Below are 44,405 nucleotides of genomic sequence, written 5' to 3'. Positions count from 1 at the left end.
GAAACCTTCTTCTCAGCCATCGCTCTCGCCGCAACCGTTTTGTTCTGGCTATGAAAAAGAACGAGTCTGGAGCCTAGTGAACGCTCTGGTCCGTGAATCGCAGGATTTGTCAAATGCGATGAAAGACCCATAACTGAGTAGCCACCAACGCCTCAAAGGTGTATATTTAGGGGGATGAAGCCAAAACTTCTCCAAAATAATTAAACAATAACAATATCTTGATCTTATGGCATGGTGCCCCCACACGGACTCGAACCGCGGACCTACTGATTACAAATCAGTTGCTCTACCAGCTGAGCTATAGGGGCAACAGCTTCCGATTAATCGCAGGCAGACCAGACTGCAAGATGGAAATCTCGGCCACTTGGGGAAATTGTCCGAATAAAGCCCCACGGCAAGCGTTTGACTGGCCGGCGGCTAGCTTGTAGTCAGGAAAATATCTGTTTGTTTTTCAAAAGGAAGCCCGGCAACCGATGCAGGTGGTATTCCATACCGGCGCACATGGCACCGACGATGATCGACTGATCAAATGTCTGCTGAGCAACAAGGAGCCGTTCTCTCAGCGCGGGATCGCCGTTCCGGGGCCTGCGCAGTATCGCGACCTGTTCAAGAAGGTGCTGACCGCGCTGGACGACGCCGAACCCGAGCCGCAAGCGCGCGAGGTGATGATGGAAGCGATCCTGGATGGCGAGGTGGCCGACCGGGTGATCTTTTCGGATTCCAATTTCTTTGGCTCTCATTGGTCGGCCCTGGGCAAGGGCATGTTCTATCCCCGCGCGGCAACCCGCATGGCGAACCTGCAATCCATCTTTGCCTACGATCAGGTCGAGATGTTCATGGCGATCCGCAACCCGGCCAGTTTCGTCCCCGATGTGCTGGGCTCCCTGCCCGACAAGGGCGCGACCCAGGCGATGGAGGGGATGGACCTGCACAAGTTGCACTGGACCGGCATGGTCGAAAGCATCCGCGCCGCGGCGCCCAACGTGCAACTGACCCTATGGTGCAATGAAGATACGCCGTTGATCTGGGCCCAGATCATCCGCGACATGGCAGGGCTGGAACACGGCAACAAGATCGTGGGCGGTTTCTCGCTCCTGTCCGAGATCATGTCCAAAGAGGGCATGCAGCGGTTTCGTGCCTATCTGGCCGAACACCCCGAGCTGAGCGAGATGCAGAAACGCCGGGTCATCGCCGCCTTTCTCGACAAATACGCGTTGGAGGATGCGGTCGAGGAAGAGCTGGACCTGCCCGGTTGGACCCATGAACTGGTCGACCAGCTGACAGAGCTATACGACGAAGACGTATTCAGCCTGCAACGCATTCCGGGCGTGCAGTTCATCGCCCCCTGACCCGTCCGGCTGCGGACGGACCATCGGGCGCGCGACTCACGCCATACCCAGCGCCGCCTTGTACATCTCCAGCACCGCCTCTTCCTCGGCGATGTCGTCCTTGTCGCGCTTGCGCAGGGCGACGATCTTGCGCATGACCTTGGTGTCGTAACCGCGCGCCTTGGCCTCGGCCATCACCTCTTTCTGCTGGTCGGCGATGTCTTTCTTTTCCTGCTCCAGTCGCTCGATCCGTTCGATGAACTGGCGCAACTCGCCTGCGGCGATCCCGTAATTGGCGTCTGATTGGGGCTGATCCATCGGTGCGATCTCCATCGGTGCGTTATGCGGCGACGAGCGGGATAACGCGGCGCCGGTTCGCCTGCAAGGATCATTTCCCGCCGGTTGCGCCGGATGGGCCGATGCGGTAACGCGGGCGCGCAACTGGCGTAACAGACGGGGCGCGGTCATGCTGTTCGACATCATCATCTGGGCGGGCGCCGCCCTGTCGCTGCTTGGGCTGGCCGGGCTGGTCTGGTGCATCCTGCGCGTCAACCGTGCCCGCAAGGCCGGGCTGAGCGACGATGAACTCCGCGCCGCAGTTCAGGCGGTGCTGCCCTGGAACCTGGGCGCGCTGTTCCTGTCCGTGATCGGGTTGATGATGGTGATGGTCGGGATATCGTTGGGCTGAGCGCGGCGCGCTCAGACCGGCATATTGTCGAACCGCGCCTCGACCGCATCCTCGCACAGCGCCGCATCAAGCTGGCGCAGTCGCGCAGGCACTTTCAGCCCATGCTGCCGCATGCGGTCCACGACCCGGCTGAATTCCGGCTGCACCTCAAGCCGGATATTCAGCGGCGCCCCCGTTACCCGTCGTTCCAGGCGCTCGGCGGCGTGATAGAGATCCTGTGCTGTCATGTGTCTTCTCCCCTGTATCGGAACCGAATCTGCCACAGCCGCGTAACAGGCTTAAGAAATTTCCCGGACATTCGGCCCCATCTCCCGGTCGAAAGGGCGGATATGCCCGTTTTCGTGGCGATTGCCGCATCCTTGCACAGCACCCGTTCGCGCGCATTGACCGACATCAAAACGCCCCGGATATAGAAAAGTGGCACATGGGAGTTGCATCATATTCACAATTTACCATATGATCCAGGAAACCAACAGGAGTCCGTCATGACCCCCTTCGTAAAAGCCTTCTTCGACGAAGCCACCTTTACGGTGTCCTATGTAGTGCGCGAGCCCGACGGCCGCGCCTGCGCCATCGTCGACAGCGTTCTGGATTTCGACCACGCCTCTGGCCGGACAAACACCACATCGGCCGATGCGATCGTGGACTACGTCACCGCCGAGGGTCTCAATGTCGAGTGGATTCTCGAAAGCCACGTGCATGCCGATCACCTTTCCGCCGCGCCCTATCTGCAAGAGCGTCTGGGCGGCAAGATCGGCATCGGCGCCAATATCACCGTCGTGCAGGACACGTTCGGCAAGGTGTTCAACGAGGGCACCGAATTCCAGCGTGACGGAAGCCAGTTCGACGCGCTGTTCCGCGAGGGCGACAGTTTCCATATCGGCCAGATGCGCGGCGACGTGCTGCACACGCCCGGCCACACGCCGGCCTGCCTGACTTATGTGATCGGTGATGCGGCCTTTGTCGGCGATACGCTGTTCATGCCCGACTTTGGCACCGCGCGCTGCGATTTCCCCGGCGGCTCGTCTGCAACGCTCTACCAGTCGATCCAGAAGATTCTGGCCCTGCCGGACGAAACCCGCATCTTTGTCGGCCATGACTACAAGGCGCCGGGGCGCGATGAATACGCCTGGGAAACCACCGTGGGCGAGCAGAAGGCGCTGAACATCCATATCGGTCAGGGCCGCTGCGTCGAAGAGTTCGTCCGCATGCGCGACGCACGCGATGCCACGCTGGGCATGCCGCGGCTGATCCTGCCCTCGTTGCAGGTGAACATGCGCGCGGGCCAGATGCCGCCGGCCGACGAACAGGGCAATGTCTTTCTGAAACTGCCGGTCAACAAGCTCTGACCGGCGAACCAATCAAGCGCGAACAGGGAACACGGTTATAATGGAAACGGATTGGATTTGGGGGCTCGTCGGCGGGCTGCTGATCGGCACCGGCGGCGCGGTCTATCTGCTGGGCAATGGCCGCATCATGGGGGCCAGCGGCATTCTGGGCGGCCTGATCGACGGCACCGGGCGCGGCAACTGGGTCGAACGGGCGGTGTTCCTCTTCGGCGTCGTGGTCGCGCCGCTGGTGCTGTGGCCGCTCTACAGCGTCGAGATCGACACGCATGTGACCAGCGATATCTGGGTCATCGTGGCCGCAGGCCTGCTGGTCGGGGTCGGCACCCGTATCGCCAATGGCTGCACCTCGGGTCACGGGGTCTGCGGCATCTCGCGGTTCTCGCTGCGTGGTATCGTAGCGACCGTGTTCTACATCCTCGCTGGCGGTCTGACGCTGGCGATCTTCCGCCATGTCCTGGGGGTGATCTGATGCGCTTGCTGATTTCGCTTGTCGCCGGGGCGCTGTTCGGCGGCGGCCTCTTTGTCTCGGGTATGACCGATACACGCAAGGTACAGGGTTGGCTGGATGTGTTCGGCGACTGGGACCCGACGCTGGCCTTTGTGATGGGCGGCGCCATCCTGCCGATGCTGCTGGCCTGGCGCCTGACCGAGGGGCGCAAACCGTTGGCGGGTGGCAGCTTTCCGGCGCTGCCGCGCCCCGAAATGGATCATCGCCTGATCACCGGATCGGTGCTGTTCGGCATGGGCTGGGGCCTGGCCGGGCTGTGCCCCGGTCCGGCCATCGCCTCGCTCAGCTATGGCGGGGTTGGCGGGCTGATTTTCCTGGTTGCGATGCTGGCGGGCATGGCGGTGGCGCCCCGCGTCGGCACGCAACTGGACAGGCTCGCGGCAACGGCCTAAGGAGCGGATATGGATATTCGACCGATCACCCCCCGCTACGCCGTCTCGCCGCAGATTTCGGTCGAGGACATTCCCGCCATCGCAGCCGCCGGTTTCACCCGGATCATCTGCAACCGCCCCGATGCCGAGGTGCCGCCCAGCCATCAGGCCGAAGCCATCGGCGCGGCCGCGCGCGCGGCGGGGCTGGATTTCGAGGTGCTGGAACTGACCCATCAAACCATGACACCGGAAAACGTGGCGCGGCAGACCGCGCTGGCCGAGACTGCCAGCGGCCCGGTTCTCGCCTATTGCGCCTCGGGCACCCGGTGTTCCGTGGTCTGGGCGCTGGGTCACTGTGGCGCGCTCGGCGCCGACACAGTGTTGAGCAAGACAGCAGCGGCAGGGTATCAACTGGACGCATTGCGTCCACGGTTGGACGAAATCGCGGCAGCACAGGGCTAATCCCGCCTTCCCCGCCGGATTAGCGGGGTTCGGCCACCTCCTCCTCTTGCTGCAACCCCGCCAGTTCGGCGATTTCCGAAGCGACCTGGTCGGCGCTCAGCGCAGGCAGGTCGTATTCGGAGAGAGCATCCATTTCACCCTCGGTATCGGGATCGACATCCTCGTATTCCTCGACGCGGCGGCGTGCACGCGCGCGCGGGTGCGTCTCGTGGTCGATCACATCCGGCTCCGCCGGAGTTTCAGGCCTCGGCCCATCGCTGGGCTTGTGTGCCAGAAACCCGTCAGACCCCTGTTCCATCCGTTCGGGTTCGGGCAGTTTCTCGTTCAGCCGTACCGCCCGCATGCCCCGGCACTGGCCCAACCGGGCCAGCGCCACCTGCCGCCCCTCGATGGTTACGATTTCGGTCTTGTCGAGCTTCAGTCCCACCAGCGGCAGCAGGTCTCCGAGCTGCATCCCGGCAAAGGCAGCCAGCGGCAGGCGGATGCGCGAGATCACCGCATCCAGCTCGGCCCGGACCACGCCAAAGGCCGTGTCGAGATGACTGCCCTTGGATGCGGTCGCCCCTTCGGCGACAGCCAGATCCGCCTCGGACCGGTCAGGCAGGATAAGGGTGATCTGCCCCTGGGCCTTGCCTCCGGCAATCTCGGCCGTCAGGTCGAACACCCGATAAAGATCATATTCCAGCAACAGCAACAGGGCCCTGCGGCTTTCCGCACGCGCACAGAATTCGAACCCGGCGAGACAGGCGCGGTCGGCAGGCTGCTCGACCATGTCATGGGCCCGCGGCAGCAGCGCATCGAACAGCGGCGCCACCATGGCCGCATCGGTTCCGGTGAACGAGCGTTCGACACCGCCCCCGGCCACCACCTGCCCCATTGTCTGCTGTTGCAGTATCGCGGTGACGCACGCACGATCGATACAGGCCGCTCCCAAGGCGCCCTCTGGTCCCGACAGCATCAGGTAAAGCCGGTCCTCGGCCACCGCGCGCCCCAGTTCATCCAGCTCGCGCCGGGCCTGGGTCGCCCCGATGACCGACATGGCCAGCCCCACCGCCTCGTCCGCGGCGCGGGCCAGCGCCAGGCGCAGCGCGCGCAGGATCGAGCGGGTGTCGCCCTGCCGCTCGTCCCGAGCCAGGGCCAGTTTCCGTTCCAGAACCATCTTGTTTTCCGCGTCCGTCGCCATCACATGCGCTTTGCCTGCCGCTCCGCCTCAGTCACCAGACAGGTGTAGCGCGGCAAGCGTTACCAAGCTCTTTACGACGATCTATTGCGCGGCGATTTCCATGCCGACCGGCAGGCTGACACGGAACGCGCCACCCTCCTGCCCCGAGAGATAGCTGACATCACCGCCCAGGCGCTGCATGATCTCGCGGCAAATCGCCAGACCCAGGCCGGCACCACCGGCCTTTTCAGCGCTGACACGGGCAAATTTCTCGAAAACCATCTTGCGGGCATCCAGCGGGATACCCCCGCCATTGTCGATCAGATCGACCACGATCCGCCCGCCCACGTCATGCACGGTGATCGTCAGTTCGGGGTCGGCCGCATCGCAGTATTTCTGCGCGTTCGAGATCAGGTTGATGAAGACCTGTGACAGCCGGTCCAGATCGGTGCGCAGCGCAATCCGTTCGGCCCCACGATGGCGCCGTACCCGCAGCGCCCTGTCTGTGCCCGTCAACGCCGTCGCCACGGCGCGATCAAGGATATCGACCAGCCGACCCTGCCCCATGTTCAGCGTGACCTGACCGTTTTCCAGCACGCTCAGGTCCAGCAGGTCATCCAACAGCCGCGTCAGTCGCAGCGCCTCGTCATGGATGATTGTGGCGTAGCGGGTCTTTTCCACCGGCTCGAGTCCGTCGGTATCGCGCAGAATCTCGGAAAACGCCCGGATCGAGGTCATCGGCGTGCGCAATTCGTGGCTGATCTGGCTCAGGAACGCGTCCTTTTGCAGCGAGATCTGGGTCAGTTTCTCGTTTGCCTCGCGCAATTTACGGGCAGTGCGACTGAGCTCGGCCGATTTCGCCTCGAGCCGGCTGGAATACTCAAGCAGCTGCGCGGATTCATCGGCCACCGCCAGCAGGTCCTCGACCGAAACCGAGGAGCCGCCAACGATCTGGCCGATCATCGCATGCGCCGTGGCCGCCCCGACCGAGCCACTGAGTTCCCGCTCCAGCCGCTCCAGAAAGGCCGGGTTCGGCTCGGGCAGATAGGCGCGGCTGCCCTGCGCCACCGCCTCTGAATGAAAGAACTCCTGCGCCTCGCGCGCGCCCATGATGCGCTGCGACATGATCATCAGGTCCTCGCTTTGCGCAACGGATCCGGTCCAGCCCCGCGGCCCGGCGGAATGGTCGAACACGTTGACGAACTGCGCGCCCTGCAACCGCTCCAGCGGACTGGGAAAACTCAACAGCGAGGCGATGCAGAAGGCGGCGGTGTTCAGCGACAGTGACCACATCACCGAATGCACCATCGGGTCGAGCCCGTCGATGCCGAACAGCGCCTGCGGGCGCAGCCACGAGAGGCCGAACAGCCCGTCCTCCATCACCGAGGGCGCGATCACCCCGGCGCCCATTCCGGGCAGCAGCAACGTATAGAGCCAGAGAACGAACCCCACTGTCAGCCCGACCAGCGCGCCGGTCCGGGTGGCACCGCGCCAGAACAGCCCCCCCACCAGCGCCGGCAGGATCTGGGCGATACCGGCAAAGGCAATGAGTCCGATCGAGGCCAGCGCCGCGCCGCCTCCCGACAGGCGATAGTAGAAATAGCCAAGCGCCAGAACCGCCGCGATCGACACCCGCCGGGCATAGAGCACCACCGAACGCACGTCCCCCGAGACCGAGGCGCCGCTGCCCTGGGCGTTCAGCCAGATCGGCATCACGATATGGTTCGACACCATGGTCGACAATGCCATGGCCGCCACGATCACCATAGAGGTGGCCGAAGAAAACCCGCCCAGAAAGGAGAGCATCGCCAGCGTCTCCTGTCCCTGCGCCAGCGGGATCGTCAGCACGAACATGTCCGGATTCGCCCCCTTGGGCATGATCTCCAGCCCCACCACGGCAATGGGCACCACGAACAGGCTCATCAGCATCAGATAAAGCGGAAAGGCCCAGGCGGCGGTGCGCAGGTGGCGTTCGTCATCGTTCTCGACCACCATCACCTGGAACATGCGCGGCAGGCAGACAAAGGCCGCCGCCGCCAGAAAGGTGATGGTCGCCCAGCGCCCGTGATCGACCTGCCAGACCCCGATTTCCGAGGCGTCGATGCGCGACAGCGTGTCACCCAGCCCGCCGGCGATGCCCCAGACGACAAAGATTCCCACCGCCAAAAGCGCCACCAGCTTGACCACCGCCTCGATGGCGACGGCGGTGACCACGCCATGATGGCGTTCATTGGCATCCAGGTTGCGGGTGCCGAACAGGATGGCGAACACCGCCAGCCCGCCCGCCACCCAGAAGGCGCTTGACCCCTCACCCGGACGGCTGACCGGATCGGCCTCGGCGAAGATATCGAAGCTGAGGGTGATCGACTGGAGTTGCAGCGCGATATAGGGGGTGACACCGATCACGGCGAGCAGGGTAACGCAGACCGCCAGCGTGTTCGACTTGCCATAGCGAGACGAGATCAGGTCGGCGATCGAGGTGACCCGCTGCGAGCGCCCCACCCGCACCAGCTTGCGCAATCCCCACCACCAGCCGATCATCACAAGCGTCGGCCCCAGATAGATGGTGACGAATTCCAGCCCCGAGCGCGCCGCATAGCCCACGGCGCCGTAAAAGGTCCAGGCCGTGCAGTAGATCGACAGAGACAGGGTATAGACCAGCGGCGAGCGCAGCCAGGTCGTGCGTCCGGTCGAGGACAGCCGGTCTGCGGCAAAGGCGACCCCGAACAGCAGGATCACATAGGTCATGCAGACCGCGACCAGGACGTTGAGCGAGGTCACCGCTCGGTCTCCTGCCCGATCTGATGACCGCCACTCTGACGCGTGGCGCGTCCGAACAGGGCGCTGACCGCGATCAGGATGGCCCAGACGCCGAACACATAGGTGATGGCCGCCGACATCCGCACGGTGCCCGCCCCCTCGGACGGCCAGAGCAGCGGCACGGCGAACAGCGCCGCCCCCATCAGCGGCAACAGCCGCGCGGCATCCATCAGGCGGCGGCGGCGATAGCTTTGCCGCTCAAGAAACACGGGCGGCGGCTGGACAGGGGTGCGCCCGGTCTCCTCGCCCGCGGACCGGCTCATGGGCGCGATGCCTGTGCGTGCAGATCGCGCACCGCTGTCAACACCTCGGCATTGGAAAAGGGTTTGGTCATGAACCGGCTGACCCCGGCCTTTTCCGCCATGTCGCGATCGCGCGACTGGCCACGCGCGGTCAGCATCAGAACCGGCAGGTCCCGCGTCGCCACCCGCTCGCGCAATTCTCGCAGGATATCCATGCCGCTCTTGCCCGGCAGCATCACGTCCAGGATCACCAGATCGGGCGCGGCGGCGGTGATCTTCTCGACCGCATCCGCCCCATCCTCGTGCGTTTCAACCTGCCAACCATCGCGCGTCAGCAGGAAACGAATTGCTTCGGCGATGTTCGGCTCGTCTTCGATCAGCAGAAGCCGTCGGCTCATCCTTGCCCCTTCCTCCCCCAAAAGGTGGCGGACTGCTGCCCGCTCGTTTTCCCGAATTCAGATTAGACCCGCTGTCAGGGGCCTGTCAAAACCCTTCGGACAGGATCGACGGTTCGCGCCGCGCCGCGCAGTCGCGGCGCGGGCACACCCGGCACGATGCACCGACCGGCTGCGCCGCCTGCCGCCCCCGCTCGGCGGTCGGAACAGGCAGGATCAGCATGACGGAACGGATCACCGGATCACTATCGAATTCCGGCATGCCCTCGGGCCAGGCGACGGCGAGGCAATCGAACTCTGCCGCGTTGCGCCCCAGCTGCGACACCCTCCGGCGGATCGGGACGAGCGGCCGGCCAAGCGCGGCGTAAAGCGGCCAGAGCGGACAGGATTCGCCATGCCTGGGCAAGGCGAAACCGGTCACCGGCTTGCGAAACAGGATACTGCCCGAGGCATCACAGATCACCAGTCCGGCTTCGTGTGGCAACACGCCTTCGGGCAGGCTGGCGAGGCGCCGGAACATCGCAGGCAGCCCGACACCAAAGCGTCGCGCCAGCGCGACCGGATCGAGCCCCAGAACATCCAGTGCCGACACCATCTCGGGCAGCGGCATGGCACGCGCATCGGCGGCATAGACCGCAAGCATCGAGCGCGCGATTTCGCGCGCGGCGCCCGAGGCCAGATTGTCGAGCGGCACATCCGCAACCGAGCCACCCTTTTCAAGTTCGGTGAAATGGTGACCGCGTCCGGCGACGAAGGCCTCGACCTGCTCGACCGGGACACCGGTGCGGTCATCACCCGCCTCGCTGTCGTCAAGCCAGCCCACCAGCGACTTAGAGCTTTCTGCCAGACGCTCGGCGTCCTGGTGCAGGTTGCGATGGAACCGGTCGCGCCATTCCGCCTCCAGCTCTCCCGGTTCGGCAAGGATCGCCGCCGTCGAACGGATCGCGGCCGCGGTCGACAGCACCTCGTGCAGCGACGCGGCAAGATGCGGGTCATGCGTCAGCCGATCAGACAAAGTTTCGACCGTGCGTTCCAGCGACCCAACCCGCCGGAAAAGCCGCGCCAGAACCTCGGCCCAGCCCGGAAAGCGGCCCGCGAATTCATCGACCCGGTCCGCCTCGGCGGCGGTGGAACCGGCATCGGCAGCCGCCTCGCGCAACGTCGCCAGCAACGCCGCCTCGGCACCCTCGGTCAGCATCGAAGGCTCGACCGACAGTGCAGCCGCGATATCGACCAGCAGTTTACCGCCGATTCTGCGGCGGTTGTGCTCGATCAGGTTGAGATAGGAGGCGGAAATATCCACCTTGCGGGCCAGATCGGCCTGCCTGAGACCGATCATCAGCCGCCGCTCGCGGATTCGACTGCCCGTCAATGTGTCGCGTGCCATGGTATCCCGTTCCCGGAATGTGAATAAAAATCAACGGGTTTCTGCGGCGCGACATAAGGTTTTTTACATCACCCTCGAAAACCGTGTTGAGAGATTTACAGAATTTTCTTTCGGTTTAAAGGGGTTATTGCGTAATTTTCCAATCCCCCACCATACTGCTTTTGCACACATGTGCCTGCGCATCGCGGAAGAGGAGCCGCCGCGCACGCAATCTTTTGGGAGGAAAACATGTCCAAGAACCAAGTCACGCGCCGGGGCGTGCTCAAGACCGGTGCGGTTGCCGGGGCCGGTGTGGCCCTGCCGACGATCTTCACCGCCTCTTCGGCCGCCGCCTATACCAACGAACCCACCGGTGGCACCGTCACCCTGGGTTTCAACGTGCCCCAGACCGGCCCCTATGCCGATGAAGGCAATGACGAGTTGCTGGCACAACAGCTGGCGGTCGAGCATCTGAACGGGATGGGCGACGGCGGCTGCCTGAACACCTTCACCTCGAAGGCACTCAAGGGGAACGGCATCCTGGGCAAGAAGGTCCAGTTCGTGACCGGCGACACCCAGACCAAGTCGGACGCTGCCCGCGCATCGGCCAAGTCGATGATCGAAAAGGACGGCGCCATCATGATCAACGGCGGCTCGTCCTCGGGCGTGGCCGTGGCCGTACAGGGCCTGTGCCAGGATGCGGGCGTGATCTTCATGGCTGGCCTGACCCATGCCAACGACACCACCGGCAAGGACCGCAAGGCCAATGGCTTCCGCCATTTCTTCAACGCCTACATGTCGGGTGCCGCACTGGCGCCGGTGCTGGCAAAGGAGATGGGCGCAGATCGCCGCGCCTACCACCTGACCGCCGACTACAACTGGGGCTGGACACAGGAAGAGTCGATCGTGGCCTCGACCGAGGCACTTGGCTGGGAAACCGTGAACACGGTCAAGACCCCGCTCGCCTCGACCGATTTCTCGTCCTATATCGCGCCGGTCCTGAACTCGGGCGCCGACGTGCTGGTTCTGAACCACTATGGCGGCAACATGGTCAACTCGCTGACCAACGCCATCCAGTTCGGCCTGCTGGACAAGGTCGCCAATGGCAAGGACTTCAAGATCGTCGTGCCGCTCTATTCGGAACTGATGGCCGCCGGTGCCGGCGACAACATCAAGGGCGTGCTGGGCTCTATGAACTACAACTGGCAGCTCGACAACGAGGGCTCGCGCGCCTTCGTCAAGTCGTTCGGCGAGAAGTACGGCAAGCCGCCGTCGAACTCGGCCCAGACCTGCTATGCCCAGGTTCTGCTTTATGCCGATGCCTGCGAGCGGGCCGGAACCTTCAACCCCTGCGGTGTGGTCGAGGCGCTGGAAGGCTTCGAATTCGATGGTCTGGGCAACGGCAAAACACTCTATCGCGCCGACGACCACCAGTGCTTCAAGGACGTTCTGGTCGTGCGCGGTGCGCAGAACCCGACCAACGCCTATGACACGCTGGAAATCGTCGAGGTCACCCCGGTCGAGCAGGTCATGTATCCGCCGAACCACCCGATGTTCGGTGGCGACGAGGCCACGCTGGGCCAGTGCAACCCGGGCGCCTGATCCGGCAACCGGACCTTTCGACGACAAGTCTTGAAATGTCGTGACCTTGCTCTTCCCGATCGCACATCGGGAAGAGCAAACAGTACCAGCCAAGGGTGGGGACGATGGACGCAATCCTGCTGCAAATTCTAAACGGGCTCGACAAGGGCTCTGCCTATGCGCTGATCGCGCTGGGCCTGACGCTGATCTTCGGGACACTGGGCGTCGTCAACTTCGCCCATGGTGCGCTGTTCATGATCGGGGCGTTCTGCGCCGTCATGCTGCAACGCATTCTCAATCTGAGTTTTCAGACCATCGACGAAACACAGAAGGATTTCCTCGGAAATCCGCTGAAAGTCGATACCCCCTATGTTCATTCCTGGTTCGGGCCCGAGACCGGCGCCGCGATCATCGACTGGTCGGTGCCGCTGGCGGTCATTTTCGCCATCCCGATCATGCTGTTCATCGGCTATGCGATGGAGCGCGGGCTGATCAAGCATTTCTACAAGCGTCCCCATGCCGACCAGATCCTGGTGACCTTTGGCCTGGCCATCGTGTTGCAGGAGATCATCAAGTATTTCTTCGGCGCCAACCCGATCCAGACGCCGGAACCCTCGGCACTCAAGGGTTCGCTCGATATCGGGCTGATGCTGGGCTTTGACCCGAACGCGATCATCTATCCCATCTGGCGCCTGGTCTATTTCGCTTTTGCAGCGGTGATCATCGGCGGTGTCTTCGCCTTCCTGCAATTCACCACCTTCGGCATGGTGGTGCGCGCGGGCATGGCGGATCGCGAGACCGTGGGCCTGTTGGGCATCAATATCGACAAGCGGTTTACCATCATGTTCGGCATCGCCGCCGGTGTGGCCGGTCTGGCGGGTGTCATGTACGGGCCACTCAACCCGCCCAACTATCACATGGGCATGGATTTCCTGGTACTCAGCTTCGTCGTCGTCGTGGTCGGCGGCATGGGCAGCCTGCCGGGCGCCGTCGCGGCCGGGTTCCTGCTGGGTGTGCTGGAAAGCTTTGCCTCGACCACCTGGGCCACCACCACCATCCCGGGCATCAACCAGATCATCATCTATCTGGTCGCAATCATCATTCTGCTGACCCGTCCTCGGGGCCTGTTGGGCCGCAAGGGCGTGATGGAGGACTAACCCATGCTGGGACTGGACAAGAAAGACACTTCGCTTCTCATCATCGTGGCGATCCTCACCCTGCTGGCGCCGTTCATCCTGAACCCCTTCCCGACCGGAAGCGCCATGGCGCAGTTCAATGCAGGCTATCCCGACCTGATGCAGCGGTTCGTGATCTTCGGCATCTTCGCAATCGGCTTCAACATCCTGTTCGGCCTGACCGGCTATCTCAGCTTCGGCCACGCGGCCTTTCTGGGCGTCGGCTCCTATTCGGCCGTATGGATGTTCAAGCTGCTCAGCTACAACGTGATCCCGGCCATCGCGCTGAGTGTCGTCGTGGCCGCGCTGTTCGCGCTGCTGATCGGTTATGTCAGCCTGCGCCGCTCGGGCATCTATTTCTCGATCCTGACACTGGCCTTTGCGCAGATGAGTTTTGCGCTGGCCTATTCGGTGCTGTCGAACCCCAAGTTCAACCTGACCAACGGGGAAACCGGGCTTCAGGTCTACGCCGACGATCCGCAGATTTTCCACCGGGACAGCCTGCCCGACATGCCGCATCTGTTCGGCCTGTCGATGCGCTCGACCTACAAGCTCGACCTCGGCGCCTGGAGCTTTGACTTCAACGCGGGCTATTACCTGTGCGCGGTGATCATGATGGTCATGTTCTATCTCGCCATCCGCATCTTCCGCTCGCCCTTTGGCATGATGCTGCGGGCGGTGAAATCGAACCAGCAGCGCATGAACTATACAGGTCTCAATCCGCGCCCCTACACTCTGGCGGCGTTCGTCATCTCGGGCATGTATGCCGGTCTGGCCGGTGGCCTGATGGCGGCGATGGACCCGCTGGCGGGCGCCGAGCGGATGCAGTGGACCGCAAGCGGCGAGGTGGTGCTGATGACCATCCTCGGCGGTGCGGGAACCCTGATCGGGCCGGTTCTGGGCGCGGGCTTCATCAAGTATTTCGAGAACATCTTCTCGAAGATCAACGACACCATCCTGCACCAGTGGTTCAGCTTCCTGCCCGACGGGATCGAAGACTTCATGGTCTTCATCGTGCACCCGTTCATCGGCAAGGGCTGGCACCTGACGCTGGGTATCCTGTTCATGCTGGTGGTGATCTTCCTGCCCGGCGGCCTTGTCGAAGGCGGCCAGCGGCTGGGCAACTGGCTGCGCAACCGGGGCAAGCGCTCGGGTGAGGCCAAGACCAAGCACGAGCCTGCGGAATAAGGAGCCGGGATCATGGGAATTCTCGAAGTCAAGAATGTGGGCAAGCGGTTCGGTGGTCTTCAGGCGCTGTCCGATGTCAACCTGAGCGTGGCCGAAAACACCGTTCACGCCATCATCGGACCGAATGGCGCGGGCAAGTCCACCTTGCTCAACTGCCTGGTCGGCAAGCTGATCCCGGATAGCGGCAGCGTCATGTTCGACGGCCAGTCCGTTCTGGGACGCGCCCCTTACGAGATCAATCAGATGGGCATCAGCCGCGTGTTTCAGACGCCAGAGATCTTTGGCGATCTGACGGTTCTGGAAAACATGATGATCCCCTGTTTCGCCAAACGGGACGGCGCGTTCGAACTGAACGCGCTGCCCTCGGTAAGCCAGCAGAAAGACGTCGTGGACCGGGCCATGCATATGCTGGAAGAGATGCGGATGGCCGACAAGCGGCACATGCATGCCGCCGCCATGTCTCGCGGCGACAAGCGGCGGCTGGAAATCGGCATGTGCCTGAGCCAGGAACCCCGACTGCTGCTGCTGGATGAACCGACCGCGGGCATGGCACGGGCCGATACCAACAATACCATCGACCTGCTCAAGCAGATCAAACAGGAACGCGACATCACCATCGCCATCATCGAACATGACATGCACGTGGTGTTCAGCCTGGCCGAGCGGATCACCGTCCTGGCCCAGGGCACGCCGCTGGTCGAGGACACGCCCGAAAACATCAAGGGTCATCCGAAGGTGCGCGAAGCCTATCTGGGCGAAAGTGCGTAAGGGAGTGCGTCACTCATCCCCAAAACCGGGAACCGGTTTTCGGACAAGATGAGTGAGAAAGGATAAACCATGAACGTAAAACCCGATTTCTCCAAGAACGCCAACCAGGCCACCACCGCCCCCGCTTTCCTGTCGGTCTGGGACATGCATGCCTATTACGGCGAAAGCTACATCGTGCAGGGCGTGAACTTCAACGTGCACGAGGGCGAGATCCTGGCCCTGCTTGGGCGAAACGGGGCGGGCAAGACCTCGACCCTGCGCTCGATCGCGCGCACCGGATCTCCGATGGTGACCCATGGCGAGATCTGGCTGGACCATCAGCCGCTGCACAACATGACCAGCTACGAGGCCGCGCAGGCCGGGCTGGGACTGGTCCCCGAGGATCGCCGGATCATCCCCGGACTGACAGTCGAAGAGAATCTGCAACTGGCCCAGATCGCGCCGCCGATCGGTTGGTCGATCGACCGGCTCTACGACCTGTTCCCGCGCCTGGGCGAACGGCGCAAACAGGAGGGTGTCACGCTTTCGGGCGGCGAACAGCAGATGCTGGCCATCGCGCGCGCTCTGGCCCGGGACATCAAGGTTCTATTGCTGGACGAACCCTATGAGGGGCTGGCCCCGGTCATCGTGGACGAGATCGAAAAGACCCTCATCCACATCAAGGAACAGGGCATGACCACGATCATCGTCGAACAGAACGCGGTGCGGGCGCTGGAACTGGCCGACCGCGCGGTGATCCTGGATACCGGCACGATCGTCTTTGACGGCAGCGCCGCCGAAGTGCTCGGAAACGCCGAACTGCGATCCGAGTATCTGGCGATCTGACTTCACACTCCCCGTCGTGCAGGGCTATCAGCCCCTGCCGATACCTTCGACCGGCCCCACAGGGCCGGTTCTTTTTTTTGCGTGGATGAGACCGTTTTCCGGCACGGAAAACGACCAGGAAAAGGACTTTTCCTGGTCGGAAATTCCCAATTTCCGACTCTTGCCCGAAAGGTCCGCGCCTGCCTAAATGAGCGCATGAAAATATGTGCGATCACCATGGTTTACCGCGATCACTGGGCGCTGGGTCAATGGTACCGGCACTTTGCACGCCAATTGGGCGCCGAGCATCTTTACGTAGTGGCCCATGGCACCGACCCCGAGATTGCCCGCATCTGTCCCGGCGCCAGCATCCTGACCATCCCGCGCGACGATCTCAGCCGGTTCGACACCCGACGGGGCGACATGCTCAACGCGTTTCAGAACGGGCTGAACCAGATTTACGACTGGGTGATCCGCACCGACGCGGATGAACTGATCTGCCTCGACCCAGAGCGATTCGACGGTTTCGCCGATTTCTTCGCCCGCCAGCGTCGCAGCGCCGTTTTTTCCCTGGGACTGAATCTGGGTGAACGGGCCGAGGACGCCGCGCTGAGCGGGGACGAACCGGTCCTGAAGCATCGCCAGAGCGCGGTCTTTACAGGCAACTACTCCAAGGCCTGGGCGGTGCGCAACAGGATCGGTCTCAAGGCGCACGGGGTGCAGCTGCGACCGGCACGGGTCGAGAGCTTCCCCTTCATCATGCCGCGCGGTGTCTATCTGGTGCATCTGAAATACGCCAACAGCGCCGCGCTGGCACGCGCAGCCGAACACCGGCGAGAGGTGGCCGACCAGCCGGGCCTGGGTAATCCCGGCCAGGCCTGGCTCAACCCCGGCACCGACAGCCGCCGTTTCTTCAAACAGTTCGAGGCGCTGCCGGAGCTGCCATGGGAAGAGGCCGAGCCGCGCGCCTATGCCGATATCTCGACCCAACCTGTCCGCGAGACAGGTCCCGGCGTGGTACGCGCGCGCCGGGACACGCCGCGCATCCGCACCCGCCTGCCTGACTGGTTCAGCGCGCTCTGACCTATTGCGCGGTCCAGCCGCCATCCACCGGGATCGCGGCCCCGGTCACGTTATGGGCGGTGGGGGCGCAAAGCCACAGCGCCAGCGCCCCGATTTCGGCAGGGTCCGAGGCCCGGCGCGAGGGCTGTTTCTCGGCCATCAGATCGGCCATAGCCGCCTCGCGATCGGCGCCTAGCGCCGCCATCCGCGCGGCGATCTGCGGCTCGAGAATGGCGGTTTCAGTCCAACCCGGACAGATGCAATTCACGGTCACACCGCCCCGGCCCCGATCACCAAGCGCCGCATATTCCAGCGCCGCCACTTTGCTCAGCCCGATCAGCCCGTGCTTGGCCGCCACATAGGGCGCCTTCTCGACCGAACCCACCAGACCATGCACCGAGGCGATGTTGATCACCCGGCCATAGCCGCGCTCGGCCATGGCAGGCATGGCGGCCTGCATGGTGTAGAAGGCGGCGCTGAGATTGACGGACAGGATCGTCTCCCAGGTCTCGCCCGCCATCTGGGCCAGCGGCCCGGTGCGCTGGATACCGGCATTGTTGACCAGGATATCGGCGCCGCCCCAATGGGCCACCTCGCGCATCAGCGTGGCGATCTGGCCAGGGTCGCGCAAGTCGCCGGCAAAGAACCGCGCCTCGGGCGCGCCCGCCGCGCGCATCGCAGCACAGGCCGCCTCGGCCTCATCCGCATCGGCCAGCCCGTGCACCGCGATGCGGGCACCGGCCCCCGCCAGCACCTTGGCAATCGCCAGCCCGATGCCCTGGACCGAGCCGGTCACCAGCGCCGTTTTTCCGCTCAGATCGGTCATCCCTCGTCCTCCAGCATCCGGCGCAGTTCGGTCTTGAGAACCTTGCCGTAATTGTTCTTGGGCAGATCCGGCAGCCAGCGATAGTGCTTGGGCCGCTTGAACCGCGCGATGTTCCGGGTGCAGAGCGCGTCAAGCTCTGCCGCCTCGGCCTCACCCACCACAAAGGCCACCACCTCCTCGCCCCAGTCCGGATGGGGCCGGCCCACGACCGAGGCCTCGCGCACCAGCGGATGGGTCAGCAAGACCTCCTCGACCTCGCGGGGATAGATGTTCGATCCACCCGAGATGATCAGGTCCTTGGAGCGGTCCTGAAGCGTCAGATACCCATCCGCATCCAGAAACCCCATATCGCCGGTCATCAACCAGCCGTCGCGCAAAGCCTTGGCACTTGCCTGCGGATTGCGCCAGTACCCCGGCATCACCACGTCGCCGCGCACCATGACCTCGCCGGTCTGGCCCGGCGGCAACGGCGCGCCATCCCCATCCCCGATGCGCAACTGGACCGGGGATTGCGCGCGCCCGACGCTGGCCAGCCGCGCCTGCCAGCGCGGGTGGTTACGGTCGGTCACGTCATGGCGCGACAGGGCGGTGATACCCATCGGGCATTCGCCCTGACCATAGATCTGTACAAAGGTCGGCCCGAAATGGTCGACCGCCTCGACGATATCGGCCAGATACATCGGCCCACCCGCATAGACCACGGTGCGCAGCCCCTCGCCGGTTTCTCCGCTGGCGTGGGCCTGCTCGGTCATCCGCTTGACCATGGTGGGCGCTGCAAACATCTGCACCCGGCTGAAATGGCGCGCCAGATCGAAGATCTCGCCCGGGTCGAACCCGCCCGAGGCCGGGCAGACATGGCGTGCCCCGCGCAGCACATGCACCATGTTGTAGAGCCCGGCGCCATGGCTCATCGGGGCGGCATAAAGCACCGTATCCTCGGGCGTGACCGGGTCAACATCCACCGGATAGGCAAGCGAGACCGCCATCAGCATCCGGTGGGTAATCATCACCCCCTTGGGTCTGCCCGTGGTGCCCGAGGTGTAAAAGAGCCAAGCCAGATCGGTGGGATCACATTGCGCCGGGGCCGTGACCGGGTCGGCGGCAAGGATCACGGCCAGCCCGGCCGCGCCCGTCTCGACAATGCGGCCCGGCGCCTGGGCCTCATACAGGGCGGCGGCCAGATCGGGCGTGGCAAAGGTGATCGTGGTTTCGGAGTCGGCAAGGATATAGGCCGCCTCGCGCCCGTGCAGCTTGGCATTGATCGGGACCGCCGCGGCCCCGGCATACCAGATGCCATATTGCAGGATCAGATAATCGGGGCTGTTGCCCATGAACAGCGCGACGCGGTCGCCCGGCGCCACACCCTGCCCGCTGAGCCAGCCCGCCACCCGCGCGGCGCGGTCGTGAAACCCCGCATAATCGGCCACCATATCGCGCCCGAGATAGAGCGCCGGGCGCTCGCCGCCCGCCTGCGCCTGCCGCGCCAGCCATAGGCCGATATTCATGCCTTGACCGGTTCCAGGATCGAGGCGTAATTGGCCACCCCCGATCCCCCCATGTTGAAGACCAGCCCCAGTTCGGCGCCCGGATGCTGCATCGCGTCCGCCTGCCCCAGCACCTGCCGCGCGATCAGGGCGTGCATGGATACACCGGTGGCGCCGACCGGGTGCCCCTTGGCCTTGAGCCCGCCGGACAGGTTCACCGGCAGCCGCCCGCCCGCATGGACAACACCGCCCTCCAGCAAGTCAGCCGCATGGCCGTGCGCGGCCAGCCCCATCGCCTCGTAGATCAGCAACTCGGCGATGGTGAAACAGTCATGAACCTCGGCCACGTCGATATCGCTGACGGTGACGCCAGCCCGGTCATAGGCCCGGTGGATCGCCCGGCGCGGCCCCTCGAAGGCCAGCAGATCGCGCTGCGACATCGGCATGATGTCATTCACCTGCGCCACGCCGCGCAGCCGCGCGGCCTTGGTCACCTCACCCAGTATATCGTCGGCCACCAGCACCAGGGCCGCCGCCCCGTCCGAGACCAGCGAACAGTCGGTCTTTTTCAGCGGCGCGGCGATGATCGGGTTGCGATCGGACACCTCGGCGCAGAACGCCTCGTCCAGCGGTTTCTGCAACTGTGCCAGCGGGTTGTTGACAGAATTGCCGTGGTTCTTGGCGGCAATCCGGGCCAGCGCCCGGCTGTGATCGCCATAGCGGTCGAAATAGGCCTGCGCAAATTGCGCAAAGACGCCTGGAAAGGACAGTCCCGCCTCTTCCTTTTGATACGCCGCATGGCCAAGGGCCGCGGCCACTTCGGCGGTGGGCAGATGGGTCATCTTTTCCACCCCGATCACCAACGCCACCCGCGCCTCGCCCGACAGGATCGCCTGACGCGCCGCAAACACCGCAGCCGAACCCGACGCGCAGGCATTCTCCAACCGGGTCGCGGGTTTGAAACGCAGCGCCGGATCGATGCTCATCGCCAGCGAGGAGGGGAAGCCGTCCCCCACCAGCCCGGCATTGAAATGACCCACCCAGATGCCGTCGACCGCCTCGGCGCCCAGCCCGGCATCGGCCAATGCCTCGCGCCCGGCGATGGTGATCATGTCCTCGACCGACATGTCTGTCAGCTTGCCGAATTTGGTATGCCCCCAGCCCGCGATGGAAACCATTGCTCCGTCCTCCCCAAAAGATCTGTGGCAAATCCTGCCAAGACGCAGCTTTCGCTTCAATTCCGTAGAAATACCCGTCACCATACGCGGCATGAGTGACCCCGGCTTCGAATATGCACCTATCGGTCTGGTAGAGCTGGAAAACCGCGTCATCCGGCGGTGCAACCTGCATTTCGCCAGCATGTTCGGCGGGCAGGAAAGCGACTATCGCGACATGCCGCTGCTCAGGCTCTATCCCAGTCACGAGGATTTCGAGCGCATCGGCAAGCGCGGCCTGCAGGCCATGCGCGAGACCGGTTATTACACTGACGAACGCATCATGCGCCGCCGCGATGGCGATCTGTTCTGGTGCCGGGCGCGCGGCAAATCGCTGACGCCCGACGACCCGTTCCGCCATGGGATCTGGAGTTTTGCCGACATCTCCGAAGAACGACGTGTGGTCGAGCTGACCCCGCGCGAACGCGAGGTGGCGCTGTTGACCTGCCGGGGCCTGTCGGCCAAGGAGGTGGGTGCGGAACTGGGCCTCAGTTATCGCACCATCGAGGCCCATCGCGCCCGGTTGCTGCAAAAATTCGGCGCCCGCAAGCTGCCGGAACTGGTGGCGAAACTCTCCGGAATGCCGCTTTGATCGCATTTTCCTCGCAATCGGGCGGCGCAAACCCCATGTTTCCCGATGACAGGGCGCTTTTCATGGCCCGGCGCTTGGCCTATAACGCCGCGTAATTCACGAGCCCGAACACCACAAACGGGCCAAGGGGAACCGTCGAGGACACTCATGACAGACAGCAGACACGAAGCGGATGTGGCATTCATCAAGGCGCTGGCCGAATTGCTGCGGGAAAACGATCTGACCGAAGTACAGGTCAAGCGTGAATATGGCGAGGAAGACAGCCTGAACGTGCGCGTCAGCCGCGTGTTGCCCGCAGCGGCGCCGGTGCAGGTCGCCGTGCCCGCCGCTGCCCACGCCGCTCCGGCCCCGGCGGCCCCTGCGGCGCCCACTGCTGCGCCGGCCAGCACCGAGGACCCCGCTGCCCATCCGGGCGCCGTGACCTCGCCCATGGTTGGCACCGTCTATCTGCAGGGTGAACCGGGCGCGCCCTCGTTCGTCAGCGTCGGCGCCAGCGTTGCCGAAGGTGACACGCTGCTGATCGTCGAGGCGATGAAGACCATGAACCACATCCACGCCCCGCGCGCGGGCACCGTGAAACGCATCCTGGTGGGAGACGGCGACGCCGTGGAATTCGGCACCCCGCTGGTCATCATCGAATAAGGGCGCCGTCATGTTCGACAAGATCCTGATTGCGAACCGAGGCGAGATCGCCCTGCGTGTGATCCGCGCCGCGCGCGAGATGGGGATCGCCACGGTTGCCGTGCACTCCACCGCCGACAGCGACGCGATGCATGTGCGCATGGCCGACGAATCGGTCTGCATCGGCCCCGCCCCAGGCAGCCAGAGCTATCTCTCGGTGCCCGCCATCATCTCGGCCTGCGAGATCACCGGCGCCCAGGCGATCCATCCCGGCTATGGCTTTCTGTCCGAAAACGCCGGTTTCGTGCAGATCGTCGAAGATCACGGAATCACCTTCATCGGCCCTTCGGCGGAACATATCCGCATCATGGGCGACAAGATCACCGCCAAGGAAACCGCCAAGGAACTGGGTATCCCCGTCGTTCCCGGCTCGGATGGCGGCGTGGCCGATCTGGTCGAGGCGCGTCGGGTCGGTGACGCGATCGGCTATCCGGTGATCATCAAGGCCACCGCCGGCGGCGGCGGCCGCGGCATGAAGGTCGCCCGCAATGCCAAGGAGATGGAGCACGCCTTTTCCACCGCGCGCTCCGAGGCCAAGGCCGCCTTTGGCAATGACGAAGTCTATATCGAGAAATACCTGACCACGCCGCGCCATATCGAGATCCAGGTCTTTGGCGACGGCAAGGGCAACGCGGTGCATCTGGGCGAGCGCGACTGCTCGCTGCAACGCCGTCACCAGAAAGTGTTCGAAGAGGCCCCCGGCCCCTGCATCACTCCAGAGGAACGCGCCCGGATCGGCAAGATCTGTGCCGATGCGGTGGCCCGGATCAACTATATCGGCGCCGGTACCGTGGAATTCCTCTACGAGAATGGCGAGTTCTACTTCATCGAGATGAACACCCGCCTTCAGGTGGAGCATCCGGTGACCGAGGGCATCTTTGGCGTCGATCTGGTGCGCGAGCAGATCCGGGTTGCCGCTGGCCTGCCGATGTCCTTTACCCAGGACGATCTGCAGATCAACGGCCACGCGATCGAGGTGCGGATCAACGCCGAGAAACTGCCGAACTTCTCGCCCTGCCCCGGCAGGATCACCGCCTATCACGCGCCCGGAGGTCTGGGCGTTCGGATGGATTCGGCGCTTTATACCGGCTATTCGATTCCACCCTATTACGACAGCCTGATCGCCAAGCTGATCGTGCAGGGCCGCGACCGGCCCGAGGCGCTGGCCCGCCTGCAACGGGCGCTGAGCGAGCTGATCGTGGACGGGATCGACACCACGGTGCCGCTGTTTCACGCGCTGCTGCAAGAGCCCGACGTCCAGAGCGGCACCTATAACATCCACTGGCTGGAGCGCTGGCTTGCGGAGAACCTGGCCGACTGACCGTGGGGGCCGGGTCCCGGATCCGGCTCCGCACCGCGTATCGGGCGCGGCATGACACTCGCGCCCGAACTCCTGCTGCATGGCTATTCCATCGGCATTTTCCCCATGGCAGAGCACCGTGACGACCCCGAGGTTTTCTGGGTCGATCCGATGCGACGCGGCGTGTTTCCTCTGGACAGCTTTCACCTGTCACGCAGCCTGGCGCGGCGCATGCGGCGCGGCGACTATCAGGTCAGCATCGACCGAGACTTTGCGGGTGTGGTGGACGGCTGCGCCGACCGGGCCGAAACCTGGATCAACCCCGAGATCCGCGCCAGCTATCTGGCGCTGCACCGCTTGGGTCATGCCCATTCGCTGGAAATCTGGGACGGGACGCAGTTGATCGGCGGCGTCTATGGCGTGGTTCTGGGCGCGGCCTTCTTTGGCGAGAGCATGTTCTCGCGCCGCACCGACGCGTCAAAGATCGCGCTGGCACATCTGGTCGACAGGCTGCGACAAACCGGGTTCACCCTGTTCGACACCCAGTTCCTGACCGCGCATCTGGCCTCGCTGGGCGCGGTCGAAATCCCACGCGCCGAATACCGGCGCCGGCTGGAACGCGCGCTGGATGGATCGGCGGATTTCTCGGCCGTGATCGAGCAGAGCCCTCAGGGCGTCATACAGCGGATTACCCAGACATCATAGCGGGAGTGGTCCAGCGCGCTCAGCGCCGGGGACGAGGCGATCATCCAGCCATCAAAGATCGCCTGCCGCTGGCCATGCTCCCAGATAGTGAGATAGGCAAAGGCGTCGCCGGTGGGGTTCTCGACCGGATAGCGGCAATCGCCCAACGCCACATCCAGCCCGTAGATCTCGGCCGTCTCGCCGTTTCCAACCCGGAAATCCTCGGTCTGGCCGCTGACCTTGTCCAGGCCGCGCAACAAGGCCCCGGCGCCCGAGGTCACCTGATCCGACGCCAGCACCGGCGCTGCCAGCAGGGTCAGAATGAGCGCGGCAAGACGGATCACTCGCCGCTCCCGTCGCCCGCCACGAACTTGACCAGCAGCGAGATCAGGCTGACCGCGCCCTGGGTGTCGTCGATCACGTCGCCCGGTTCGAAGTAAAAGGCCGAACCACCCGGCATGATCTCCAGGAAATTGCCGCCCAGCAGCCCCTCGGACGAGATCACCGCCGCGCTGTCATCGGGAATCTGGATCCCCTCGATGACGGTAAACCGCGTATCGGCGCGATAGCTTTCGGGGTTCAGATCGACCCCGGTGACGGTGCCGATCTTGACGCCCGCCAGCCGCACATCGGTGCCCACGGTCACCCCTTCGAGCGAGCGGAACGAAGCCGCCAGTTCGTATCCGCCGGTGGCGCGCGACAGGCCGGTTGCTTGGCTTGCATAAACGCCAAAGGCCAGCGCCGCGGCCAGTACCGCACCGCCGACCAGAACTTCTGTCATGTTGTGGCTGGACATATCCGCCTCTTTATTCCGGGCTCCAGGCCTCGTAATCGCGCCGTTCGACCGGCTTGGGTCGGCGCAGTGATCCCGCCGGGACATAGGCCAGCGGGGTGCCGGTCAGGTTCTCCTGATGCGGCTTTTCCCAGGCCTTGTGAGGCAACGGCCGCTCGGTCGGCGGCTCATCCCAGGTCCGGTGCAGCCAGCCATGCCATTCCGGGTCGATTCGGCTGGCCTCGGCCTCTCCGTTGAAGATGACCCAGCGCTGGCTGTCATCACCGTTGCGATAAAAGACGTTTCCCTGCGCGTCCTCGCCCACCTTGGTGCCCTTGCGGGCGGTATAGATCCGGGTGTTCAGCGTGGCACCGTTCCACCAGGTCACGGCGCGCAGCAGGGTGTTCAGGATTCCCATAGGGTACCTCCGAAAGTGACTTATCAGCAGATATGACCGATGCGCGCGCCAAGGTCCAGAGGCCAGCCCCGCGACAGGCCCACGCAGCCGTTATTGTGGCAACAAGGCCGTGACTTCGATCTCGATCCGGTATTTGGGATCGATCAACCCGCATTCGATCATCGTCGCCGCCGGCGGATTTGCGCCAAAGGTCTCGGCCAGGATCGGCCAGCAGGGCTCGAATTCCGCCGCGTCGGGCAGATAGTAGTTCACCCGCACGACATCGGCGAATCCCGCGCCGGCCTCTTTCAGCGCCGCACCGATGACTTCCAGCGCGGAACGGCACTGCGCCACCACATCATCACCTTGCCCGACCGTGCCCGCAACATGCACGAAACCGCCCGCCACCACCGCACGGCAATAGCCGATCTTGGCCTCAAACGGGCCACCCGATGAAATCCGCCTGATACCCACCTTGCTGCTCCTTTCCCGATCGCCATGCCTGCACATGGCTTCTTCCTCTTGCTGAAAATATCCCGGGGGAGTCACCGCAGGTGACGGGGGCAGCGCCCCCTTCTCCCTCTTCAACACAAAACGGCGCGGAAGTTCCGCGCCGCCCTATCCGCTCTTCCCCGGCTCTCAGCCGGCGCTTGCCGATCCCTTTTCGTTTTCGGCATAGATCAACAGCGGCTGCGCATCCGAGGTCACCGCCTCTTCGTTCACCACCACTTTGGTCACGTCGTTCATGCTGGGCAGGTCGAACATGGTATCCAGCAGGATATCCTCCATGATCGAACGCAAGCCGCGCGCGCCGGTCTTCCTTTCGATGGCGCGCTTGGCGATCGCCTTCAGCGCGTCATCGGTAAAGTCCAGCTCGGTATCTTCCAGCTCGAACAGGCGCTGATACTGCTTGACCAATGCGTTCTTGGGCTTGGTCAGGATGGTGACCAGCGCATCCTCGTCCAGATCCTCAAGCGTCGCCAGCACCGGCAGACGGCCGACAAATTCCGGGATCAGGCCGAATTTCAGCAGGTCCTCAGGCTCCAGCTCGGTAAAGAGCTCGCCCACCCCGCGCTCGTCACTGGCGCGCACATCGGCGCCAAAGCCCATGGCGCTGCCCTTGCCGCGCTGCGCGATGATCTTGTCGAGACCTGCAAATGCGCCGCCGCAGATGAACAGGATATTGGTGGTATCCACTTGCAGGAATTCCTGCTGCGGATGCTTGCGCCCGCCCTGCGGCGGCACGCTGGCCACGGTGCCTTCCATCAGCTTCAGCAGCGCCTGCTGCACCCCCTCGCCCGACACGTCGCGGGTGATCGAGGGGTTTTCCGACTTGCGGGTGATCTTGTCGACCTCGTCGATATAGACGATGCCGCGCTGCGCCCGTTCCACATTGTATTCGCTGGCCTGCAACAGCTTGAGGATGATGTTCTCCACATCCTCGCCCACGTAACCGGCTTCGGTGAGGGTGGTGGCATCGGCCATCGTGAACGGCACATCCAGAATGCGCGCCAGCGTCTGCGCCAACAGCGTCTTGCCGCAGCCCGTGGGGCCGATCAGCAGGATGTTCGATTTGGCCAGTTCGATATCGTTGCCGGCCTTCTGGGCGTGATTCAGACGCTTGTAATGGTTGTGCACGGCAACCGACAGCACCCGCTTGGCGGTGGACTGGCCGATCACATAGTCATCCAGCACATCACAGATATCGCGCGGCGTCGGCACCCCGTCCGAGGATTTCAGACTGCTGCTTTTGGTCTCTTCGCGGATGATGTCCATGCACAGCTCGACACATTCGTCGCAGATGAACACCGTCGGACCCGCGATCAGTTTGCGCACCTCGTGCTGGCTCTTGCCGCAGAAGCTGCAGTAAAGCGTGTTCTTGCTGTCACCGCCTGAATTCGTCGCCATGGTCACCCTTTCCGGCCTTCGTCCCGGCGCCCCGCTCCGCGCGGGCGGGAGGCCGATTGTTCATGAAGCTTAGGCCAGCATACCGGCCGCTACAATGTCAAACTTCCCGGTGCGCGGGGTTGTCCGCGCACCACCTGCCGATCAGGCGTCGTCGCCCTTGCTGCGGCTTTCGACGATCTCGTCGATATGACCCCATTCCTTGGCCTCTTCCGGCGACATGAAATTGTCGCGGTCCAGCGCCTTTTCAACGGCTTTCTTGGTCTGGCCGGTGTGCTTGACATAGATGTCATAGAGCCGGTCCTTGAGCTTCTGGGTCTCGGCGGCATGGATCATGATGTCGCTGGCCTGGCCCTGATACCCGCCCGAGGGCTGGTGCACCATGATGCGGCTGTTGGGCAGCGAGAAGCGCATGCCCTTTTCACCACCCGCCAGCAGGACCGAGCCCATCGAGGCCGCCTGGCCGATCACCAGGGTCGAGCATTTCGGCTTGATATACTGCATGGTGTCATAGATCGACAGGCCGCTGGTCACCACGCCACCGGGGCTGTTGATGTAGATCGAGATTTCCTTGTTCGGGTTCTCGGCCTCCAGATGCAGCAGCTGAGCCACGATCAGATGGCTCATCCCGTCATGAATCGGGCCGTTGATGAAGATGATCCGCTCCTTCAGCAGGCGCGAGAAGATGTCATAGGCGCGCTCGCCCCGGCTGGTCTGTTCGACCACCATGGGGACAAGGGTATTCATGTAGGTATCGACGGGATCGAACATCTGGGACCTGCCTGCTCTTAGCGTTGGTTCGGGACATTACCCGAGGAGGGTTACACGAGTCTTAGTGTCGCCTTGGGGGGGCTGCAAGGGCCGGAGGCGAATTCGTTTGCCGCAGACACGCACGACGGCATGACGCAAATCGGCAACAATGCGACGCATATTGACCTTGCGCCGGGCAAGCAGCACGGTACGGGCATGTAACCCGTCGGAGCCCTTGCCGGCTCCTTCCCGATCAGAGCGCCATGACCCAGACCCCCTTTGTTTCCAAAGCAGCCTCCGCCTCGGTTTCGCTGAACTATGACGGGCCGTCGCAGGATTTCCGCTTTCTGTTGCTGCCCAAGGCGACGATGCTGGCAGTGGCGGCGGCCATCGAACCCCTGCGCATCGCCAACCAGCTGACCAAGAAGCAGCTATATACCTGGCATACGATGACCGAGAACGGCGCGCCGGTCACCTGTTCCAACGGGCTGCGCATCACCCCGGATCAGGCGCTGGCGCCGCTGCCGCCCGAGGCGATGGGTTTTGTCTGCGCCGGGGTCGAACCGGAGAAAAGCTACTCCCCCGCCGTACTGGCCTGGCTGCGGCGGGAATACCGCCATGGCAGCGCCCTGGGCGGCATCTGTACCGGTGCCTTTGCCCTGGCCCGGGCGGGGCTGCTGGAAGGGCGCCGTTTCACCCTGCATTGGGAAAACCAGCCCGGCTTTGCCGAGGCCTTTCCGGATCTGACACCGACCCCGAACATCTACGAGCTGGACGGGCGGGTCACCACCTGCGGCGGCGGCAATACCGCCATCGACATGATGCTGGCCCTGATCGAAAAGCAGCACGGGCCCAAGCTGGCCATCGTGGTAGCCGACATGTGCATCCACATGCGCTCGGGCCGGCAATCGCCGCAGCGCTCGGCGCGGTCGGTGGCGATCGGCAGCCGCAACCCCGCGCTGCTCAAGGCGATCGAGTTGATGGAGGCGGAACTTGAGGAGCCGCTGACCAATGACGACCTGTGCGACCGGCTGGGCATCTCGCGCCGTCAGTTGGAGCGGTTGTTCAAACGCTACCTGGATCAGGGACCGATGGCGTTCTACCTCAACCTGCGGATCGAGCGTGCCTTCATCTATCTCAACGAGACCAACATGACCGTGGCCGAGATTGCCGCCGCCACCGGCTTTGCCAATACCAGCCACCTGTCGCGGCAGTTCCGCGCCCGTTATGGCGCCTCGCCGCATTCCTTCCGCAAGGCGTGGTCCTAAGCGGACCACGCCCCACGCGGCCGTTCAGCCGAACATGTCCGAGGTGATGCCGGCATACCAGCCGATGCTCTCCTCGTAAGTGGCCTGACGCAGTTCGGCGCTTTCGCCGGTGGCACTGATAAAGCCGTCCACCTTGGCGATCTTCTCGTCCGTCGCCTCGTAGGTGGCGCCGACCTTGACCCCGTCATCGGTGCCGATCAGCGACCAGCAGGTGTTCGAGAACTTGGCCGGGAACATCTTGGAATCGGTCAGCGCCGCGCGCACCGCCATCGCCGCCACCTTGGCCTGGCTGTTGGCCGAGAAGCCCGATTTCGGCATGTCGCCCTGATTGGTGGCATCGCCCAGCACGTGGATATTCTCGTCCATCCGGCTTTGCATCGTATGGCCGATGACCGGCGCCCAGTTGCCTTCGTTGATGCCCGCGATCTCGCAGATACGGCCCGCCTTCATCGCCGGGATCACGTTGCAGACATCGACCTTGGTCTCTTCGCCGTCGATGGTGACGGTCATCGCCTCGGGATCGACCGAAACGTCGCCGCCGCCGAAATCCGGACCGATCCAGTCGACCATGCCCGAATAGTGGGTGTTCCAGCCCTCCTGGAACAGCGCCATTTTCGAGAATTTCGGCTTGGGGTCGGCCACGATGATCTTGGCGGTCGGGTTTTTCTGTTTCAGCACATGCGCCACCATCGAAACCCGCTCGTAAGGTCCGGGCGGGCAGCGGAACGGATTGGGCGGGGCCACCATGGCGAAGGTGCCGCCTTCGGGCATCGCCTCGATCTGCGCCTTGAGCAGTTCCGACTGCGACCCGGCCTTGTAGGCATGGGGCATCTTGTTCTGGGCGCTGACGTCCCACCCCTCGACCGCGCCATCGACAAAGTCGATGCCGGGGCTAAGGATCAGCCGGTCATAGGGCAGCACGCCGCCGCCTGCCAGGCTGACGGTGCGCGCGTCACGGTCGATGCCCACAGCCCAGTCATGCACCACGTTGATGCCGTATTCGCTGGCCAGCTTGCCATAGGAATGGGCGATGCTCGACAGCTCGCGAAAGCCGCCGATATAGAGGTTCGAGAAGAAACAGGTGTAATAGCTGCGGGTCGGCTCAACCAGGGTCACGTCGATGGCCCCGGCAGCGCCCTTGGCGATATAGCGCGCCGCGGTGGCGCCGCCGGCACCGCCGCCAACGACCACCACACGGGGTTTGCCCGCACCTAGCACGACCGGCGCCTGAAGCGCCGCCGCCGCCGCGACACCAGTGCCCAGGAATGTCCGTCTGTTCAAAGTCATCTGGTTTCCTCCTCCAAGAAACAAATGAGCGCCGGAAGTCATTCCAGCGCTTCGAAATAGGCGGCCAGTGCTGCGATCTCCTCGTCCGACAGCCGCCCGGCCATCATCTGCATCACCGGGTGTGGCCTGATCTTCTGCTTGTAGGCATGCATGGCCAGAACGAAGTCCTCGGCCAGCCAGCCGGTGATCACCGGAATGCCGTCATACTCGCCATCGGTCTGGTGGCAGGTGGTGCATTCGGTGGACAGGTATTCACCATATTCGGGATCGCCCACCATGGCCAGCACCTCGGGCGCCAGTTCCACATCCTGTTTCAGCGCGGTGGGCGCCGCTTCGGGGATGTTCTGGGGACTGGCCGAGAACCGGCGCAGATAGGCCAGGATGTCGCCCCGGTCCTGCGCGTCAGGCAGGCCCGCAAACTCCATGTTGGTGCCCGAGACCAGCGTCTTGGGATTGGTCAGATAGGCGTCGAGATGTTCGAGGTCCCAGACCATCCCGTCGCGCCGGGCGCGCAGGATGCCCGGGGAATAGTCGAAATCCTCGAACTGGGCGACCTTGCGGTCGAAGATGCCGTTCAGATGCGGCCCGGTGCCATGCTCGGCCCCCTCGCCCACCTGGTGGCAGCTGGCACAGACCTGAAACAGCCCCTCCCCGCGCGCGGCATCGCCGATGTCCCGCGCGGTCTCGTCGGCCCGGGCCGCACCCGTGAGGGCGGCCCCGGCCAGTATCGCTCCTCCCAGCCAGCGCATCGCTTACTCGAAACTCTTCAGGTATTCGATGACGGCGGCGATATCATCCTCCTTCTTCAGACCGGCAAAGGACATCTTGGTTCCCTTCATATAGGCCTTGGGTTTGGCGAGGAAGGCGGCGAGTTCGTCCTCGGTCCAGACCAGCCCGCCTTCGCCAGCGGCCTGCATCGGCTTGGAATACTTGAACCCGTCAACCGCACCGGCGGCATGTCCAACGATCCCGTTGAGCATGGGGCCGGTCTTGTTCTTGGCACCCTCGCCGACCTGATGGCAGGCCTTGCACTTCTTGAAGGTCTTTTCACCCGCTGCCACCAGCTCGGGATCAAGCGCCGCCGCTTCCACAGGCGCAGGTTCCGCCGCCGTTTCGGTTGCTACCGCTTCGGTGACAGTGGCCGCCCCCTCGGGCTGTGCCGCGGCCGCGTTGTCCCCGCCCGTATCCGGCGTCACGTCCAGCACGCGGGCGCGCATGGTGATCTCGACCGTGTCCTTGCAGTTTTCCATGCAGGGCGCGTCAGTCCAGAAATGCGCCTCGGACGTTTCGCGGTCATCGATGATGAACCCGCCCGCGTTGGGCAGTTCGACCTCGGCGAAATTCTCGTTGGAGAGCACGAAATCGTCGTCCACCAGATCGTTGGAATAAAGGATATAAGCCACGATCGCATAGACCTCGTCCGGGCTGAGCGACTGCGCGTTGCCAAAGGGCATCGAGCGGTTGACATAGTCCCAGGCGGTGGACAGGTGCGGCCAGTAGGAGCCCACGGTCTTGAGCGGATCCTCGCGGTCGAGCGTGTCCATGCCACCGGCCAGCTTGGGCCAGTTGTCGACCCCCTCGGCGAAATCGCCGTGGCAGATGGCGCAGTGTTCGGCAAACACCATCTCGCCATCCTCGACCGAACCCTCGCCTGCGGGCAGGCCGGTGCCATCGGGGCTGACATCCAGATCCCAGGCGGCGATCTCTTCAGGCAGCGCCGGGCGGCCCAGTCCAAACTCGCCCGCCCAGGCCGGCGCCGACAGCATCAGCGCGGTGACCGAGGCGGTGAGGGTCAGCTTAGGAAACTTCGACATTTTCGGCCACTCCGTTTGCCTTGACCCACCAGGTCTGGATCGCGTTGTTGTGATAGATCGAGTTGAGGCCCCGCACCTCGCGCAGCTGCGCCTTGGTGGGCTGCACATAGCCGCTGGAATCGCGGGCGCGGCTTTGCAACAGCATCTCGGACCCGTCCCAGTTGGTATCGAGATAGAACCGGGTGAGCGCCTTGTCCTGTCCCGGCGCCGCCAGGCGGGCGGGCTGCCAGCTTTTGCCGCCATCTATCGAGACATCGACACCGGTGATCGCACCTCGGCCCGACCAGGCCAGGCCGGTGATCACCAGCGGACCGGCACCATGGGTGATCGGCGCCTGCGGGCTGGGCGAGGTGACGACCGATTTGGCGTCCATCACCCAGGTCCATTTGCGGCTGGTGCCATCCTCGAGCGTGTCGGTGTATTTCGAGGTCTCCTCGCGGCTTTCGACGGGGCCGTCCATCACCTCGATCCGGCGCAGCCACTTGACCCACATGTTGCCTTCCCAGCCGGGAACGACCAGGCGCACGGGATAGCCATGTTCCTTGCGCAGCGCCTCGCCATTGGCCTTGAAGGCGACCAGAACGTCATCCAGCGCCTTTTCCATCGGGATCGAGCGGCCGTTGGACGAGGCATCGGCGCCTTCGACATAGACCCATTTGTCCTTGAGATCGCCCGCCGCGCTCAAGCCCGCCTCTTCAAGCAGGGTGCGCAGCGAGACGCCGGAATATTCCATGTTATGGATCATGCCATGGGTGAACTGGGCGCCGTTCAGCTGGGCACCGGCCCATTCCATGCCCGAGTTTGCCGCGCATTCGCAGAAATACACGTGGTTTTCGCGCGGGAAACGCTCCAGATCGGCATAGGAGAAGACCAGCGGCTGATCGACCAGCCCGTTGATCATCAGGCGGTAATCTTCCTTTTTCAGCGCGATGGCGCCCGAATGGTGCCGCTCGAAGGCACATCCCTGCGGGGTGATGGTGCCATCCAGCGCGTGGATCGGGGTAAAGTTGATCGAGCTGATCGTGTCGGCGGTCAGCCATTCCACGTTGCGGCGAATGACGTCGCCCTCGTATTCGATGGGCAGGCCATAGGGGGTCGCGTCCACACCATCGCCGGTGGCGCGCGCCCAGTCCTGAACCTCGGTGATCAGCGGATCGGGACCTGCGGCCCGTGCCGCGCCCGCCGCCACGGCCCCTGCACCGGCGGCCGCGACACTGGTCAGAAACCGGCGGCGCGACGGGCTGTGCTTGCCAGAGCTTTCACTCATACTGTTGCCTCCTTTGCATCACTGCATTCGCGTATGTGAATGCAATCGCTCAAAAAATTTACGCTGGTTGTGAGCGCCTCAGGCGCCCACGACCTCGACCGATGTATTGGGGGTCACGTTGACGGTGCCCAGTTTGCGAATGTGGTTTTCGACCACATCCCAGATCTGCGGGCCTTCGGTGCCCTCGTTGACGCTGGCCCAGCCGGCGACGACGTAATTCTTGGCCGGGTCGATCTTTTCCCCGGTCTTGAGCAGGGTCATGTCGCTGATGCGTTCCCCCTGCGGCTTGGTCACGTCGATGCGGTAGCCCAGCCCGCCGACACGCACCATGTCGCCGCCCTGCTGGTAATAGGGGTCGGGGTTGAACAGGTTGTCGCCCACATCCTCGAGCACCACATGCAGGAACTCTCCGGTCATCTCGGTGCGATAGGCGGCGCCGTAACTCATCGAGGTGACGTTCCAGATATCCTCTCGGGTGATCTCCTGCCCCGGCAGGATCGACGGCCCCCAGCGCACGCCGGGCGACATGGCGATATCGGCGTCGCGCTCAGAGATCAGCGCGTCACAGATCAGGTCGTCCCAGGTGCCGTTGAAATTGCCGCGACGATAGAGCAGCGCATCATCGGCGGTGCGCCCGATCACCTCGCGTAGCTGGTCGATATGCGGCTCGCGCTGCGCGTTGATCAGGGCGGTGACCTGCGGGTCGGGGGCGATCACGTCGGAAAAGATCGGGATCAGCTTGTGTTTCAAACCCATCATCCGGCCATCGCGGATATCCAGATCGACCCGGCTGACGAATTTGCCGTTCGAGCCGCTGGCGATCACATAGGTCTGTTCCACCAGCACCGGTTCGGGCAGCGCGTCATGGGTGTGGCCACTGAGAATGACGTCGATGCCGGTGACCCGACCCGCCATCTTCTTGTCCACGTCAAAGCCGTTATGGCTCAGCACCACGACGACCTCGGCGCCCTCAGCCCGGACCTCGTCGACCATGGCCTGCATGTTCTCTTCGCGGATGCCGAACGAGAATTCGGGAAACATCCAGCCCGGATTGGCGATCGGCATATAGGGGAAGGCCTGGCCGATGACCGCGACCTTGACGCCGCCGCGCTCGAAGAACTTGTAGGGTTTGAACAGCTCCGACGGCTCGTCCCATTCAGCGTCAAAGATGTTCTGGCCCAGCGAGGCAAAGGGCAGGCTTTCGACCAGCTCGGTGACCCGGTCGGTGCCCAGGGTGAATTCCCAGTGAAAGGTCATCGCATCGGGTTTCAACGCGTTCATCACGTTGACGACATCCTGCCCCTCGGTGTGGAAGCAGGTATAGGAGCCATGCCAGGTATCGCCGCCGTCCAAGAGCAGCGCATCGGGCCGGTCGGCGCGAATGGCGTTCACCACGGTGGCGACCCGGTCCATGCCGCCCACCCGGCCATAGGCCCTGGCCAGCGAGGAAAAATCGTTATATGTCAGCGCATAGGCCGATGGGCTGCCATCCTCGATCCCGTAGAAGCGGCGGAAATCGGCGCCGGTGACATGCGGCATCTGCCCCTTGGCCGCGCCGATACCCAGATTGACCTCTGGCTCACGGAAATAGATCGGCATCAGCTGGGCATGGATGTCGGTGATATGGATCAGGGTCAGGTTGCCGAACGTGTCGAATTCCAGGAGCTGGTCCTGGGTCAGCGCCTGCTGCGCGGCCAGCCGGGACCAATTGCCAAAGCCGGAGGCCCCCACCAGGGCCGATGCGGCCATGGAAACCTGAAGAAAGTCGCGACGGGAGATCATGAGGCAGCCTTTTCCTGATCGTTTTCATCATAAATTCACAAAAGTGAATTTGTCTGGGCAAAAAAGACCCCGCACCGGTATTCCGGTGCGGGGCCCGGGTGTTAGTTGCGGACCGAGGGTCCTTCGACCGACAGGCCGTTGCCGCGGCTGGCGACATAGAGTTCCAGCGCCACGAATTCCGGGCTGCCGGGGCTGAACGTCTCGGCGCGGGTGTCGCGGACGCAGCCCTTGAAGCGGGCATGGGACGTGTTCAGCTTGGCGTTCTTCAGACGATAGGTCGGAAACCCGTTGATATGCCCCTGGCTCAGGTGGTCGGCGCGGATCATGTTGCCATAATTGTCCTCATGGCAATTGGCACAGCTCAGCTCCAGCTGACCGTAGCGGGTGTAGTAGATTTCCTTGCCCATCTCCCAGGTTGCCTGGGCCGGGCCGTCGATCGCCACATTGACCGGCAGGCCGCGCGACTGCACCGAGATCAGCGCCGTCATCGACGCCATGTCGCCACCGTCATATTTCCACGCCTTGGCGCCCATGCGGTTCTCGCGGCAGTCGTTGACCTGCGCTTCCAGAGTGCGCACCTCTCCGGCGGCCTCGTTCCACTTGGGATAGACAGCCCGCACGCCCGCCATGCTGTCGGCAGCATCGCCGTGGCACGAGGCACAGGATTTGCCCTCGGATCCATCGGCGGTGTCCCACGCCTCTTGCGCCTGGTCGACAAAGACCATGGCCGGGTTGTCGAAGTCATCCATCTGCAACGCCTGGGTCTCGTCCGAACGGAAGCGCCAGCCCGAGTACAACTCGGACAGCGCGCCATCCAGATGGGCGGGCGCTTCGGTTTGGGTGACCATGTTGATCTCGCCGTTGACGACCAACTCATCGCCGTCCGGGCCGGCCACCGCCGCCAGAGGCGCGGCCAGCAACGCGGCAATCGCGGTCATTGCCCTGACTTTCATCCATATTCCTCCCTTGGGTGATTGGCCGCGCCCGGTTCGCGCACCGGGCGGCAGCATCTTTTGCCTAGGACCGCGGATCAGGCGATCGTGATCGACTTGTTGTCGTTGTAGACAGAGCCGTCATCGTCATACCAGGTGAAGGCGAACTCGCCCGCTTCGGGCACAGTCGCTTCGAACTGGAAATAGGGGTTGGTGGAAATCGCCGGCTCCATGGTGATGTCGATCACCGACTGGCCGTTGAATTCGCAGGTGAAGCGGTTGATGATCGAACGCGGAATGACATTGCCTTCCTTGTCCTTGCGCTGACCGCTTTCCATCGCGTGGCTGATGAGCGTCTTGATCGTGATCGCCTCGCCGGCTGCTGCCGATTTCGGGACCTTCACGCGGGGTTTAACACCAGATGCCATGTGTCTTGTCTCCTGATTATCGGACGCGCGGGCTTAGCCGCCACAGCCGCCGATGGTCACTTTTACGGTCGAGCTGGCCTTGACGAAGGAGCCGTCGGCCATCTTGGCGATGGCGACAACATCCTGAGTCCCGGCCAGACGAATGCGGGTCGAGGCCGACTGCGCAGCAGCCAGCGGGCCGAAGTTGAACTGCGCCACGCCCGGGGTCGGGTTGCCCATGGCCAGAACCAGGATCGCCGTCGCGCCGGGGGCGCTGACCTCGATCGGAACGGTATTGCCGTTCTCGGCAATCTCGGGCGCGGTCAGGGTCAGCCCGCCCTCGCCCATGTCTGCACCGCCGGTGAACTCGGCGATCCGGTCCTCGGCGGCGGCGTTCACGCGGAACGGCAGCACCGTCAGGGCCGCTGCGCCCAGGGCCAAGCCCAGGGTGTCACGACGTGAGAAATCCATCGTTGCTCTCCTTTGTTTGTCGCCGCGCGGTTCCGGCACGGCTTATTCGTCCTTGAGGGTCGCGAGGAATGCGACCACGTCTTCGATCTCTTGCGCCGACAACAGAGGCGTCAGTGCGCCCTGAGCCGCTTTGCCAGTATAGGCATCACCGGGGCGGACATAGCCGTCGATCCGGTAGAAGGACGGCATCATCGACCCTTCGAACGTCAGCTTGGCATTGGCGACCAGCCCGCGCAGCTCGGCCTCGCTCCAGCGGCTGCCCGCGCCGTCCAGCGACGGCCCGATCTCACCATGGAAGGGCACATCCGCCAATGCGCTGACCTGATGGCAGGCGACGCAGTTGCCGTGCTTTTTCGAGCCCACGACCATGGCACCGTTGGCCGCATCGCCGGGTGTTCCGGTCAGCGATGCCTCGACGGCGCCGTCGGCATAGACCACATCGCCTGGTGCAGTTTCACCCGCCCAAGCTGCGCCACCGATCAGCGCGGCGGCCAGCGTCAGAATAGTTGTCTTCATGTGTCCTCCCATTGGCTCCCACGTGTCTGCGCACGTGGCGAAACTCGCTCGGTATACCGTAGGCCACGAACCACCCCGAACGCAACATCAAATTCACAAATGTGAATTGGAATTTTGTTGCGCCCGACGCTCAGTCCGTGGAACCATTGCTGCGCTCCTGAATGCGCCGCGCGTGATACCGTTGAAAATCCTCATCGTTATCAAGCGCATACCGCTTTTCAGCAACCCAGGTGAACATGTCCAGCGTGGTGCCCGCGCTAAAGGCGCCGGGCATCACCGCCACCGCCGCCTGCTGGGCCGACTGATCCTCGGCCACCTCTTCGGGCAGGAACAGAATCGTCGGCGTGAACAGGATGCCCCATTTGCGGGCCATGTCCTTTTCCGACAGCGCCTCGCCATCGAAATCGGTGACCTCGATATCGCCGTGCAGGTTCAATTGTACCACGAAATAGTTCTCTTCGATATAGCTGCTCACCTCGGGCCGGGGAAACACCTCCTTGTGCATCTTGGCGCAGTAGACGCAGCCGCGCTGCTCAAAGAACAGCACCAGGCGTTTGCCCTCTGCGTTGGCCTCGCCCAGGTCCTCGCGCAGATCCTTGAACGTGTCGCGCATCCACGCGGTCTTGTGCAGCCCGTCATCGCCCAGTTCCGCAGCCTGCGCACCACCCGTCAGGGCCAGCAGGCCCAGTATCGCCAGAAATCTTCTCATCTCCTCACCTCATAATCAGCCCGCCCCTCAGCCCAGTGCCGAAAAGCTGGGAACCCAACGGATCATCGCATCGGCGATCCAGTTCACGCCGCCGGTGACAATCAGGATAGCAAATACGATCAGCATTGCCCCCATCCCCTTCTCAACCCAGGCAAAGGCGGCGCGATGGCGCTGGACCCACCCCAGAAAGGGACGCGCGAAAAAGGCGGCTGCCACAAAAGGCGCGGTCATGCCGACGCCATAGACCAGCAGCAAGAGGCCACCACGCCAGATTTCGCCCATGCCGCTGGCAATCATCAGGATCGCCGCCAGCGCCGGGCCCACACAGGGTGTCCAGCCAAAGCCGAAAGCCAAACCCATCAGATAGGCCCCAAGCAGGGTCGAGGCGGGCATGGAACTGTCCATCCGGGCCTCGCGATAGAGCAGCGGCACCCGGATCACGCCCAGGAAATGCAGGCCGAACACCACCAGGATCGCGGCCGCCGCCCAGGACAGAGTGTCCAGATAGGTGCCAAACAGCCGCCCCAGCGCGGTCGCCCCCATACCCAGCATCATAAAGACCGAGGTGACCCCGGCGGCAAAGGCGATGGACGACACGATCAGCCGTCGCTGCGCCCCCGGCGCGATCCGCCCGTCGCCACGCAGCTCGGCCATGCTGAGCCCGCCCATATAGGACAGGTAGAACGGCACCATCGGCAACACACAGGGGGTAAAGAAGCTGAGCAGCCCGGCAAACAGTGCACCAAGATAGGAAATTTCGAACATCTGTCGGCCTTGTGATGCACGGCGCTTGCGCGCGGCTTGATCTATTCACACATTCAAATTATGTTTTGTGTCAGTGAAAGGTCAACGGTGCATTCATGGGCATGACGAGAAACTTTCTGGCCGCGGGTCTGGCGGCGGTCCTTGCCTTGCCGGCGCTGGCGGCGGAACTGGTCATGGTCGAGCAGCATGGCTGCGAATGGTGCGCCCGCTGGAACGAGGAAATCGCGCCGATCTACCCCAAGACCGCCGAGGGCGCCTTTGCCCCGTTGCGCCGGGTCGATCTGCGGGCGATCCCCGCCGATCTGGAAACCGTGCGCCGGGTGGTGTTCACCCCGACCTTTCTGATCGTCGAGGACGGGCGCGAGCTGGCGCGACTCGAAGGCTATCCGGGCGAGGATTTCTTCTGGCCGCTGCTGGAAAAGCTGTTGGTCGATCACACGGGCTTTGTGCCCAAACCTCCCGGCAGCAGTTGAGCAGGCGGGACACGAGAACAAACATATTCGCGTGTGATGGTGGATTACGCGCGGCAAATCGGTTAAAGGGCGCCCGGCGCGCCAGACAGAGGGTTGACGCTTGAGATATTGCCCGGGACCGACCCGGGGACGAGGACAAGAGACATGGCACTTCCGAAGTTTTCGACCGATATGGCCAATGATGAACTCGACAAGATGGTCGACAATGCCACCACCGCGTCGAATTTCCTCAAGGCGATCAGTCACGAAGGGCGGCTGATGATCCTGTGCCATCTGGTATCGGGCGAGAAATCGGTAACCGAGTTGGAAGAGTTGCTTGCCGCCCGTCAGGCAGCGGTGTCGCAACAACTGTCCCGTCTGCGGCTCGAAGGTCTGGTGATTCCGCGCCGCGAGGGCAAGGCGATCTATTACCGCTTGGCAGATGAGCGGCCAAGGCGGATACTGGAAGTGGTCTACGACCTGTTCTGCAACAACGACTGAGCCGCCCACCCGGTTCCGGTCGCCAAGAAGCGGAACCGGCCACCGGAGCGTGGGGAGGAAAACATGCTTGTTTGGCTGAGCGACAGCCAGGCCGTCGCGTTGATCGGCCTTCTAGGCGGTATTGCTTTGGGGCTGGCCGCACGCTTGGGCCGGTTCTGTACCCTGGGCGCGATCGAAGACCTGCTCTATGGCGGCTCGGACCTCAGGATGCGGATGTGGGTGCTGGCCATCGGCGCCGCCATGGCGGGCAGTTTCGGCCTGATGGGGCTGGGCTGGCTCGATCCCGAGCAGAGCTATTACCTGTCGATCCGCTGGATGCCGCTGGCCTCGATCCTGGGAGGTCTGATGTTCGGCTATGGCATGGCGCTGGCGGGCAATTGCGGCTACGGCTCGATCGCGCGGCTGGGCGGTGGCGATCTGCGCGCCTTTGTCATCGTTCTGGTGATGGGGGTCTTTACCTATGTCACCCTGGCCGGACCTCTGGCGCCGCTGCGCAACCTGCTGTTTCCCCAGATCGAGGTCGCCGGCGACCTGCCGCCGGGGCTGGCCCATCACGCCCATGTGCTGACTGGCCTGCCGGTACATGTGATCGGCATCGCCATCGGGCTGCTCCTTTGCCTTGGTGCACTTAGCTCACGGGACATGCGACGCGAGCCGAAATCCATCTTCTGGTCGCTTGTGGTCGCTGGCGCGGTCGTCAGCGGCTGGGCTGGAAGCTTCTGGGTCTATCAGAACGGCTTCGATGGTCTACAGGTCGTCTCCCACAGCTTCTCGGCGCCAGTGGGCGAGACCATCCTCTATGCGATGACCGGTTCGGTGCGCCCACTGTCCTTTGCGGTAGGTTCGGTCGCCGGGGTTTGGGCAGGCGCCTTTATCGGCTCGCTGATCAAGGGTCATTTCCGCTGGGAGGCCTGCGAGGATCCGCGTGAGCTGCGCCGCCAGATCCTGGGCGCGGCCATCATGGGGACCGGCGCGGTCATCGCCATGGGCTGCACCGTGGGTCAGGGGCTGACCGCCTTCAGCCTGCTGGCAATCAGCGCCCCGGTAACCTTTCTGGCGATCTTTGCTGGCGCTGCGCTGGGGCTACGCCAGTTGATCGAAGGGTTCAGCGCCGCCGAATAGCATCTTGGCGTTCAGCGCGCCGCGCAGGCGGCAAAGCTCGCCGCCATGTCGCGCAGCACCTGCGGATAAAGCTCCGGTCCCGGCTCAAGCCCAGCGCCCAGTGGATCGAGCACGAAAATCGCCGCGCCCGTCCCCTCGACCGCCGTTTCGATCAGGGCGGTGTTGTATTGCGGTTCGGAAAAGGCGCAGGTCACCCCCTCTTCCACCACCTCTTCGCGCAGATGCGCCAGCCGGGCCGGGCTGGGGCTGCTGGCATCGCCCAGCGACACGGTGCCGGCCAGCGTCAGGCCAAAGGGGCGCTCGAAATACTGATAGGCATCGTGAAACGCGATAAAGGGTTTACCTTGCATCGGCTGCAACTCTGCCGCGATCTGGACTGTCAGCTCGGCCAGGCGGGCCTGCGCTTCGGCCGCGTTGGCGCGGTACCGGTCCGCGTGATCGGGATCGAGCCCGGCCAGTTCCTCGGCCAGCAGCGACAGCCAGACGCTGGCATTGCCCGGATCGAGCCAGGCATGCGGGTCGGTGCCACTGTGATCATGATCGCCGTCATGGTCGTCATGCGCGGCCTGCGCGTGATCGTCATGCCCCTTGTCGCCCTGCGTTTCGTGATCTGCATGTTCCTTGTGATCGTCATGATCGTCATGATCTTCGTGGTCATCATGCGCCAGATCGCGATATCCCAACCGTGCCGTCGCAGGTTGTTCGAGCAGTGCGATATGGCGGGCTTCGCCCGACAGCGACGACAGCGGCTTCTCCAGCCACGGGGTCAGCTCCTCGCCCATCCAGACCACCAGATCGGCCTGCTGCACTGCTCGCGCTTCGGACGGGCGCAGGGCATAACCATGCGGCGAGGCACCTGGGCGCACAATCAGGTCCGGTTCACCAACCCCGGCCATGAGCTGGGCCACCAGCGAATGAACGGGCGCTATATCGACCGCAACCTGCGGCACCTCGGCCAGCAGCGGCGTGGCACAGGTCATCATCAACGCGGATAGGGATAGACGGGTCATGGATACCTCAACATGTTATAGTGTAACAACTTGCGCGACTTGATATCGGGGATGTTATAACATATCAAGCCTGAAATTCGCCGGGAGGCCCGAATGACAGCCAAAGGTTTCGAACGTCACGACCACAGCCAGTGCATCGCCACCGCGCTGCATCAGGCCGAAAGCCATTGCGCCGCGCACAAGCTGCAATTCACGCCGGTGCGCCGCCGGGTGCTGGAAATCCTGCTCGACCGTCACCGGGCCATGGGCGCTTATGAAATCCTCGACATTCTCGCCGCCGACGGGCTGGGCTCGCAACCGCCCGTGGCCTATCGGGCGCTGGATTTCCTGGTACAGAACGGGTTCGCCCACAGGATCGAGCGGCTGAACGCCTATACCGCCTGCGCCCATCCCGAGGAGGACCACGTGCCCGCCTTTCTGATCTGTCGCAACTGCAAGGCGGTGGCCGAGGCGGGAACCGAGCTGGAACAGGGCCGTCTGGGCAAGGCCGCCGCCGAGGCCGGGTTCACCATCGAACGGATCGTGGTCGAGGCCGAGGGTCTCTGTCCCGGCTGCGCGGGTCAGGCCGCATGATCACTCCGGTCATTGCCGCCGAGGGGCTGAGCATCCGGGTCGACGGCCGCACCGTGCTTGCCGATATCACCGTCGCTGTCGCACCGGGAGAGATCGTCACCATCGTCGGCCCCAACGGCTCGGGCAAATCCACCTTTCTCAGGGCGCTGATCGGCGCCCTGCCCCCGGCTTCGGGTCGGGTGATCCGCGCGCCGGGCCTGCGCATCGGCTATGTGCCGCAGAAACTGGCGATCGACGCGACGCTGCCGATCACCGTCAGCCGGTTCCTGAGCCTGCCGCGCCGGGTGCCGCAGGACGTCGCCGCCGAGGCGCTGGCCCGCGCCGGTGTGCCCGACCTGGCCAACCGGCAGATGACCGACCTGTCGGGCGGCCAGTTCCAGCGCGTGCTGCTGGCGCGCGCGGTGCTGGAACGCCCGCACCTGCTGCTGCTGGACGAGGCGACGCAGGGGCTGGACCAGCCCGGATCGGCCGCGTTTTATCAACAGATCGAAGAGGTCCGACAGGACCTCGGCTGCGCGGTGGTGATGGTCAGCCACGATCTGCACGTCGTCATGGCCGCCTCGGACCGGGTGCTGTGCATGAACGGTCATATCTGCTGCGAGGGCACGCCCGAGGTGGTGGCCGACGCGCCGGAATACCGAGCACTCTTTGGCACCGGCACGCGGGGGGCGCTGGCGCTCTACCGCCACCAGCACAGCCACAGCCACGACGACGATTGCGGCCACGACCATGGCGCAGAGCATATGCATCAGCACGGAGACCGGTGATGCTGGACGATTTCATGATCCGCGCAGCGCTCGCGGGCGCAGGCGTTGCGCTGGCCTCGGGGCCGCTGGGCTGTTTCGTGGTCTGGCGGCGGATGGCCTATTTCGGCGAGGCGACGGCCCATGCGGCGGTGCTGGGCGTGGCGCTGGCGCTGGCGCTGTCGGCACCGATCCTGCCGGCGGTGGTGCTGGCGGCGGTGCTGATGGCCTCGGCGGTGACACTGATGCGCGGGCGCGGCTATGCGATGGATACGGCGCTGGGGGTGATGGCGCATACGGCGCTGGCGGCGGGGCTGGTGGCGGTGTCGCTGCTGGCCGATGTACGGCTGGACCTGATGGCCTTTCTGTTCGGCGATATCCTGGCGGTGTCGCGCGGCGACCTGGCGGTGATCTGGGGCGGCGGCGCGCTGGTGCTGGGGCTGACGCTGTGGCGCTGGTCCGACCTGCTGATCGCAACGCTGAACCCCGATCTGGCCCATGCCGCCGGGGTCGATCCGCGCCGGGCCGAGACCTGGCTGACGCTGGCGCTGGCGGTGGTGGTCGCGGTGGCGATCAAGGTGGTGGGCGTGCTGCTGATCGCGGCACTGCTGGTCATCCCCGCCGCCGCCGCCCGGCCCCTGTCCGGCACGCCCGAGGGGATGGCACTGGGGGCGGCGGGCATCGGCGGTCTGTCGGCGCTGGCCGGCCTTTACGGCGCCTACCTGTTCGACACACCGGCAGGCCCCAGCATCGTCTGCGTCGCCGCGCTGAGCTTTATCGTGACCACATTGGCGCGAGGCCTGGTGCGGGGGCGGTGAGGGTCGAACAGTCCGTGTCCTAGGCTCCAGACTCGTTCTTTTTCATAGCCAGAACAAAACGGTTGCGGCGAGAGCGATGGCTGAGAAGAAGGTT

At 63.9% G+C, this 44,405-nt stretch carries 51 protein-coding genes and 1 tRNA gene; 23 read left to right on the top strand and 29 right to left on the bottom strand.

The genetic code is table 11. The annotated features are described in order from the left end of the window. Window positions 1-232: 232 nt before the first annotated feature. Window positions 233-308 (bottom strand) — tRNA-Thr (locus AC2FLM_RS17580). A gap of 165 nt (window positions 309-473) precedes the next feature. Here AC2FLM_RS17580 and AC2FLM_RS17575 point away from each other — a divergent pair. Further along, on the top strand, window positions 474-1,349 hold the full coding sequence (locus AC2FLM_RS17575) for a hypothetical protein (RefSeq protein WP_496859314.1): 876 nt from the start codon (window positions 474-476) through the stop codon (window positions 1,347-1,349). Between the two features lie 36 nt (window positions 1,350-1,385). On the opposite strand, the gene AC2FLM_RS17570 is transcribed toward AC2FLM_RS17575, so the two are convergent. Then, a complete protein-coding gene (locus AC2FLM_RS17570; protein WP_011046781.1) occupies window positions 1,386-1,646 on the bottom strand; it encodes a DUF2312 domain-containing protein in 261 nt (86 codons plus the stop codon). A gap of 148 nt (window positions 1,647-1,794) precedes the next feature. On the opposite strand from AC2FLM_RS17570, the gene AC2FLM_RS17565 reads away from it, so the two are divergent. Continuing rightward, window positions 1,795-2,016, top strand: a complete 222-nt coding sequence (locus tag AC2FLM_RS17565) for a hypothetical protein (protein WP_430539512.1) — start codon at window positions 1,795-1,797, stop codon at window positions 2,014-2,016. Between the two features lie 11 nt (window positions 2,017-2,027). On the opposite strand, the gene AC2FLM_RS17560 is transcribed toward AC2FLM_RS17565, so the two are convergent. Further along, window positions 2,028-2,243 carry a hypothetical protein gene (locus AC2FLM_RS17560; protein ID WP_234139454.1) on the bottom strand — a complete coding sequence of 72 codons (216 nt, stop codon included), beginning with the start codon at window positions 2,241-2,243 and terminating at the stop codon, window positions 2,028-2,030. A 258-nt stretch (window positions 2,244-2,501) separates the two neighbouring features. On the opposite strand from AC2FLM_RS17560, the gene AC2FLM_RS17555 reads away from it, so the two are divergent. From AC2FLM_RS17555 to AC2FLM_RS17540, 4 genes are read left to right on the top strand one after another with little or no spacing between them, the layout of a single operon-like run. Then, entirely contained in the window at window positions 2,502-3,365 is an 864-nt protein-coding gene (locus tag AC2FLM_RS17555) for an MBL fold metallo-hydrolase (protein ID WP_496859313.1), read from the top strand. Between the two features lie 40 nt (window positions 3,366-3,405). Beyond that, window positions 3,406-3,834 carry a YeeE/YedE family protein gene (locus AC2FLM_RS17550; RefSeq protein WP_234139452.1) on the top strand — a complete coding sequence of 143 codons (429 nt, stop codon included), beginning with the start codon at window positions 3,406-3,408 and terminating at the stop codon, window positions 3,832-3,834. Continuing rightward, window positions 3,834-4,265: a DUF6691 family protein gene (locus tag AC2FLM_RS17545; RefSeq protein WP_234139451.1), complete on the top strand. Its 432-nt coding sequence runs from the start codon at window positions 3,834-3,836 to the stop codon at window positions 4,263-4,265. The genes AC2FLM_RS17550 and AC2FLM_RS17545 overlap by 1 nt, the downstream gene beginning before the upstream one ends. A gap of 9 nt (window positions 4,266-4,274) precedes the next feature. Beyond that, window positions 4,275-4,706 (top strand): protein tyrosine phosphatase family protein, encoded by a 432-nt coding sequence (locus AC2FLM_RS17540; RefSeq protein WP_496859312.1) that lies wholly within the window; start codon window positions 4,275-4,277, stop codon window positions 4,704-4,706. 19 nt (window positions 4,707-4,725) lie between these two features. Here AC2FLM_RS17540 and AC2FLM_RS17535 read toward each other — a convergent pair whose 3' ends face one another. The 5 genes from AC2FLM_RS17535 to AC2FLM_RS17515 form a co-directional block, all read right to left on the bottom strand. Further along, window positions 4,726-5,889: a FliM/FliN family flagellar motor C-terminal domain-containing protein gene (locus AC2FLM_RS17535; protein ID WP_496859311.1), complete on the bottom strand. Its 1,164-nt coding sequence runs from the start codon at window positions 5,887-5,889 to the stop codon at window positions 4,726-4,728. An 81-nt stretch (window positions 5,890-5,970) separates the two neighbouring features. Beyond that, window positions 5,971-8,649: an ATP-binding protein gene (locus AC2FLM_RS17530; protein WP_496859310.1), complete on the bottom strand. Its 2,679-nt coding sequence runs from the start codon at window positions 8,647-8,649 to the stop codon at window positions 5,971-5,973. Continuing rightward, window positions 8,646-8,951 (bottom strand): hypothetical protein, encoded by a 306-nt coding sequence (locus AC2FLM_RS17525; RefSeq protein WP_234139447.1) that lies wholly within the window; start codon window positions 8,949-8,951, stop codon window positions 8,646-8,648. Before AC2FLM_RS17525 ends, AC2FLM_RS17530 begins: the two co-directional genes overlap by 4 nt. Beyond that, window positions 8,948-9,328, bottom strand: a complete 381-nt coding sequence (locus AC2FLM_RS17520) for a response regulator transcription factor (protein ID WP_234139446.1) — start codon at window positions 9,326-9,328, stop codon at window positions 8,948-8,950. Before AC2FLM_RS17520 ends, AC2FLM_RS17525 begins: the two co-directional genes overlap by 4 nt. Before the next feature lie 85 nt (window positions 9,329-9,413). After that, window positions 9,414-10,712 carry a short-chain fatty acyl-CoA regulator family protein gene (locus AC2FLM_RS17515; protein ID WP_496859309.1) on the bottom strand — a complete coding sequence of 433 codons (1,299 nt, stop codon included), beginning with the start codon at window positions 10,710-10,712 and terminating at the stop codon, window positions 9,414-9,416. Between the two features lie 228 nt (window positions 10,713-10,940). Here AC2FLM_RS17515 and AC2FLM_RS17510 point away from each other — a divergent pair, with 228 nt between their 5' ends. The 6 genes from AC2FLM_RS17510 to AC2FLM_RS17485 all read left to right on the top strand — a co-directional run bounded on the left by AC2FLM_RS17510 (window position 10,941) and on the right by AC2FLM_RS17485 (window position 17,290). Beyond that, window positions 10,941-12,293: a substrate-binding protein gene (locus AC2FLM_RS17510; protein ID WP_234143238.1), complete on the top strand. Its 1,353-nt coding sequence runs from the start codon at window positions 10,941-10,943 to the stop codon at window positions 12,291-12,293. A 104-nt stretch (window positions 12,294-12,397) separates the two neighbouring features. Then, window positions 12,398-13,429, top strand: a complete 1,032-nt coding sequence (locus AC2FLM_RS17505) for a branched-chain amino acid ABC transporter permease (protein WP_044027955.1) — start codon at window positions 12,398-12,400, stop codon at window positions 13,427-13,429. A gap of 3 nt (window positions 13,430-13,432) precedes the next feature. Next, window positions 13,433-14,635 carry a branched-chain amino acid ABC transporter permease gene (locus tag AC2FLM_RS17500; RefSeq protein WP_496859308.1) on the top strand — a complete coding sequence of 401 codons (1,203 nt, stop codon included), beginning with the start codon at window positions 13,433-13,435 and terminating at the stop codon, window positions 14,633-14,635. A gap of 12 nt (window positions 14,636-14,647) precedes the next feature. Next, on the top strand, window positions 14,648-15,403 hold the full coding sequence (locus AC2FLM_RS17495) for an ABC transporter ATP-binding protein (protein ID WP_234218629.1): 756 nt from the start codon (window positions 14,648-14,650) through the stop codon (window positions 15,401-15,403). A 69-nt stretch (window positions 15,404-15,472) separates the two neighbouring features. Continuing rightward, complete coding sequence (locus tag AC2FLM_RS17490) at window positions 15,473-16,228, top strand: ABC transporter ATP-binding protein (RefSeq protein ID WP_234139440.1); 756 nt, start codon at window positions 15,473-15,475, stop codon at window positions 16,226-16,228. Window positions 16,229-16,423: 195 nt separating this feature from the next. After that, a complete protein-coding gene (locus AC2FLM_RS17485; protein WP_496859307.1) occupies window positions 16,424-17,290 on the top strand; it encodes a glycosyltransferase family 2 protein in 867 nt (288 codons plus the stop codon). A 1-nt stretch (window position 17,291) separates the two neighbouring features. Here AC2FLM_RS17485 and AC2FLM_RS17480 read toward each other — a convergent pair whose 3' ends face one another. From AC2FLM_RS17480 to AC2FLM_RS17470, 3 genes are read right to left on the bottom strand one after another with little or no spacing between them, the layout of a single operon-like run. Beyond that, window positions 17,292-18,095 carry a 3-hydroxybutyrate dehydrogenase gene (locus AC2FLM_RS17480; RefSeq protein WP_496859306.1) on the bottom strand — a complete coding sequence of 268 codons (804 nt, stop codon included), beginning with the start codon at window positions 18,093-18,095 and terminating at the stop codon, window positions 17,292-17,294. Beyond that, a complete protein-coding gene (locus AC2FLM_RS17475) occupies window positions 18,092-19,600 on the bottom strand; it encodes a class I adenylate-forming enzyme family protein (RefSeq protein ID WP_496859305.1) in 1,509 nt (502 codons plus the stop codon). Before AC2FLM_RS17475 ends, AC2FLM_RS17480 begins: the two co-directional genes overlap by 4 nt. Next, the gene (locus tag AC2FLM_RS17470) at window positions 19,597-20,757 is read right to left on the bottom strand and encodes an acetyl-CoA acetyltransferase (RefSeq protein ID WP_496859304.1); all 1,161 of its coding nucleotides are present in this window, start codon (window positions 20,755-20,757) and stop codon (window positions 19,597-19,599) included. Before AC2FLM_RS17470 ends, AC2FLM_RS17475 begins: the two co-directional genes overlap by 4 nt. Window positions 20,758-20,848: 91 nt before the next feature. Between AC2FLM_RS17470 and AC2FLM_RS17465 the strand changes: the two genes are divergently transcribed. From AC2FLM_RS17465 to aat, 4 genes are all read left to right on the top strand, one after another. Next, window positions 20,849-21,385 (top strand): LuxR C-terminal-related transcriptional regulator, encoded by a 537-nt coding sequence (locus AC2FLM_RS17465; RefSeq protein WP_234139435.1) that lies wholly within the window; start codon window positions 20,849-20,851, stop codon window positions 21,383-21,385. A 147-nt stretch (window positions 21,386-21,532) separates the two neighbouring features. Continuing rightward, window positions 21,533-22,027 carry an acetyl-CoA carboxylase biotin carboxyl carrier protein gene (accB, locus tag AC2FLM_RS17460; protein ID WP_234139434.1) on the top strand — a complete coding sequence of 165 codons (495 nt, stop codon included), beginning with the start codon at window positions 21,533-21,535 and terminating at the stop codon, window positions 22,025-22,027. A 10-nt stretch (window positions 22,028-22,037) separates the two neighbouring features. Then, entirely contained in the window at window positions 22,038-23,387 is a 1,350-nt protein-coding gene (gene accC / locus AC2FLM_RS17455; protein WP_496859303.1) for an acetyl-CoA carboxylase biotin carboxylase subunit, read from the top strand. A 51-nt stretch (window positions 23,388-23,438) separates the two neighbouring features. Next, window positions 23,439-24,071 (top strand): leucyl/phenylalanyl-tRNA--protein transferase, encoded by a 633-nt coding sequence (gene aat, locus AC2FLM_RS17450; protein WP_234143230.1) that lies wholly within the window; start codon window positions 23,439-23,441, stop codon window positions 24,069-24,071. On the opposite strand, the gene AC2FLM_RS17445 is transcribed toward aat, so the two are convergent. From AC2FLM_RS17445 to AC2FLM_RS17420, 6 genes are all read right to left on the bottom strand, one after another. Beyond that, window positions 24,035-24,394: a DUF2155 domain-containing protein gene (locus tag AC2FLM_RS17445; protein WP_234139431.1), complete on the bottom strand. Its 360-nt coding sequence runs from the start codon at window positions 24,392-24,394 to the stop codon at window positions 24,035-24,037. The genes aat and AC2FLM_RS17445 overlap by 37 nt on opposite strands. Next, on the bottom strand, window positions 24,391-24,846 hold the full coding sequence (mlaD, locus tag AC2FLM_RS17440) for an outer membrane lipid asymmetry maintenance protein MlaD (RefSeq protein ID WP_496859302.1): 456 nt from the start codon (window positions 24,844-24,846) through the stop codon (window positions 24,391-24,393). The genes AC2FLM_RS17445 and mlaD overlap by 4 nt, the downstream gene beginning before the upstream one ends. 10 nt (window positions 24,847-24,856) lie before the next feature. Further along, window positions 24,857-25,240 carry an NADH:ubiquinone oxidoreductase subunit NDUFA12 gene (locus AC2FLM_RS17435; RefSeq protein ID WP_234139429.1) on the bottom strand — a complete coding sequence of 128 codons (384 nt, stop codon included), beginning with the start codon at window positions 25,238-25,240 and terminating at the stop codon, window positions 24,857-24,859. Between the two features lie 90 nt (window positions 25,241-25,330). Then, entirely contained in the window at window positions 25,331-25,729 is a 399-nt protein-coding gene (locus AC2FLM_RS17430) for a RidA family protein (protein ID WP_234139428.1), read from the bottom strand. A gap of 129 nt (window positions 25,730-25,858) precedes the next feature. Beyond that, a complete protein-coding gene (gene clpX, locus AC2FLM_RS17425; protein WP_234139427.1) occupies window positions 25,859-27,127 on the bottom strand; it encodes an ATP-dependent Clp protease ATP-binding subunit ClpX in 1,269 nt (422 codons plus the stop codon). A 141-nt stretch (window positions 27,128-27,268) separates the two neighbouring features. After that, window positions 27,269-27,895, bottom strand: coding sequence for an ATP-dependent Clp protease proteolytic subunit (locus AC2FLM_RS17420; protein ID WP_234139426.1), 627 nt, complete (start codon window positions 27,893-27,895; stop codon window positions 27,269-27,271). A gap of 242 nt (window positions 27,896-28,137) precedes the next feature. Between AC2FLM_RS17420 and AC2FLM_RS17415 the strand changes: the two genes are divergently transcribed. Beyond that, window positions 28,138-29,142 (top strand): GlxA family transcriptional regulator, encoded by a 1,005-nt coding sequence (locus AC2FLM_RS17415; RefSeq protein ID WP_234143229.1) that lies wholly within the window; start codon window positions 28,138-28,140, stop codon window positions 29,140-29,142. A gap of 24 nt (window positions 29,143-29,166) precedes the next feature. On the opposite strand, the gene AC2FLM_RS17410 is transcribed toward AC2FLM_RS17415, so the two are convergent. The 11 genes from AC2FLM_RS17410 to AC2FLM_RS17360 form a co-directional block, all read right to left on the bottom strand. Further along, window positions 29,167-30,429 (bottom strand): NAD(P)/FAD-dependent oxidoreductase, encoded by a 1,263-nt coding sequence (locus AC2FLM_RS17410; protein WP_234218623.1) that lies wholly within the window; start codon window positions 30,427-30,429, stop codon window positions 29,167-29,169. A 38-nt stretch (window positions 30,430-30,467) separates the two neighbouring features. Next, window positions 30,468-31,178, bottom strand: a complete 711-nt coding sequence (locus AC2FLM_RS17405) for a c-type cytochrome (protein WP_234143227.1) — start codon at window positions 31,176-31,178, stop codon at window positions 30,468-30,470. Window positions 31,179-31,181: 3 nt separating this feature from the next. Then, a complete protein-coding gene (locus AC2FLM_RS17400; protein ID WP_496859301.1) occupies window positions 31,182-32,243 on the bottom strand; it encodes a c-type cytochrome in 1,062 nt (353 codons plus the stop codon). After that, a complete protein-coding gene (gene soxC, locus AC2FLM_RS17395; RefSeq protein ID WP_496859300.1) occupies window positions 32,227-33,510 on the bottom strand; it encodes a sulfite dehydrogenase in 1,284 nt (427 codons plus the stop codon). The genes AC2FLM_RS17400 and soxC overlap by 17 nt, the downstream gene beginning before the upstream one ends. A 78-nt stretch (window positions 33,511-33,588) precedes the next feature. Next, window positions 33,589-35,292, bottom strand: coding sequence for a thiosulfohydrolase SoxB (soxB, locus tag AC2FLM_RS17390; protein WP_234139420.1), 1,704 nt, complete (start codon window positions 35,290-35,292; stop codon window positions 33,589-33,591). A gap of 101 nt (window positions 35,293-35,393) precedes the next feature. Further along, entirely contained in the window at window positions 35,394-36,245 is an 852-nt protein-coding gene (gene soxA / locus AC2FLM_RS17385) for a sulfur oxidation c-type cytochrome SoxA (RefSeq protein ID WP_496859299.1), read from the bottom strand. A 77-nt stretch (window positions 36,246-36,322) separates the two neighbouring features. Then, complete coding sequence (gene soxZ / locus AC2FLM_RS17380; RefSeq protein ID WP_234139418.1) at window positions 36,323-36,652, bottom strand: thiosulfate oxidation carrier complex protein SoxZ; 330 nt, start codon at window positions 36,650-36,652, stop codon at window positions 36,323-36,325. 33 nt (window positions 36,653-36,685) lie between these two features. Next, window positions 36,686-37,102, bottom strand: coding sequence for a thiosulfate oxidation carrier protein SoxY (soxY, locus tag AC2FLM_RS17375; RefSeq protein ID WP_234139417.1), 417 nt, complete (start codon window positions 37,100-37,102; stop codon window positions 36,686-36,688). A gap of 42 nt (window positions 37,103-37,144) precedes the next feature. Then, on the bottom strand, window positions 37,145-37,618 hold the full coding sequence (gene soxX, locus AC2FLM_RS17370; protein WP_234218619.1) for a sulfur oxidation c-type cytochrome SoxX: 474 nt from the start codon (window positions 37,616-37,618) through the stop codon (window positions 37,145-37,147). Between the two features lie 130 nt (window positions 37,619-37,748). Beyond that, entirely contained in the window at window positions 37,749-38,327 is a 579-nt protein-coding gene (locus AC2FLM_RS17365) for a thioredoxin family protein (RefSeq protein WP_496859298.1), read from the bottom strand. Between the two features lie 27 nt (window positions 38,328-38,354). Next, the gene (locus AC2FLM_RS17360; protein WP_496859297.1) at window positions 38,355-39,092 is read right to left on the bottom strand and encodes a cytochrome c biogenesis CcdA family protein; all 738 of its coding nucleotides are present in this window, start codon (window positions 39,090-39,092) and stop codon (window positions 38,355-38,357) included. Between the two features lie 95 nt (window positions 39,093-39,187). Between AC2FLM_RS17360 and AC2FLM_RS17355 the strand changes: the two genes are divergently transcribed. The 3 genes from AC2FLM_RS17355 to AC2FLM_RS17345 all read left to right on the top strand — a co-directional run bounded on the left by AC2FLM_RS17355 (window position 39,188) and on the right by AC2FLM_RS17345 (window position 41,167). After that, on the top strand, window positions 39,188-39,565 hold the full coding sequence (locus AC2FLM_RS17355; RefSeq protein ID WP_496859296.1) for a thioredoxin fold domain-containing protein: 378 nt from the start codon (window positions 39,188-39,190) through the stop codon (window positions 39,563-39,565). A gap of 144 nt (window positions 39,566-39,709) precedes the next feature. Next, window positions 39,710-40,045, top strand: coding sequence for an ArsR/SmtB family transcription factor (locus AC2FLM_RS17350; RefSeq protein ID WP_496859295.1), 336 nt, complete (start codon window positions 39,710-39,712; stop codon window positions 40,043-40,045). Between the two features lie 63 nt (window positions 40,046-40,108). After that, window positions 40,109-41,167 carry a YeeE/YedE family protein gene (locus tag AC2FLM_RS17345; RefSeq protein WP_496859294.1) on the top strand — a complete coding sequence of 353 codons (1,059 nt, stop codon included), beginning with the start codon at window positions 40,109-40,111 and terminating at the stop codon, window positions 41,165-41,167. 11 nt (window positions 41,168-41,178) lie between these two features. On the opposite strand, the gene AC2FLM_RS17340 is transcribed toward AC2FLM_RS17345, so the two are convergent. Continuing rightward, window positions 41,179-42,177 (bottom strand): zinc ABC transporter substrate-binding protein, encoded by a 999-nt coding sequence (locus AC2FLM_RS17340; RefSeq protein WP_496859293.1) that lies wholly within the window; start codon window positions 42,175-42,177, stop codon window positions 41,179-41,181. A 93-nt stretch (window positions 42,178-42,270) separates the two neighbouring features. On the opposite strand from AC2FLM_RS17340, the gene AC2FLM_RS17335 reads away from it, so the two are divergent. The 3 genes from AC2FLM_RS17335 to AC2FLM_RS17325 are packed head-to-tail and all read left to right on the top strand — an operon-like array spanning window position 42,271 to window position 44,311. Next, complete coding sequence (locus AC2FLM_RS17335; RefSeq protein WP_234139410.1) at window positions 42,271-42,750, top strand: helix-turn-helix domain-containing protein; 480 nt, start codon at window positions 42,271-42,273, stop codon at window positions 42,748-42,750. Continuing rightward, window positions 42,747-43,517: an ATP-binding cassette domain-containing protein gene (locus AC2FLM_RS17330; RefSeq protein WP_496859292.1), complete on the top strand. Its 771-nt coding sequence runs from the start codon at window positions 42,747-42,749 to the stop codon at window positions 43,515-43,517. Before AC2FLM_RS17335 ends, AC2FLM_RS17330 begins: the two co-directional genes overlap by 4 nt. Beyond that, window positions 43,517-44,311, top strand: coding sequence for a metal ABC transporter permease (locus tag AC2FLM_RS17325; protein WP_044027949.1), 795 nt, complete (start codon window positions 43,517-43,519; stop codon window positions 44,309-44,311). The genes AC2FLM_RS17330 and AC2FLM_RS17325 overlap by 1 nt, the downstream gene beginning before the upstream one ends. The last annotated feature ends 94 nt before the right edge of the window (window positions 44,312-44,405 follow it).

The organism is Ruegeria sp. SAZD011 (assembly GCF_059612545.1).
This window is presented reverse-complemented; position numbering and strand designations above follow the sequence as displayed.

Coding starts and splice junctions, on each gene's coding strand:
- AC2FLM_RS17575 (WP_496859314.1), top strand. CDS start 474: ATGCAGGTGGTATTCCATACCGGCGCACATGGCACCGACGATGATCGA.
- AC2FLM_RS17570 (WP_011046781.1), bottom strand. CDS start 1,646: ATGGATCAGCCCCAATCAGACGCCAATTACGGGATCGCCGCAGGCGAG.
- AC2FLM_RS17565 (WP_430539512.1), top strand. CDS start 1,795: ATGCTGTTCGACATCATCATCTGGGCGGGCGCCGCCCTGTCGCTGCTT.
- AC2FLM_RS17560 (WP_234139454.1), bottom strand. CDS start 2,243: ATGACAGCACAGGATCTCTATCACGCCGCCGAGCGCCTGGAACGACGG.
- AC2FLM_RS17555 (WP_496859313.1), top strand. CDS start 2,502: ATGACCCCCTTCGTAAAAGCCTTCTTCGACGAAGCCACCTTTACGGTG.
- AC2FLM_RS17550 (WP_234139452.1), top strand. CDS start 3,406: ATGGAAACGGATTGGATTTGGGGGCTCGTCGGCGGGCTGCTGATCGGC.
- AC2FLM_RS17545 (WP_234139451.1), top strand. CDS start 3,834: ATGCGCTTGCTGATTTCGCTTGTCGCCGGGGCGCTGTTCGGCGGCGGC.
- AC2FLM_RS17540 (WP_496859312.1), top strand. CDS start 4,275: ATGGATATTCGACCGATCACCCCCCGCTACGCCGTCTCGCCGCAGATT.
- AC2FLM_RS17535 (WP_496859311.1), bottom strand. CDS start 5,889: ATGGCGACGGACGCGGAAAACAAGATGGTTCTGGAACGGAAACTGGCC.
- AC2FLM_RS17525 (WP_234139447.1), bottom strand. CDS start 8,951: ATGAGCCGGTCCGCGGGCGAGGAGACCGGGCGCACCCCTGTCCAGCCG.
- AC2FLM_RS17520 (WP_234139446.1), bottom strand. CDS start 9,328: ATGAGCCGACGGCTTCTGCTGATCGAAGACGAGCCGAACATCGCCGAA.
- AC2FLM_RS17515 (WP_496859309.1), bottom strand. CDS start 10,712: ATGGCACGCGACACATTGACGGGCAGTCGAATCCGCGAGCGGCGGCTG.
- AC2FLM_RS17510 (WP_234143238.1), top strand. CDS start 10,941: ATGTCCAAGAACCAAGTCACGCGCCGGGGCGTGCTCAAGACCGGTGCG.
- AC2FLM_RS17505 (WP_044027955.1), top strand. CDS start 12,398: ATGGACGCAATCCTGCTGCAAATTCTAAACGGGCTCGACAAGGGCTCT.
- AC2FLM_RS17500 (WP_496859308.1), top strand. CDS start 13,433: ATGCTGGGACTGGACAAGAAAGACACTTCGCTTCTCATCATCGTGGCG.
- AC2FLM_RS17495 (WP_234218629.1), top strand. CDS start 14,648: ATGGGAATTCTCGAAGTCAAGAATGTGGGCAAGCGGTTCGGTGGTCTT.
- AC2FLM_RS17490 (WP_234139440.1), top strand. CDS start 15,473: ATGAACGTAAAACCCGATTTCTCCAAGAACGCCAACCAGGCCACCACC.
- AC2FLM_RS17485 (WP_496859307.1), top strand. CDS start 16,424: ATGAAAATATGTGCGATCACCATGGTTTACCGCGATCACTGGGCGCTG.
- AC2FLM_RS17480 (WP_496859306.1), bottom strand. CDS start 18,095: ATGACCGATCTGAGCGGAAAAACGGCGCTGGTGACCGGCTCGGTCCAG.
- AC2FLM_RS17475 (WP_496859305.1), bottom strand. CDS start 19,600: ATGAATATCGGCCTATGGCTGGCGCGGCAGGCGCAGGCGGGCGGCGAG.
- AC2FLM_RS17470 (WP_496859304.1), bottom strand. CDS start 20,757: ATGGTTTCCATCGCGGGCTGGGGGCATACCAAATTCGGCAAGCTGACA.
- AC2FLM_RS17465 (WP_234139435.1), top strand. CDS start 20,849: ATGAGTGACCCCGGCTTCGAATATGCACCTATCGGTCTGGTAGAGCTG.
- accB (WP_234139434.1), top strand. CDS start 21,533: ATGACAGACAGCAGACACGAAGCGGATGTGGCATTCATCAAGGCGCTG.
- accC (WP_496859303.1), top strand. CDS start 22,038: ATGTTCGACAAGATCCTGATTGCGAACCGAGGCGAGATCGCCCTGCGT.
- aat (WP_234143230.1), top strand. CDS start 23,439: ATGACACTCGCGCCCGAACTCCTGCTGCATGGCTATTCCATCGGCATT.
- mlaD (WP_496859302.1), bottom strand. CDS start 24,846: ATGTCCAGCCACAACATGACAGAAGTTCTGGTCGGCGGTGCGGTACTG.
- AC2FLM_RS17435 (WP_234139429.1), bottom strand. CDS start 25,240: ATGGGAATCCTGAACACCCTGCTGCGCGCCGTGACCTGGTGGAACGGT.
- AC2FLM_RS17430 (WP_234139428.1), bottom strand. CDS start 25,729: ATGTGCAGGCATGGCGATCGGGAAAGGAGCAGCAAGGTGGGTATCAGG.
- clpX (WP_234139427.1), bottom strand. CDS start 27,127: ATGGCGACGAATTCAGGCGGTGACAGCAAGAACACGCTTTACTGCAGC.
- AC2FLM_RS17420 (WP_234139426.1), bottom strand. CDS start 27,895: ATGTTCGATCCCGTCGATACCTACATGAATACCCTTGTCCCCATGGTG.
- AC2FLM_RS17415 (WP_234143229.1), top strand. CDS start 28,138: ATGACCCAGACCCCCTTTGTTTCCAAAGCAGCCTCCGCCTCGGTTTCG.
- AC2FLM_RS17410 (WP_234218623.1), bottom strand. CDS start 30,429: ATGACTTTGAACAGACGGACATTCCTGGGCACTGGTGTCGCGGCGGCG.
- AC2FLM_RS17405 (WP_234143227.1), bottom strand. CDS start 31,178: ATGCGCTGGCTGGGAGGAGCGATACTGGCCGGGGCCGCCCTCACGGGT.
- AC2FLM_RS17400 (WP_496859301.1), bottom strand. CDS start 32,243: ATGTCGAAGTTTCCTAAGCTGACCCTCACCGCCTCGGTCACCGCGCTG.
- soxC (WP_496859300.1), bottom strand. CDS start 33,510: ATGAGTGAAAGCTCTGGCAAGCACAGCCCGTCGCGCCGCCGGTTTCTG.
- soxB (WP_234139420.1), bottom strand. CDS start 35,292: ATGATCTCCCGTCGCGACTTTCTTCAGGTTTCCATGGCCGCATCGGCC.
- soxA (WP_496859299.1), bottom strand. CDS start 36,245: ATGAAAGTCAGGGCAATGACCGCGATTGCCGCGTTGCTGGCCGCGCCT.
- soxZ (WP_234139418.1), bottom strand. CDS start 36,652: ATGGCATCTGGTGTTAAACCCCGCGTGAAGGTCCCGAAATCGGCAGCA.
- soxY (WP_234139417.1), bottom strand. CDS start 37,102: ATGGATTTCTCACGTCGTGACACCCTGGGCTTGGCCCTGGGCGCAGCG.
- soxX (WP_234218619.1), bottom strand. CDS start 37,618: ATGAAGACAACTATTCTGACGCTGGCCGCCGCGCTGATCGGTGGCGCA.
- AC2FLM_RS17365 (WP_496859298.1), bottom strand. CDS start 38,327: ATGAGAAGATTTCTGGCGATACTGGGCCTGCTGGCCCTGACGGGTGGT.
- AC2FLM_RS17360 (WP_496859297.1), bottom strand. CDS start 39,092: ATGTTCGAAATTTCCTATCTTGGTGCACTGTTTGCCGGGCTGCTCAGC.
- AC2FLM_RS17355 (WP_496859296.1), top strand. CDS start 39,188: ATGGGCATGACGAGAAACTTTCTGGCCGCGGGTCTGGCGGCGGTCCTT.
- AC2FLM_RS17350 (WP_496859295.1), top strand. CDS start 39,710: ATGGCACTTCCGAAGTTTTCGACCGATATGGCCAATGATGAACTCGAC.
- AC2FLM_RS17345 (WP_496859294.1), top strand. CDS start 40,109: ATGCTTGTTTGGCTGAGCGACAGCCAGGCCGTCGCGTTGATCGGCCTT.
- AC2FLM_RS17340 (WP_496859293.1), bottom strand. CDS start 42,177: ATGACCCGTCTATCCCTATCCGCGTTGATGATGACCTGTGCCACGCCG.
- AC2FLM_RS17335 (WP_234139410.1), top strand. CDS start 42,271: ATGACAGCCAAAGGTTTCGAACGTCACGACCACAGCCAGTGCATCGCC.
- AC2FLM_RS17330 (WP_496859292.1), top strand. CDS start 42,747: ATGATCACTCCGGTCATTGCCGCCGAGGGGCTGAGCATCCGGGTCGAC.
- AC2FLM_RS17325 (WP_044027949.1), top strand. CDS start 43,517: ATGCTGGACGATTTCATGATCCGCGCAGCGCTCGCGGGCGCAGGCGTT.